Annotated in this window: 52 protein-coding genes, 1 pseudogene and 1 other annotated feature (1 of these 54 cut by a window edge); of the genes and pseudogenes, 41 read left to right on the top strand and 12 right to left on the bottom strand. The window is 57.2% G+C overall.

Annotated features, from left to right (window positions below; all coding sequences use genetic code 11):
* Positions 1 to 85 precede the first annotated feature (85 nt).
* From K5R89_RS04830 to deoD, 7 genes are all read left to right on the top strand, one after another.
* Complete coding sequence (locus K5R89_RS04830) at positions 86 to 1,159, top strand: patatin family protein (RefSeq protein WP_023291890.1); 1,074 nt, start codon at positions 86 to 88, stop codon at positions 1,157 to 1,159.
* Positions 1,156 to 1,950 (top strand): metal-dependent hydrolase, encoded by a 795-nt coding sequence (locus K5R89_RS04825; RefSeq protein ID WP_180263683.1) that lies wholly within the window; start codon positions 1,156 to 1,158, stop codon positions 1,948 to 1,950. Before K5R89_RS04830 ends, K5R89_RS04825 begins: the two co-directional genes overlap by 4 nt.
* A 129-nt stretch (positions 1,951 to 2,079) precedes the next feature.
* Positions 2,080 to 3,357: a NupC/NupG family nucleoside CNT transporter gene (locus K5R89_RS04820; RefSeq protein ID WP_023291892.1), complete on the top strand. Its 1,278-nt coding sequence runs from the start codon at positions 2,080 to 2,082 to the stop codon at positions 3,355 to 3,357.
* Between the two features lie 415 nt (positions 3,358 to 3,772).
* Positions 3,773 to 4,552 carry a deoxyribose-phosphate aldolase gene (gene deoC, locus K5R89_RS04815; protein WP_217259198.1) on the top strand — a complete coding sequence of 260 codons (780 nt, stop codon included), beginning with the start codon at positions 3,773 to 3,775 and terminating at the stop codon, positions 4,550 to 4,552.
* A 109-nt stretch (positions 4,553 to 4,661) separates the two neighbouring features.
* Positions 4,662 to 5,984 carry a thymidine phosphorylase gene (gene deoA / locus K5R89_RS04810; RefSeq protein WP_049014556.1) on the top strand — a complete coding sequence of 441 codons (1,323 nt, stop codon included), beginning with the start codon at positions 4,662 to 4,664 and terminating at the stop codon, positions 5,982 to 5,984.
* A 52-nt stretch (positions 5,985 to 6,036) separates the two neighbouring features.
* Positions 6,037 to 7,260 carry a phosphopentomutase gene (gene deoB, locus K5R89_RS04805; RefSeq protein WP_023291895.1) on the top strand — a complete coding sequence of 408 codons (1,224 nt, stop codon included), beginning with the start codon at positions 6,037 to 6,039 and terminating at the stop codon, positions 7,258 to 7,260.
* A 100-nt stretch (positions 7,261 to 7,360) separates the two neighbouring features.
* On the top strand, positions 7,361 to 8,080 hold the full coding sequence (gene deoD / locus K5R89_RS04800) for a purine-nucleoside phosphorylase (RefSeq protein ID WP_002887789.1): 720 nt from the start codon (positions 7,361 to 7,363) through the stop codon (positions 8,078 to 8,080).
* A gap of 84 nt (positions 8,081 to 8,164) precedes the next feature.
* On the opposite strand, the gene lplA is transcribed toward deoD, so the two are convergent.
* Together lplA and K5R89_RS04790 are read right to left on the bottom strand one after the other, a co-directional pair.
* Positions 8,165 to 9,181, bottom strand: a complete 1,017-nt coding sequence (gene lplA, locus K5R89_RS04795; RefSeq protein ID WP_032452385.1) for a lipoate--protein ligase LplA — start codon at positions 9,179 to 9,181, stop codon at positions 8,165 to 8,167.
* Positions 9,181 to 9,828: a YtjB family periplasmic protein gene (locus tag K5R89_RS04790; protein WP_023291897.1), complete on the bottom strand. Its 648-nt coding sequence runs from the start codon at positions 9,826 to 9,828 to the stop codon at positions 9,181 to 9,183. Before K5R89_RS04790 ends, lplA begins: the two co-directional genes overlap by 1 nt.
* A gap of 104 nt (positions 9,829 to 9,932) precedes the next feature.
* On the opposite strand from K5R89_RS04790, the gene serB reads away from it, so the two are divergent.
* From serB to nadR, 3 genes are read left to right on the top strand one after another with little or no spacing between them, the layout of a single operon-like run.
* Complete coding sequence (gene serB, locus K5R89_RS04785; RefSeq protein ID WP_023291898.1) at positions 9,933 to 10,904, top strand: phosphoserine phosphatase; 972 nt, start codon at positions 9,933 to 9,935, stop codon at positions 10,902 to 10,904.
* 9 nt (positions 10,905 to 10,913) lie between these two features.
* Positions 10,914 to 12,296, top strand: a complete 1,383-nt coding sequence (gene radA, locus K5R89_RS04780; protein ID WP_023291899.1) for a DNA repair protein RadA — start codon at positions 10,914 to 10,916, stop codon at positions 12,294 to 12,296.
* Between the two features lie 21 nt (positions 12,297 to 12,317).
* Entirely contained in the window at positions 12,318 to 13,550 is a 1,233-nt protein-coding gene (nadR, locus tag K5R89_RS04775) for a multifunctional transcriptional regulator/nicotinamide-nucleotide adenylyltransferase/ribosylnicotinamide kinase NadR (protein WP_004886547.1), read from the top strand.
* Positions 13,551 to 13,643: 93 nt separating this feature from the next.
* Here the strand turns inward: nadR and ettA are convergent, their stop codons facing one another.
* Complete coding sequence (gene ettA, locus K5R89_RS04770) at positions 13,644 to 15,311, bottom strand: energy-dependent translational throttle protein EttA (RefSeq protein WP_023291900.1); 1,668 nt, start codon at positions 15,309 to 15,311, stop codon at positions 13,644 to 13,646.
* Positions 15,312 to 15,539: 228 nt separating this feature from the next.
* Here ettA and sltY point away from each other — a divergent pair, with 228 nt between their 5' ends.
* Both sltY and trpR read left to right on the top strand, forming a co-directional pair.
* Positions 15,540 to 17,477 (top strand): murein transglycosylase, encoded by a 1,938-nt coding sequence (gene sltY, locus K5R89_RS04765; RefSeq protein ID WP_217259199.1) that lies wholly within the window; start codon positions 15,540 to 15,542, stop codon positions 17,475 to 17,477.
* Between the two features lie 88 nt (positions 17,478 to 17,565).
* Complete coding sequence (trpR, locus tag K5R89_RS04760) at positions 17,566 to 17,895, top strand: trp operon repressor (protein ID WP_004204213.1); 330 nt, start codon at positions 17,566 to 17,568, stop codon at positions 17,893 to 17,895.
* Here trpR and yjjX read toward each other — a convergent pair.
* On the bottom strand, positions 17,882 to 18,397 hold the full coding sequence (gene yjjX / locus K5R89_RS04755) for an inosine/xanthosine triphosphatase (RefSeq protein WP_032452387.1): 516 nt from the start codon (positions 18,395 to 18,397) through the stop codon (positions 17,882 to 17,884). The genes trpR and yjjX overlap by 14 nt on opposite strands.
* Positions 18,398 to 18,510: 113 nt before the next feature.
* On the opposite strand from yjjX, the gene gpmB reads away from it, so the two are divergent.
* Entirely contained in the window at positions 18,511 to 19,158 is a 648-nt protein-coding gene (gene gpmB, locus K5R89_RS04750) for a 2,3-diphosphoglycerate-dependent phosphoglycerate mutase GpmB (RefSeq protein WP_004204216.1), read from the top strand.
* Here the strand turns inward: gpmB and robA are convergent.
* Positions 19,155 to 20,024, bottom strand: coding sequence for an MDR efflux pump AcrAB transcriptional activator RobA (gene robA, locus K5R89_RS04745; RefSeq protein ID WP_023291903.1), 870 nt, complete (start codon positions 20,022 to 20,024; stop codon positions 19,155 to 19,157). The two genes, gpmB and robA, sit on opposite strands and share 4 nt — an antisense overlap.
* 209 nt (positions 20,025 to 20,233) lie before the next feature.
* Here robA and creA point away from each other — a divergent pair, with 209 nt between their 5' ends.
* Genes creA through creD form a run of 4 tightly spaced genes read left to right on the top strand, consistent with a single transcriptional unit; the run spans position 20,234 to position 24,251 of the window.
* Positions 20,234 to 20,707 (top strand): protein CreA, encoded by a 474-nt coding sequence (gene creA / locus K5R89_RS04740; RefSeq protein ID WP_009309170.1) that lies wholly within the window; start codon positions 20,234 to 20,236, stop codon positions 20,705 to 20,707.
* A 12-nt stretch (positions 20,708 to 20,719) separates the two neighbouring features.
* Positions 20,720 to 21,409: a two-component system response regulator CreB gene (creB, locus tag K5R89_RS04735; RefSeq protein ID WP_023291904.1), complete on the top strand. Its 690-nt coding sequence runs from the start codon at positions 20,720 to 20,722 to the stop codon at positions 21,407 to 21,409.
* Positions 21,409 to 22,833: a two-component system sensor histidine kinase CreC gene (gene creC / locus K5R89_RS04730; RefSeq protein ID WP_217259200.1), complete on the top strand. Its 1,425-nt coding sequence runs from the start codon at positions 21,409 to 21,411 to the stop codon at positions 22,831 to 22,833. Before creB ends, creC begins: the two co-directional genes overlap by 1 nt.
* A gap of 59 nt (positions 22,834 to 22,892) precedes the next feature.
* Positions 22,893 to 24,251, top strand: a complete 1,359-nt coding sequence (creD, locus tag K5R89_RS04725) for a cell envelope integrity protein CreD (protein WP_049014561.1) — start codon at positions 22,893 to 22,895, stop codon at positions 24,249 to 24,251.
* A gap of 63 nt (positions 24,252 to 24,314) precedes the next feature.
* Here the strand turns inward: creD and arcA are convergent, their stop codons facing one another.
* Positions 24,315 to 25,031, bottom strand: a complete 717-nt coding sequence (gene arcA / locus K5R89_RS04720; RefSeq protein ID WP_002887843.1) for a two-component system response regulator ArcA — start codon at positions 25,029 to 25,031, stop codon at positions 24,315 to 24,317.
* Positions 25,032 to 25,126: 95 nt separating this feature from the next.
* On the opposite strand from arcA, the gene yjjY reads away from it, so the two are divergent.
* From yjjY to thrC, 6 genes are all read left to right on the top strand, one after another.
* A complete protein-coding gene (gene yjjY, locus K5R89_RS04715; protein ID WP_004146984.1) occupies positions 25,127 to 25,267 on the top strand; it encodes a protein YjjY in 141 nt (46 codons plus the stop codon).
* A gap of 396 nt (positions 25,268 to 25,663) precedes the next feature.
* Entirely contained in the window at positions 25,664 to 26,350 is a 687-nt protein-coding gene (locus tag K5R89_RS04710; RefSeq protein ID WP_032452390.1) for a tRNA/rRNA methyltransferase, read from the top strand.
* 211 nt (positions 26,351 to 26,561) lie between these two features.
* Entirely contained in the window at positions 26,562 to 26,630 is a 69-nt protein-coding gene (gene thrL, locus K5R89_RS04705; RefSeq protein WP_004222578.1) for a thr operon leader peptide, read from the top strand.
* Positions 26,569 to 26,686: a sequence feature (Thr leader region), on the top strand. Its footprint overlaps the gene before it by 62 nt.
* 25 nt (positions 26,687 to 26,711) lie before the next feature.
* The gene (thrA, locus tag K5R89_RS04700; protein WP_044525310.1) at positions 26,712 to 29,174 is read left to right on the top strand and encodes a bifunctional aspartate kinase/homoserine dehydrogenase I; all 2,463 of its coding nucleotides are present in this window, start codon (positions 26,712 to 26,714) and stop codon (positions 29,172 to 29,174) included.
* A gap of 1 nt (position 29,175) precedes the next feature.
* A complete protein-coding gene (gene thrB / locus K5R89_RS04695; RefSeq protein ID WP_002887853.1) occupies positions 29,176 to 30,105 on the top strand; it encodes a homoserine kinase in 930 nt (309 codons plus the stop codon).
* A gap of 3 nt (positions 30,106 to 30,108) precedes the next feature.
* Positions 30,109 to 31,389: a threonine synthase gene (gene thrC / locus K5R89_RS04690; RefSeq protein ID WP_002887863.1), complete on the top strand. Its 1,281-nt coding sequence runs from the start codon at positions 30,109 to 30,111 to the stop codon at positions 31,387 to 31,389.
* 49 nt (positions 31,390 to 31,438) lie between these two features.
* Here the strand turns inward: thrC and yaaA are convergent, their stop codons facing one another.
* Both yaaA and K5R89_RS04680 read right to left on the bottom strand, forming a co-directional pair.
* Positions 31,439 to 32,212 carry a peroxide stress protein YaaA gene (gene yaaA / locus K5R89_RS04685; protein ID WP_032452393.1) on the bottom strand — a complete coding sequence of 258 codons (774 nt, stop codon included), beginning with the start codon at positions 32,210 to 32,212 and terminating at the stop codon, positions 31,439 to 31,441.
* Between the two features lie 77 nt (positions 32,213 to 32,289).
* Complete coding sequence (locus tag K5R89_RS04680) at positions 32,290 to 33,720, bottom strand: sodium:alanine symporter family protein (RefSeq protein ID WP_023291911.1); 1,431 nt, start codon at positions 33,718 to 33,720, stop codon at positions 32,290 to 32,292.
* 202 nt (positions 33,721 to 33,922) lie between these two features.
* Between K5R89_RS04680 and tal the strand changes: the two genes are divergently transcribed.
* From tal to K5R89_RS04665, 3 genes are all read left to right on the top strand, one after another.
* Positions 33,923 to 34,876, top strand: a complete 954-nt coding sequence (gene tal, locus K5R89_RS04675; RefSeq protein ID WP_004204228.1) for a transaldolase — start codon at positions 33,923 to 33,925, stop codon at positions 34,874 to 34,876.
* Between the two features lie 99 nt (positions 34,877 to 34,975).
* Positions 34,976 to 35,563, top strand: coding sequence for a molybdopterin adenylyltransferase (mog, locus tag K5R89_RS04670; RefSeq protein ID WP_023291912.1), 588 nt, complete (start codon positions 34,976 to 34,978; stop codon positions 35,561 to 35,563).
* A gap of 119 nt (positions 35,564 to 35,682) precedes the next feature.
* On the top strand, positions 35,683 to 36,984 hold the full coding sequence (locus K5R89_RS04665; protein ID WP_023291913.1) for an MFS transporter: 1,302 nt from the start codon (positions 35,683 to 35,685) through the stop codon (positions 36,982 to 36,984).
* A 55-nt stretch (positions 36,985 to 37,039) separates the two neighbouring features.
* Here the strand turns inward: K5R89_RS04665 and satP are convergent, their stop codons facing one another.
* The 3 genes from satP to K5R89_RS04650 form a co-directional block, all read right to left on the bottom strand.
* Complete coding sequence (gene satP / locus K5R89_RS04660; RefSeq protein ID WP_032452395.1) at positions 37,040 to 37,606, bottom strand: acetate uptake transporter; 567 nt, start codon at positions 37,604 to 37,606, stop codon at positions 37,040 to 37,042.
* An 88-nt stretch (positions 37,607 to 37,694) separates the two neighbouring features.
* Positions 37,695 to 38,444: an acidic protein MsyB gene (msyB, locus tag K5R89_RS04655; protein ID WP_032452396.1), complete on the bottom strand. Its 750-nt coding sequence runs from the start codon at positions 38,442 to 38,444 to the stop codon at positions 37,695 to 37,697.
* Positions 38,445 to 38,472: 28 nt separating this feature from the next.
* Positions 38,473 to 38,877: a DUF2541 family protein gene (locus K5R89_RS04650; protein WP_023291916.1), complete on the bottom strand. Its 405-nt coding sequence runs from the start codon at positions 38,875 to 38,877 to the stop codon at positions 38,473 to 38,475.
* Positions 38,878 to 39,273: 396 nt separating this feature from the next.
* On the opposite strand from K5R89_RS04650, the gene dnaK reads away from it, so the two are divergent.
* The 8 genes from dnaK to nhaR all read left to right on the top strand — a co-directional run bounded on the left by dnaK (position 39,274) and on the right by nhaR (position 50,188).
* Positions 39,274 to 41,190: a molecular chaperone DnaK gene (gene dnaK / locus K5R89_RS04645; RefSeq protein WP_023291917.1), complete on the top strand. Its 1,917-nt coding sequence runs from the start codon at positions 39,274 to 39,276 to the stop codon at positions 41,188 to 41,190.
* A gap of 87 nt (positions 41,191 to 41,277) precedes the next feature.
* The gene (gene dnaJ / locus K5R89_RS04640; RefSeq protein ID WP_002887955.1) at positions 41,278 to 42,411 is read left to right on the top strand and encodes a molecular chaperone DnaJ; all 1,134 of its coding nucleotides are present in this window, start codon (positions 41,278 to 41,280) and stop codon (positions 42,409 to 42,411) included.
* A 602-nt stretch (positions 42,412 to 43,013) separates the two neighbouring features.
* The gene (locus K5R89_RS04635) at positions 43,014 to 43,781 is read left to right on the top strand and encodes an outer membrane protein OmpK (RefSeq protein WP_048336370.1); all 768 of its coding nucleotides are present in this window, start codon (positions 43,014 to 43,016) and stop codon (positions 43,779 to 43,781) included.
* 20 nt (positions 43,782 to 43,801) lie between these two features.
* A complete protein-coding gene (locus tag K5R89_RS04630) occupies positions 43,802 to 45,295 on the top strand; it encodes a sulfatase (protein ID WP_048296642.1) in 1,494 nt (497 codons plus the stop codon).
* 99 nt (positions 45,296 to 45,394) lie between these two features.
* Entirely contained in the window at positions 45,395 to 46,594 is a 1,200-nt protein-coding gene (locus K5R89_RS04625) for an anaerobic sulfatase maturase (protein ID WP_217259210.1), read from the top strand.
* A 27-nt stretch (positions 46,595 to 46,621) separates the two neighbouring features.
* Positions 46,622 to 47,890 (top strand): cytoplasmic protein, encoded by a 1,269-nt coding sequence (locus K5R89_RS04620; RefSeq protein ID WP_217259201.1) that lies wholly within the window; start codon positions 46,622 to 46,624, stop codon positions 47,888 to 47,890.
* A gap of 171 nt (positions 47,891 to 48,061) precedes the next feature.
* Positions 48,062 to 49,237 carry a Na+/H+ antiporter NhaA gene (gene nhaA / locus K5R89_RS04615; RefSeq protein ID WP_032452400.1) on the top strand — a complete coding sequence of 392 codons (1,176 nt, stop codon included), beginning with the start codon at positions 48,062 to 48,064 and terminating at the stop codon, positions 49,235 to 49,237.
* 54 nt (positions 49,238 to 49,291) lie between these two features.
* Entirely contained in the window at positions 49,292 to 50,188 is an 897-nt protein-coding gene (gene nhaR / locus K5R89_RS04610) for a transcriptional activator NhaR (protein ID WP_023291923.1), read from the top strand.
* A gap of 109 nt (positions 50,189 to 50,297) precedes the next feature.
* Here the strand turns inward: nhaR and rpsT are convergent, their stop codons facing one another.
* On the bottom strand, positions 50,298 to 50,561 hold the full coding sequence (gene rpsT / locus K5R89_RS04605) for a 30S ribosomal protein S20 (protein WP_002887965.1): 264 nt from the start codon (positions 50,559 to 50,561) through the stop codon (positions 50,298 to 50,300).
* 116 nt (positions 50,562 to 50,677) lie between these two features.
* On the opposite strand from rpsT, the pseudogene K5R89_RS27345 reads away from it, so the two are divergent.
* The 7 genes and pseudogenes from K5R89_RS27345 to rihC all read left to right on the top strand — a co-directional run.
* Positions 50,678 to 50,883, top strand: a pseudogene (locus tag K5R89_RS27345) (DUF2575 domain-containing protein); the annotation flags it as partial.
* Between the two features lie 7 nt (positions 50,884 to 50,890).
* A complete protein-coding gene (gene ribF, locus K5R89_RS04600; RefSeq protein WP_004204236.1) occupies positions 50,891 to 51,829 on the top strand; it encodes a bifunctional riboflavin kinase/FAD synthetase in 939 nt (312 codons plus the stop codon).
* Positions 51,830 to 51,872: 43 nt separating this feature from the next.
* Positions 51,873 to 54,689, top strand: a complete 2,817-nt coding sequence (gene ileS / locus K5R89_RS04595; RefSeq protein ID WP_032429278.1) for an isoleucine--tRNA ligase — start codon at positions 51,873 to 51,875, stop codon at positions 54,687 to 54,689.
* Entirely contained in the window at positions 54,689 to 55,189 is a 501-nt protein-coding gene (gene lspA, locus K5R89_RS04590) for a signal peptidase II (protein WP_023291926.1), read from the top strand. The genes ileS and lspA overlap by 1 nt, the downstream gene beginning before the upstream one ends.
* A gap of 116 nt (positions 55,190 to 55,305) precedes the next feature.
* Positions 55,306 to 55,755: an FKBP-type peptidyl-prolyl cis-trans isomerase gene (gene fkpB, locus K5R89_RS04585; protein WP_023291927.1), complete on the top strand. Its 450-nt coding sequence runs from the start codon at positions 55,306 to 55,308 to the stop codon at positions 55,753 to 55,755.
* A gap of 1 nt (position 55,756) precedes the next feature.
* The gene (ispH, locus tag K5R89_RS04580; protein ID WP_002887979.1) at positions 55,757 to 56,707 is read left to right on the top strand and encodes a 4-hydroxy-3-methylbut-2-enyl diphosphate reductase; all 951 of its coding nucleotides are present in this window, start codon (positions 55,757 to 55,759) and stop codon (positions 56,705 to 56,707) included.
* 67 nt (positions 56,708 to 56,774) lie between these two features.
* Positions 56,775 to 57,304: the 5' portion of a ribonucleoside hydrolase RihC gene (gene rihC / locus K5R89_RS04575; protein ID WP_087827549.1), read on the top strand. The gene runs 385 nt beyond the window's last position; only the first 530 of its 915 coding nucleotides appear in the window; the start codon lies at positions 56,775 to 56,777; the stop codon falls past the right edge of the window.

Raw genomic sequence — 57,304 nt, 5'->3', positions numbered from 1 at the left:
GTCCTGCGGACTGGCTTTCGCGGTTTAAGCGATGGGCAAATTGCGTTACCTTGTCAGGAGAAGACTAATCGAACAGGAAAGCAGGGTGGGGCAACGCATTCCCGTTACGCTGGGCAATATCGCCCCGCTGGCGGTTAAACCCTTCCGACCAGGCAAGCTGGCGCTGGTGTGTGAAGGCGGGGGACAGCGAGGGATTTTCACCGCCGGGGTTCTGGACGAATTCATGCGCGCCGGATTTAACCCCTTTGACCTGATGCTGGGGACCTCCGCGGGGGCGCAAAACCTCTCCGCTTACATGTGTAATCAGCAAGGCTATGCCCGCAAAGTCATCACACGCTACACCACCTCACGCCAGTTTTTCGATCCGATGCGCTTTGTGCGCGGCGGCAACCTTATCGATCTCGACTGGCTGGTGGAGGCCACCTCGCAGCAGATGCCGCTGGCCATGAACTATGCCGAAACGCAGTTCGCGCTGGGCAAAGAGCTGTGGATGTGCGCCTGTCGCGGCGACGATTACTCCGCCAGCTATTTTTCACCGACGCCGCAAACCTGGCTGGATCTGATCCGCGCCTCCAGCGCCATCCCCGGTTTTTACCGCAGCGGCGTGTTGCTTGACGGCGTTAGCTACCTTGACGGCGGCGTCAGCGATGCGATCCCGGTACAGGAGGCGGCCCGCCGCGGCGCTCAGACTATCGTGGTGATCCGCACTGTCCCTTCGCAGATGTTTTACACCCCGGAGTGGTTTAAGCGGATGGAGCGCTGGCTGGGGGAGAGCAGCCTGCAGCCGCTGGTCAATCTGGTGCATCATCACGAAACCACCTATCGCGCCATCCAGCAGTTCATCGAAAAACCGCCCGGCAAACTGCGGATCTTCGAAATCTATCCCCAGCGGCCGCTGCGCAGCATGGCGCTTGGCAGCCGACTGCCGGCGCTGCTGGAGGACTACAAAACCGGACGCCAGTGCGGCCGTTATTTCCTGGCCACCGTGGGTAAACTGCTGGCCGACCGGCCGCCGCTGTTGCGCCACGCGCCGCGTATCGCCCGGCCTGCGCCGGTGGTGGTGCCGCCGGTGCCGGTGGCCAATGAAGCGCCGCAGGCGACCATCATCGCTGCGCCGCAGGCCAATGACGCAAGCTTTAATCATGAGGATCTGGCGTGACGCACCGTTTTATCGATACCCACTGCCACTTCGATTTTCCCCCCTTCGCGGAAGATGAGGTCGCCAGCCTGGCGCGTGCGGCGCAGGCCGGCGTCGGGCGAATTATCGTTCCGGCCATCTCCGCTGAGCGTTTTAGCCTCGTGCTGGCGCTGGCGGCGCAGCACGAGGCGCTGTATGCCGCGCTGGGCCTGCATCCGATTGTCATCGAGCAGCACACCGATGAGGGGCTGGCGCAACTGGAGGCGTCGCTGGCGCAGCGCCCGCCAAAACTGGTGGCGGTGGGGGAGATTGGTCTCGATCTCTATCGCGACGAGCCGCAGTTCGATCGTCAGCAGGCGCTGCTGGAAGCGCAGCTGCGTCTGGCGAAGCGTTACGATCTGCCGGTGATCCTCCACTCCCGACGCACCCACGATAAGCTGGCGATGCTGCTGAAAAAACATGCCCTACCGCGTACCGGGGTGGTACATGGCTTCGCCGGCAGCCTGCAGCAGGCCGAGCGTTTCGTGCAGCTTGGCTATAAGATCGGCGTTGGCGGCACCATTACCTATCCCCGCGCCAGCAAAACCCGCGAGGTGATGGCGCGTCTGCCGCTTTCAGCCCTGCTGCTGGAGACCGATGCCCCGGATATGCCGCTCAATGGCTTCCAGGGACAGCCCAATCGCCCGGAGCAAGCTGCGCGGGTATTTGACGCCCTGTGCGAACTGCGGTCGGAGCCGCCGGCAGCCATAGCCGAAGGGATAATGCGCAACACGCTCGCCTTGTTTTCCCTGCCCTCAGCCACTGTATGGTGATCGAATTCTCATAATTGTTCATTCATATCATTGATTTGCGTAAAATGTGTGAGGCCTGGCAGGCAGGATAGTTTCATGCCGATATAATCACGCCGTTAGTGCTGGACTATCAAAACACAGGGAATCTGTATGCAAATCCTCATGGGACTTATCGGCATGGTGGCGCTGTTGGCCATTGCTGTGCTGCTCTCCAATAATCGAAAAGCCATTAACCTGCGTACTGTGCTCGGCGCCTGGATAATCCAGGTGGGTATCGGCGCGTTGATATTGTATGTACCGGCCGGGCGCTCGGCGCTGTTAGCGATGTCGAACGGCGTCGCCCGCGTAATTGCCTATGGCAATGAAGGGATCGGTTTCATCTTCGGCGGGCTGGTCTCCGATAAAATGTTCGAGGTGTTTGGCGGCGGCGGCTTTGTCTTTGCCCTGCGCGTGCTGCCGGTGATCGTCTTCTTCTCGTCGCTGATTGCCGTGCTTTACTACCTGGGCATTATGCAGCTGGTCATTCGCATTCTCGGCGGCGCGCTGCGGGCGGTACTGAAGACCTCGCGTACCGAATCGCTGTCGGCCACGGCGAACATCTTCGTTGGTCAGACCGAAGCGCCGCTGGTGGTGCGTCCTTATATCGCCACTATGACCCGCTCGGAGTTGTTTGCGGTCATGTGCGGCGGCCTGGCCTCGGTGGCAGGTTCCGTGCTGGCGGGCTATGCGCAGATGGGCGTTCCGCTGGAGTACCTGATTGCCGCGTCGTTTATGGCGGCGCCGGGTGGATTGCTGTTTGCCAAAATTATCGTACCGGAAACGGAAACGCCGGACGATAACCCGGCTCATGACCGCCAGAGCGCTGACGCGGATAAACCGGCCAACGTGCTGGACGCCGCCGCCTCCGGCGCCGCGTCTGGTATGCAGCTGGCGCTCAATGTCGGCGCGATGCTGCTGGCGTTTATCGCGCTGATCGCCCTGCTGAACGGCATTCTGTCCGGCGTCGGCGGCTGGTTTAACCATCCGGAGCTGTCGCTGCAGATGATCCTCGGCTGGGTCTTCTCACCGCTGGCATGGGTGATCGGCGTGCCGTGGCACGAAGCGACGGTCGCGGGGTCGTTTATCGGCCAGAAGCTGATCATTAACGAGTTCGTGGCCTATATGAACTTTGGCGAGTATCTGAAGGCGGACGCCGAGGTGGCGGCGGCCGGGCTGCAGGTTATTTCAGATCACACTAAAGCCATTATCTCTTTCGCGCTGTGCGGATTCGCTAACCTGTCATCGATCGCCATCCTGATTGGCGGCCTCGGGGGGATGGCGCCCAACCGGCGTCAGGATATCGCCCAGCTTGGGCTGCGTGCGGTGGCGGCGGGGACGCTGTCTAACCTGATGAGCGCCACCATCGCCGGGGTTTTCCTCGCCCTCTAAGCCAGTTCCCTCAACCAGCGGCCGTCGCGTCGCTGGTTTTATTGAGTTTGTGAAAATTCCATCATTTCTGACTTTCATAAAAATAGCTTATATTTCAAAATATAATAATTGTATCACCGGCTGGGTGGGCAAAATGTGCTCCACGGTGTCGAGAGTCTCTGTCATTGTGTGTTAGAATTATCACATCCTCATTGGGTGCGGAGTTTCGATTATGCTTAAGAGGGGCGTGAGGATAATTGCCGCGGTATGCGCTGATATTTTGTGATTAAAGTCACATTACAGTAATGCAAATTAGTAAGTAGTTTTCATTAACTGTGATGAATGTCGAAGTGTAGCGGCGAGTGAATGTTACAATAGTAACAGACTCGCAAGGTGAACAAACTATTGAACCGGCACTGCGCCGGCGGAGTATGAAATGACTGATTTAAAAGCAAGCAGCCTGCGCGCGTTAAAACTGATGGACCTGACCACCCTGAACGACGACGACACCAATGAGAAGGTGATTGCCCTGTGTCATCAGGCGAAAACCCCGGTGGGTAACACCGCGGCGGTCTGCATCTATCCGCGCTTCATCCCGATTGCCCGTAAAACGCTGAACGAGCAGGGAACGCCGGAGATCCGCATCGCTACGGTCACCAACTTCCCGCAAGGTAATGACGATATCGACATTGCGCTGGCGGAAACCCGCGCGGCGATCGCTTACGGCGCCGATGAAGTGGACGTGGTGTTCCCGTACCGCGCGCTGATTGCCGGTAACGAGCAGGTCGGCTTCGAGCTGGTGAAAGCCTGTAAAGAGGCCTGCGCGGCGGCCAACGTGCTGCTGAAAGTGATCATCGAAACCGGTGAGCTGAAAGAAGAAGCGCTGATCCGTAAAGCGTCTGAAATCTCTATCAAAGCCGGGGCCGATTTCATCAAAACCTCGACCGGTAAAGTGCCGGTGAATGCCACGCCGGAAAGCGCGCGCATCATGATGGAAGTCATCCGCGATATGGGCGTTGAGAAAACCGTTGGCTTCAAACCGGCGGGCGGCGTGCGCAGCGCGGAAGATGCGCAGCAGTTCCTGGCGATCGCCGATGAGCTGTTTGGCGCCGACTGGGCCGATGCCCGTCACTACCGCTTTGGTGCCTCCAGCCTGCTGGCCAGCCTGTTGAAAGCCCTGGGTCACGGCGACGGCAAGAGCGCCAGCAGCTACTGATTGTCAGACATTGCCGGATGACGCTTCGCTTATCCGGCCTACAGGATCGTAGGGCGGGTAAGCGTAGCGCCACCCGCCACCATTCACCCGATTCCTCATGGGGGTTACCGTGTTTCTCGCACAAGAAATTATTCGTAAAAAACGTGATGGTCAGGCATTAAGCGATGAAGAGATCCGCTTTTTCATCAACGGCATCCGCGACAATACTATCTCAGAAGGGCAGATCGCCGCGCTGGCGATGACCATCTTCTTCCACGATATGTCTATGCCGGAGCGCGTTTCGCTGACCATGGCGATGCGGGATTCCGGTACCGTTCTGGACTGGAAAAGCCTCAACCTTAACGGCCCGATCGTCGATAAACACTCCACCGGCGGCGTCGGGGATGTCACTTCGCTGATGCTGGGACCGATGGTGGCCGCCTGCGGCGGTTATGTGCCGATGATTTCCGGCCGCGGACTCGGCCATACCGGCGGTACCCTGGATAAACTGGAAGCGATCCCGGGCTTCGATATCTTCCCGGACGACAACCGCTTCCGCGAGATTATTAAAGATGTCGGCGTGGCGATTATCGGGCAGACCAGCTCCCTCGCTCCGGCGGACAAACGTTTCTATGCCACCCGCGATATTACCGCGACGGTGGACTCCATTCCGCTGATCACCGCCTCGATCCTTGCCAAGAAGCTGGCGGAAGGGCTGGATGCGCTGGTGATGGACGTCAAAGTCGGCAGCGGCGCGTTTATGCCGACTTATGAACTTTCCGCCGCGCTGGCGGAAGCGATCGTCGGGGTCGCCAACGGCGCCGGCGTGCGCACCACCGCGCTGCTGACCGATATGAACCAGGTGCTGGCCTCCAGCGCCGGGAACGCCGTTGAAGTTCGCGAAGCGGTCCAGTTCCTGACCGGCGAATACCGCAACCCGCGTCTGTTCGACGTGACGATGGCGCTGTGTGTAGAGATGCTGATTTCCGGCAAGCTGGCGGCGGACGATGCCGACGCGCGCGCGAAGCTGCAGGCGGTACTGGATAACGGTAAAGCGGCGGAAGTCTTTGGCCGTATGGTCGCGGCGCAGAAAGGACCGAGCGACTTTGTCGAGAATTATGATCATTATCTGCCGACGGCGATGCTGAGCAAAGCAGTCTATGCTGATACCGAAGGTTTTGTCAGCGCGATGGATACACGCGCGCTGGGTATGGCAGTGGTTTCTATGGGCGGCGGCCGCCGTCAGGCATCAGACACCATTGACTATAGCGTTGGCTTTACCGAGATGGTGCGTCTGGGTGACCGCGTGGACGGACAGCGTCCGCTGGCGGTGATCCATGCCAAAGACGAGAACAGCTGGCAGGAGGCCGCGAAAGCGGTCAAAGCGGCCATTAAACTGGACGATAAAGCTCCGGAAATTACACCGACAGTCTATCGCCGTATCACCGAATAGCGATATACTGATCTGATCGCTTTTTTGCAGCGCAAGATGTATGGAGAACAAGATGAAACGTGCATTTATCATGGTGCTGGACTCCTTTGGGATTGGCGCAACGGAAGACGCAGACCGCTTTGGCGACGTCGGCGCCGATACCCTGGGCCACATTGCGGAAGCCTGCGCCAAAGGCGAGGCTGACCACGGCCGCAAAGGCCCGCTGAATTTACCGAACCTGACCCGTCTGGGGCTGGTGAAAGCGCATGAAGGCTCTACCGGTAAAATTGCCGCCGGAATGGATGGCAATGCTGAAGTGATTGGCGCCTGGGCCTGGGCGCATGAACTCTCTTCTGGTAAAGATACGCCGTCCGGCCACTGGGAAATCGCCGGCGTGCCGGTGCTGTTTGACTGGGGCTACTTCAGCGATCATGAAAACAGCTTCCCGCAGGAGCTGCTGGATAAGCTGGTGAAACGCGCCAACCTGCCGGGCTACCTCGGCAACTGCCACTCTTCCGGGACGGTGATCCTCGATCAGCTCGGCGAAGAGCATATGAAAACCGGGAAACCGATTTTCTATACCTCCGCTGACTCCGTGTTCCAGATCGCCTGTCACGAAGAGACCTTTGGCCTCGACAAGCTGTATGAGCTGTGCGAAATCGCCCGTGAAGAGCTGACCGAAGGCGGCTACAACATTGGCCGCGTCATCGCTCGTCCGTTTATCGGCGATAAAGCCGGTAACTTCCAGCGTACCGGCAACCGTCACGATCTGGCGGTCGAACCGCCGGCGCCGACCGTGCTGCAGAAGCTGGTTGACGAGAAGAACGGCCACGTGGTGTCTGTCGGTAAGATAGCGGACATCTACGCAAACTGCGGCATCACCAAAAAAGTGAAAGCCACCGGGCTGGACGCGCTGTTTGACGCGACCATCAAAGAGATGAAGGAAGCCGGCGACGAGACTATCGTCTTCACCAACTTCGTCGACTTTGACTCCTCCTGGGGTCACCGTCGCGATGTCGCCGGCTACGCGGCGGGTCTGGAACTGTTCGACCGCCGTCTGCCGGAGCTGATGGAGCTGGTAGGGGAAGACGACATCCTGATCCTCACCGCCGACCACGGCTGCGACCCGACCTGGACCGGTACCGACCACACCCGCGAGCATATTCCGGTGCTGGTGTACGGCCCGAAAGTGAAACCAGGATCGTTAGGCCACCGCGAAACTTTCGCGGACATCGGCCAGACGTTGGCGACATACTTTGGTACCTCGCCAATGGCCTACGGTAAAAACATGCTGTGATGCAATTGCCCGGTGGCGCTCAGCGATCCGGGCCTACGGTTTTGTCGGCCGGGTCAGGCGTAGCCGCCCGGCAAAAACAACAATGTAAAAGGAACTGAAGATGGCAACTCCTCACATTAACGCAGAAATGGGCGATTTCGCTGACGTAGTCTTGATGCCGGGCGACCCGCTGCGCGCCAAGCACATTGCAGAAACCTTTCTCGAAGACGTGCGTGAAGTGAACAACGTGCGCGGCATGCTGGGCTTCACCGGCACTTATAAAGGCCGCAAAATCTCCGTCATGGGCCACGGGATGGGTATTCCGTCCTGCTCTATCTACACCAAAGAGCTGATCACCGATTTCGGCGTCAAGAAAATCATCCGCGTCGGCTCCTGCGGCGCGGTGCGCGAAGACGTCAAACTGCGCGACGTGGTGATCGGTATGGGCGCCTGCACCGACTCCAAAGTGAACCGTCTGCGTTTTAAAGACCACGACTTCGCGGCGATTGCCGATTTCGGCATGGTGCGTAACGCGGTAGACGCGGCGAAAGCGCTGGGCGTTGACGCGCGCGTCGGCAACATCTTCTCTGCAGACCTGTTCTATACCCCGGACCCGTCCATGTTCGACGTGATGGAAAAATACGGCATCCTGGGCGTGGAAATGGAAGCGGCGGGTATCTACGGCGTGGCGGCGGAATTCGGGGCGAAAGCGCTGACCATCTGCACCGTGTCTGACCATATTCGTACCCACGAGCAGACCACTGCCGCGGAGCGTCAGACCACGTTCAACGACATGATTAAAATCGCGCTGGAATCCGTGCTGCTGGGCGATAAAGAGTAAAAGCTGTTGTGCCGGGCGGCGGCTTCGCCTGACCCGGCCTGCGGTTTTCCAGGCCCGCTAAGCGCTACGCCAGCGGGCTTTTTTTTAGCGTACCGCGCCGGCAATCCACACCGACAGCGCTTTGAGTTCCGCTTCCTGCTCCGGGAAGTCCTCCATCAGCGCCTCACACTGCTGCTGCAAAACCTCAGCCCGATACTGACAGCCGATTAAGCGTTCCGCCAGCGCCTCCAGCGGCGCCGGATTCAGGCTATCGGTAAAGGCCTGCGCGCGGGTGATATGGCCCTTCTCAACGTCAAAATGCAGCTCGACGCCGCCCCAGGGGAAGCGCTCGTCCAGCAGGTGGGAAAAGGCAGGCGCCTGGCCGAAGTTCCACTCCCAGCTGCTCTGGCGTGCGAAAGTGTCGGCAAAGTTCGGCAGGTCCGGTGTGTTGTCCGGGGAGATCACCTCGGCGTCTACCCGTTCGCCGTAATGGCTGAAGAACGCCTCCTGGATCGCCTCGCAAACTTGCTGATGGGTAATGCCCGGCAGCAGCTCTACCAGGTTCGCCACCCGCCCGCGCACCGAGGTAATGCCTTTAGCCTGCAGCTTTTTCTGGTCCGGGTTGAGGTAGTTGGCGAGACGGCTTAGATCGGCGTTGAGCAGCAGGGTGCCGTGGTGAAAACCGCGGTCCATGGTTTCACGATAGGCGGAGCCGGAGACTTTGCGGTCGCCGCTGTCGGTTTTGACCACCAGATCGTTGCGCCCGGAGGCGTCGGCGGTTACGCCAAGTGAATTGAGCGCCGCCAGCACAATAGCGGTGGAGACGGTTTTGTCGTACTCCGGTTTGCCTGCCATAAAGGTAAAGCAGGTATTGCCGAGGTCGTGGAATACCGCGCCGCCGCCGCTGCTGCGACGGGCCAGCCGCACATGATCTTCCTCCATGCGGCGGGTATTACACTCCTTCCACGGGTTCTGCGCGCGGCCGATGACCACGGTATCGGCATTGCGCCACAGGAACAGCACCCGCTGGGTGGCGGGCATCTGGCGGAAAATGCACTCCTCGACCGCCAGGTTGAACCACGGATCGTAAGAGTCAGAAAGCAGGAGGCGCAGTGTGGACATTATAGATTTCCTTTCTTTTCATCGTCTTCATCCTCAACCGGCTTGTTGGCGGTGAGCAGGAAGGGCGATTGCTGCCAGCGGGTGCGTTTGCCCTGCAGCAGCGTGCGGGTCAGTACCACGCCGATGGCCAGGGACAGCAACAGCATCAGGCGTAAGATATTGGTGGTATTATCCACCTGCTTCGCCTCGGTCGCCAGCGTATGGGTATCGAGGGTCAGACGCAGGTAGCCCAACGGACCGTTTTTTCCCGGTACCGGCTCGACAATCTGCTGGTTGAAGTAGCCGCCGGCTTTCTTACCATCCAGCGCCAGCCGGTCGCGAACCTCGACGCTTTCGCCAGAGCGCGCCACCAGGTCGCCCTGGTCGTCATATACCCCGGCGTCCAGTACGCGGCTGTTGTGGGTGAGCTGCGTCAACAGCTGATTGATGCGCTTTTCGTCCGGCGTCTCGCTGCGCATCAGCGGCGCAAGATTCAGCACCACCTGCTGCGCCAGCGTGCGGGCCAGCTCTTCCAGCTGCGGATTGCGTTGTTTCTGACTGTTCTGACTGAACCACGAGGCGCCCTGCATCAGCGCGACGAGCAGGGCGAGACAGATAAGGACAATGACCGCACGATGCAGCCGGAATTTCAGTTTTGCGCGAACCATATTCCACCTTTGAAAATTTGCAGCTTAATGTTGCCAGAAGCGCTGGTTACAAGGTAGCCTCATGCGTTATTTTCCTCGCCTGAATGAAGAGATGTGGAGCCGTAATGCCTAACAGTTTGACCTGGTGCGACCTGCCTGAAGACGTTTCCCTGTGGCCTGGGTTGCCGCTTTCCCTGAGCGGTGACGAGGTCATGCCGCTGGATTATCACGCCGGGCGCAGCGGCTGGCTGCTGTACGGGCGTGGGCTGGATAAACGCCGTCTGACGGACTGGCAGCGTGAGCTGGGCGCCGCGTTAGTGATCGTCGCCTCCTGGGTGGTCGAGGATTACCAGGTGATCCGCCTGGCCGGTTCGCTGACCCCCCGTGCGACGCGACTGGCGCATGAGGCGGGGCTGGACGTCGCGCCATTGGGTAAAATCCCTCATCTGCGCACCCCGGGACTGCTGGTGATGGATATGGACTCCACGGCGATCCAGATCGAATGCATCGATGAGATCGCGAAACTGGCCGGCACCGGCGAGCTGGTGTCGGAAGTGACCGAGCGGGCGATGCGCGGGGAGCTGGACTTCACCGCCAGCCTGCGCCAGCGCGTGGCGACGCTGAAAGACGCTGATGCCAGCATTCTGCTGCAGGTTCGCGACGCGCTGCCGCTGATGCCGGGCCTGGCGCAGCTGGTGCTCAAGCTGGAAACGCTGGGCTGGAAGGTGGCGATCGCCTCCGGCGGCTTCACCTTCTTCGCCGAGTATCTGCGCGATAAGCTGCATCTCGACGCGGTGTTCGCCAACGAACTGGAGATCCGCGACGGCAAGCTCACCGGCAACGTGCTCGGCGATATCGTCGATGCCAAATACAAAGCCAATACGCTGCGCAAGCTGGCGGAAAAGTATGCGATCCCAACGGCGCAGACCGTGGCCATCGGCGATGGCGCCAACGACCTGCCGATGATTAAGGCTGCCGGGCTTGGCATCGCGTATCATGCTAAGCCTAAAGTGAATGAACAGGCGGAAGTGACTATCCGCCACGCTGACCTGATGGGGGTATTCTGTATTCTCTCGGGCAGCATGAACCAAAAGTAAGAGGTAAACGTGGCGAAAGCTCCAAAACGCGCATTTGTCTGTAATGAATGTGGTGCGGATTACCCGCGCTGGCAGGGGCAGTGCAGCGCCTGCCATGCCTGGAATACCATCACCGAGATGCGCATCGCCGCGTCGCCGCAGGTGGCGAGAAACGAGCGTTTGTCAGGCTACGCCGGTCACGCCGGCGTCTCGAAGGTGCAGAAGCTGTCAGACATCAGCCTGGAGGCGCTGCCGCGTTTCTCCACCGGTTTTAAAGAGTTCGACCGCGTACTCGGCGGCGGCGTGGTGCCGGGCAGCGCGATCCTGATTGGCGGTAACCCCGGCGCGGGGAAATCGACGCTGCTGCTGCAGACGTTGTGCAAGCTGGCGGAAGGGATGAAAACGCTGTACGTCACCGGGGAGGAGTCCCTTCAGCAGGTGGCGATGCGCGCCCACCGCCTTGGGCTGCCGACGGCGAACCTGAACATGCTGTCGGAAACCAGCATTGAGCAGATCTGTCAGATTGCCGAGGAAGAAAAACCGCAGCTGATGGTGATCGACTCTATCCAGGTGATGCATATGGCCGACGTTCAGTCGTCGCCGGGCAGCGTCGCCCAGGTACGTGAAACGGCGGCCTACCTGACGCGCTTTGCCAAAACACGCGGCGTGGCGATCGTCATGGTCGGCCACGTCACCAAAGACGGTTCGCTGGCCGGCCCGAAGGTGCTGGAGCACTGTATTGACTGCTCGGTGCTGCTGGACGGCGATGCCGACTCCCGCTTCCGCACTCTGCGCAGCCACAAAAACCGCTTTGGCGCGGTGAACGAGCTGGGCGTCTTCGCTATGACCGAGCAGGGGCTGCGCGAAGTGAGCAACCCATCCGCTATCTTCCTCAGCCGGGGAGATGAAATCACCTCCGGCAGCTCGGTGATGGTGGTCTGGGAAGGGACCCGCCCGCTGCTGGTGGAGATCCAGGCGCTGGTGGATCACTCGATGATGTCCAACCCGCGCCGCGTGGCGGTGGGGCTGGAACAGAACCGTCTGGCGATCCTGCTGGCGGTGCTGCATCGCCACGGCGGCCTGCAGATGGCCGATCAGGACGTTTTCGTCAACGTGGTCGGTGGGGTGAAGGTCACGGAAACCAGCGCCGATCTGGCGCTGCTGCTGGCGATGGTCTCCAGCTTGCGCGATCGCCCGCTGCCGCAGGACCTGGTGGTCTTTGGCGAAGTGGGGTTGGCTGGCGAAATTCGCCCGGTGCCGAGCGGACAGGAGCGTATCTCCGAAGCGGCGAAGCATGGCTTCCGCCGCGCCATTGTCCCGGCGGCCAATGTGCCGAAAAAAGTGCCGGAAGGCATGCAAATCTTTGGTGTGAAAAAGCTTTCAGACGCGCTAAGCGTTTTTGACGACTTATAATAAGTTAAAAGGAGATTAGCGATGTCGTCATTTGACTATTTAAAAAGCGCCATAAAGCAGAAAGGCTGTACCCTGCAGCAGGTGGCGGAAGCCAGCGGGATGACCAAAGGGTATCTCAGCCAACTGTTGAATGCCAAAATCAAAAGCCCGAGCGCGCAGAAGCTAGAAGCGCTGCATCGTTTCCTCGGGCTGGAGTTTCCCCGCCGACAGAAAAGCGTCGGCGTGGTGTTTGGTAAATTTTACCCGCTGCATACCGGGCACATCTATTTGATTCAACGCGCCTGTAGCCAGGTCGATGAGCTGCATATCATCATGGGCTATGACGACACTCGCGACCGCGAGCTGTTTGAAGAGAGCGCCATGTCGCAGCAGCCGACGGTGCCTGACCGCCTGCGCTGGCTGCTACAAACTTTTAAATATCAGAAGAATATTCGCATCCACGCCTTCAATGAAGAGGGGATGGAACCCTATCCGCACGGCTGGGATGTGTGGAGTCATGGGATCCGCGCTTTTATGAGCGAAAAAGGGATCGAGCCGAACCGGATCTATACCTCGGAAGAGGCCGATGCGCCGCAGTACCTTGAGCATCTGGGGATCGAGACGGTGCTTATCGATCCTAAGCGGACCTTTATGAATATTAGCGGCGGCCAGATCCGCGAGAACCCGTTCCGTTACTGGGAATATATTCCGACGGAAGTGAAACCGTTCTTTGTGCGGACTGTGGCGATCCTCGGCGGCGAGTCGAGCGGGAAATCAACGCTGGTCAATAAGCTCGCCAATATCTTCAATACCACCAGCGCCTGGGAATATGGCCGGGATTATGTCTTTTCGCATCTCGGCGGCGATGAGATGGCGCTCCAGTATTCGGATTACGATAAAATAGCCCTCGGGCACGCCCAGTATATTGATTTCGCAGTGAAATATGCCAACAAGGTGGCGTTTATCGATACCGACTTCGTCAGCACTCAGGCGTTCTGCCTGAAGTACGAGGGGCGAGAGCACCCGTTCGTGCAGGCGCTGATTGATGAATACCGCTTCGATCTGGTGATCCTGCTGGAGAACAATACCCCGTGGGTGGCCGATGGGTTACGCAGCCTTGGGAGTTCGGTGGATCGTAAAGAGTTTCAGTCGCTGCTGGTGTCGCTGCTGAAAGAGAATGAGATCGAGTTCGTCCATGTTAAGGAGTCGGACTACGATACGCGCTTCCTGCGCTGCGTCGAGCTGGTGAAGCAGCTGATGGGGGAGCAGGGGTAGATCCTCTGCGGGCTGATGCCCTCACCCCGGCCCTCTCCCGGTGGGAGAGGGAGCAAACATTAAAAAAGGCAACTTGCGTTGCCTTTTTGCATTTTATTTTGAGATACGTTTGTACTTGATTCGCTTCGGCTCCAGCGCGTCGGCGCCGAGGGTGCGTTTCTTGTACTCTTCGTACTCGGTAAAGTTACCTTCAAAGAACTCCACCTTACCTTCATCCTGGTAATCCAGAATGTGGGTGGCGATACGGTCAAGGAACCAACGGTCGTGCGAGATAACCATCGCGCAGCCCGGGAACTCCAGCAGGGCGTTTTCCAGCGCGCGCAGGGTTTCGATATCCAGGTCGTTGGTCGGTTCATCGAGCAGCAGTACGTTACCGCCAACCTGCAGCAGCTTCGCCAGGTGAAGACGACCGCGTTCACCGCCGGACAGTTCGCCAACGCGTTTGCCCTGGTCTACGCCTTTGAAGTTAAAGCGGCCCACGTAGGCGCGGCTCGGCATCTCGGTGTTGCCGATCTTCATGATATCCAGACCACCGGAGACCTCTTCCCACACGGTCTTGCTGTTGTCCATCGCGTCGCGGAACTGATCGACGGAGGCCAGCTTAACGGTTTCGCCCAGGGTGATGGTGCCGGAATCTGGCTGTTCCTGGCCGGACATCATGCGGAACAGCGTTGATTTACCCGCGCCGTTCGGGCCGATGATGCCGACGATAGCGCCCTTCGGTACCGAGAAGCTCAGATCGTCGATCAGCACGCGGTCGCCGTAGGATTTACGCAAGTTGCTGACTTCCAGAACTTTATCGCCCAGACGCGCGCCTGGCGGAATGAACAGTTCGTTGGTCTCGTTACGTTTCTGGTATTCAACGTTGTTGAGCTCTTCAAAGCGCGCCAGACGGGCTTTGCCCTTGGACTGACGGCCTTTCGCGCCCTGGCGAACCCACTCGAGCTCTTTCTCGATGGATTTGCGACGCGCGGCTTCCTGAGAGGCTTCCTGCGCCAGACGCTGATCTTTCTGCTCCAGCCAGGAGGAGTAGTTGCCTTCCCACGGAATACCTTCGCCGCGGTCAAGTTCGAGGATCCAACCGGCGACGTTATCGAGGAAGTAACGGTCGTGGGTAATTGCCACCACGGTGCCTTCGAAGTCGTGCAGGAAGCGTTCCAGCCAGGCGACGGACTCGGCGTCCAGGTGGTTGGTCGGTTCGTCGAGCAGCAGCATGTCTGGTTTTTCCAGCAGCAGGCGGCACAGCGCGACGCGGCGGCGTTCACCACCGGAAAGATTGGCGATTTTCGCATCCCAGTCCGGCAGGCGCAGGGCGTCGGCCGCGCGCTCCAGCTGCACGTTCAGATTGTGGCCGTCGTGCGCCTGGATAATCTCTTCGAACTTGCCTTGCTGTGCGGCAAGCTTATCGAAGTCTGCATCCGGCTCGGCGTACTTGGCATAGACTTCGTCCAGACCCTTCAGCGCGTTAACCACTTCGGCGACCGCTTCTTCAACGGACTCGCGCACGGTGTGCTCCGGGTTGAGCTGCGGCTCCTGCGGCAGGTAGCCGATTTTAATGCCAGGCTGTGGACGCGCTTCACCTTCGATCTCGGTGTCGATACCGGCCATGATGCGCAGCAGGGTAGATTTACCGGCGCCGTTCAGACCGAGCACACCGATTTTTGCGCCAGGGAAAAAGCTGAGGGAGATATTTTTCAAAATATGACGTTTCGGCGGAACCACTTTGCCGACACGATGCATGGTATAAACGAATTGAGCCACGTTGGACTTCGCCTCTTTCTATTTTGATAGATAGTTCAAAGCCGAAGTGTAGCCTTTTTCGCGCGCTAATCCCAGCGAGGCGACAGGATTCACAGAAGCGTAAAAAAATGTTCAGGACATGGCGCGTTTAGCGTTGTCTGATTAGCATAAGTAAAGCCGCCTGCCGAACCGGCAGGGGCTTTTAAGCGGCACGATGCTGCGAAAATGCACCTGAAAGAGGAAGAGCTTGTGGAAAAAGCCAAAAAAATGGCGTGGCATCTTTTGGCTGCCAGCGTTGGTCTGTTGGCGTTGAGTCAGCTGGCGCATGCGGATTCACTGGATGAACAGCGCAGCCGCTACGCACAAATTAAGCAGGCGTGGGATAACCGGCAGATGGATGTGGTTGACCAGCTGATGCACACGTTAAGCACCTATCCCCTGTATCCCTATTTGCAGTACCGGCAGATTACCGACGATCTGATGAACCAGCCGGCGCTGGTGGTGAAAAACTTTATTGACGCCAACCCGACGCTGCCCCCCGCGCGTTCATTACGTTCGCGCTTCGTGAATGAACTGGCCCGGCGCAGCGATTGGCGCGGCTTGCTGGCGTTTAGTCCCGATAAGCCGACCAGCACCGAGGCGCAGTGCAACTACTACTACGCCAAACTGAGCGTGGGGCAGTCGCAGGAGGCCTGGAGCGGAGCGAAAGACCTCTGGCTGACGGGCAAGAACCAGCCCGGCGCCTGTGAACCGCTGTTCAGCGCCTGGCGCGACTCCGGCCAGCAGGATCCGCTGGCTTATCTCGAACGGATCCGCCTGGCGATGAAGGCCGGCAATATCGGGCTGGTGAAATCGCTGGCCCAGCAGATGCCCGCCAACTACCAGAGCATCGCCAGCGCCGTGGTCGCTCTGGCTAACGATCCTAACAGCGTCCTGACCTTTGCCCGCACCACCGGGGCGACGGACTTTACCCGCCAGATGGCCGCCGTCGCCTTCGCCAGCGTCGCCCGTCAGGATGTGGAAAATGCCCGTTTGATGATCCCTTCGCTGGTGCAGGCCCAGCAGCTCAATGAGGATCAGACCCAGGAGCTACGCGATATTGTCGCCTGGCGCCTGATGGGGAACGATGTGACCGAAGAGCAGGCCATCTGGCGCGACGATGCGATTATGCGATCGCAGTCCACGCCGCTGGTGGAGCGGCGGGTGCGGATGGCGCTGGGGACGGGCGATCGCCATGGCCTGAATACCTGGCTGGCGCGCCTGCCGATGGAGGCGAAAGAGAAAGACGAATGGCGCTACTGGCAGGCGGATCTGTTACTGGAGCGCGGCAGGGACGAGGAGGCGCAGGCGATCCTCCGGTCGTTGATGCAGCAGCGCGGTTTCTACCCGATGGTCGCCGCACAGCGTCTCGGCGAGGAGTATACCTTCCGCATCGATAAAGCGACTGGCACGCTCGATCCGGCGCTGGCTTCCGGTCCGGAGATGGCCCGGGTACGCGAGCTGATGTACTGGAATATGGATAACACCGCGCGCACCGAATGGGCGAATCTGGTCACCAGCCGCACGAAATCTCAGCAGGCGCAGCTGGCGCGCTATGCCTTCGATCAACACTGGTGGGATCTGAGCGTGCAGGCGACGATCGCCGGCAAGCTGTGGGATCAGCTGGAGGAGCGCTTCCCGCTGGCCTATAACGATCTGTTTGCCCGCTATATCAGCGGTAAAGATATTCCGCAGAGCTACGCGATGGCCATTGCCCGCCAGGAGAGCGCCTGGAACCCGAAAGTGCGCTCGCCGGTCGGCGCCAGCGGGCTGATGCAGATTATGCCGGGCACCGCGACGCATACCGTCAGCATGTTCCGCATTCCCGGCTACAGCGGCCCGTCGCAGCTATTGGATCCGGAAACCAACATCAACATCGGCACCAGCTATCTGCAGTACGTTTACCAGCAGTTCGGCAATAACCGCATCTACGCCTCGGCGGCCTATAACGCCGGGCCGGGTCGGGTACGCACCTGGCAGGGGAACAGCGCCGGACGGATCGACGCCGTGGCGTTTGTCGAGAGTATTCCGTTCTCGGAAACCCGCGGCTACGTGAAGAATGTCCTCTCCTATGACGCCTACTACCGCTACTTTATGGGACAGCAGGATAAGCTCTTCAGCGATGCGGAGTGGCGGCAGCGTTACTGATCGCCGGGAAGTATGTTATGCTTTGTACTCGTTGAAGAGTACATTCGACGGGCAGCGTAAGCTGCCCGTCTCAATATGGTGGCGCGATATGACCCAACAATCTCCCTATTCCGCGGCCGTTGCCGAACAACGTCATCAGGAGTGGCTGCGCTTTGTGGCGCTGCTACAGCAGGCCTATGCGCAGGATCTGCATCTGCCGCTGCTGCAGCTAATGCTAACCCCTGATGAGCGCGAAGCGCTGGGAACCCGGGTGCGCATTATCGAAGAGCTGCTGCGCGGCGAGATGAGCCAGCGCGAGCTGAAAAATGAGCTCGGCGCCGGCATTGCGACCATTACCCGCGGGTCGAACAGCCTGAAGTCGGCGCCGGTTGAGCTGCGCCAGTGGCTGGAGCAGACGCTGCTGGCTAGCGATAAATAGCGTTGTGGAACGGACTTAACGCCAGCACGACCGCCTGATGGTAAACGCTGCTGCGGGTTAATTTGCCGCCGGTGAAAACCCCAATCGCCCCCTCTTTACGACCGATCTGATCGATGCCGGTATACTGCGACATGACCGGCCCGAGGGCTTCGCCAGCGCGAACCTGCTCAAGAATAACGTCAGGCAACGGCAGCGTGGCTGAGCGCGCTTCTCCGCGCTGGCTGGCGCTTTCGATGACCACCCAGCTAAAGGTACTGCCATCGTCAATTCCGGCTTCGATGGCGACCCAGAAATCGGCATGGGGCTGGGCGAGGCGCGCATTGGCGACGCGATTTCGTGCGCCAGCGCGCGTTTCCTCGCTGCCGAAGGGCTGTTCCGGCACGCCGCTCTCGACGGATACGGACTCAATGTGGCAGGATCCTTCGCCGAAAATCTCGTCAAAAGCCTGCAGAATTGCCTGAATTTTGGCGGGATTAGTGGTCGCTGAGACAACATGGTGCATAATCAAAACAACTCAGAATAAACTAACGTCATCGCAGTATACTCTAAATCACCCCCAGGGCAGGCGGTAATGCCCGAAAGCGGTCGATAACGAGTTCAGAACGGAAAAAAAGCATGTTACAGGTATACCTTGTTCGCCACGGTGAAACGCAGTGGAACGCCGAGCGACGTATTCAGGGTCAGTCCGACAGCCCGCTGACCGCACACGGTGAGCGCCAGGCCTGGCAGGTTGGCGAGCGCGCCAGAACGCTGGGGATCACCCATATCATTACCAGCGATCTGGGACGAACCCGCCGCACAGCAGAGATTATCGCCGAAGCCTGCGGCTGCAGCGTGATCGCCGATGCGCGCCTGCGCGAGCTGGATATGGGGGTGCTGGAGAAGCGCCATATCGACTCGCTCAGCGAAGAAGAAGAGGGCTGGCGCCGCCAGCTGGTCAACGGCACGCCGGATGGTCGTATTCCTCAGGGCGAATCGATGCAGGAGCTTAGCGAACGCATGCATGCGGCGCTGGCAGCCTGTCTGGAATTACCGGCCGGTAGTCGACCACTGCTGGTGAGTCATGGTATCGCGCTGGGCTGCCTGGTGAGCACGATTTTAGGGCTGCCGGCGTACGCAGAGCGTCGTCTGCGTCTGCGCAACTGCTCTATCTCGCGCGTCGATTATCAGCAGAGCCCGTGGCTGGCTTCCGGCTGGGTGGTGGAAACGGCGGGCGACGTCTCGCATCTTGACGCCCCCGCGATGGACGAGCTGCAGCGTTAACGGCGGATCGGGATCAGATATTCGCAGCGCAATTGAATCGGCGTGTCCTGATCCCGGCTTTCATCTTCAGGATAGAAGCGTTCAATATCCAGCCCCTTGCGTCGCGTCAGGTTCAGCATCGGCATGCAGGTGCCGTAGACCGTCAGGATGAATTCCTGCAGGCCGGTACCCAGCCCTTCATACGTAAACATGACATACTCGCCGCCCTCCAGCGTCACCGGATGGGCGTTCTGCAGGTGGCCGTTAGCCATCTCCGGCGTCAGCGCGGTGGTATAGAACACTTCCTGTTCATCGTCTTTCTCCAGGCTCGGACGCGGTTCATGCAGCCCATAGAGCACCGGGGGGATCGACGGCGAGTTGCCGAGGAAATCGCGCCAGAACTGGACCCGCATCTGGTTGCGGAAGTCGGAGATTTCCTCCAGCTTACAGGTATAGCTCTGGGTTACCCCCAGCAGTTGAGTCGTGGGCAGGGCGACAAATTCATGTTTCGGCAGGGTAAACTCGCCAAGACGCAGCGGCGGACGCATACCGAACGAGCTCCAGTCCGGCGAGCGGCGGTAGAGCGCCGGCGTCAGCGAGAACTGCTTCTTAAACGCCCGGGTGAAGGTCTGCTGGGAGTCGAAACGGTACTGCAGCGCAATATCAAGGATTGGACGGGCGGTAAGGCGTAATGCGACAGCTGATTTCGACAACCGGCGCGCGCGAATATAGGCACCGATGGCATGGCCGGTGACATCCTTAAACATTCGCTGCAAATGCCACTTGGAATAACCCGCCTTCGCCGCCACATTGTCCAGAGAAAGCGGCTGATCCAGGTGACCTTCCAGCCAGCTAAGGAGATCGCGAATAATCCCTGCTTGATCCATAAAATGTCCCCATCCTTAAACACAGGTGCCTGATATTAAAGTAGCGGATAATAGCATTTTTTGATGTTTTAGCATTCAGTGTTTTTTTTGCTTTTAAATGCGGTAGGTCCGTGGATCTGAACGAGAATTTTGTAAAGCTGTGATCTATAAACCTTTTCCGCAAAGTGCGTGATAATCACTCAGCTATATTTTTTAAGAATGGTAACAATATGAAATACAAGAAGTTTGCGATGGGCCTGCTGCTGCTGGCCGGCTGCCAGGTCGCTCAGGCGGAGCAGATTGGTTCCGTGGATACGGTCTTCAAATGGTTAGGGCCGGATCACAAAATTGTCGTCGAAGCCTTTGACGATCCGGATGTGCAGAACGTGACCTGCTATATCAGCCGGGCGAAGACCGGCGGGATCAAAGGCGGGCTGGGTCTGGCGGAAGATACCTCCGACGCGGCCATCTCCTGCCAGCAGGTCGGGCCGATTGAGCTGACGGACAAAATCAAAAATGGCAAAAGCCAGGGCGACGTGGTGTTCCAGAAGCGCACCTCGCTGGTGTTTAAAAAGCTACAGGTCGTTCGCTTCTATGATGCGAAACGCAATGCGCTGGTCTACCTGACCTATTCGGATAAAGTGGTTGATGGTTCGCCGAAGAACGCCATCAGCGCCGTGCCGATTATGCCCTGGAATAAATAAACGGGAGCGCGCATGCAGCAGCCACGGATTTGGTTAGTTGAGGATGAACAGAGTATCGCCGATACCCTGGTTTATATGCTCCAGCAGGAGGGCTTCCAGGTCACCGTCTTTGACCGCGGGTTGCCCGCGCTGGAGGCGGCGGCGCATCAGGCGCCCGATGTGGCCATTCTCGACGTCGGCTTGCCGGATATCAGCGGCTTCGAGCTCTGTCGGCGCCTGCTGACGCGCTTTCCGGCGCTGCCGGTGCTGTTTCTGACGGCGCGGAGCGACGAGGTCGATAAGCTGCTGGGGCTGGAAATCGGCGCTGACGATTACATCGCCAAGCCGTTTTCGCCGCGCGAAGTCTGCGCGCGGGTGCGCAGCGTGCTGCGGCGGCTGCAAAAATTCGCCGCGCCTTCGTCGGTAGTTCGCGTCGGCGAGTTTGTGCTTGACGAGCAGGCGGCGTCGATAAGCTGGTTCGGCCAGCCGCTGAACCTGACGCGCTATGAATTTCTGCTGTTGAAAACGCTGCTTCACGCGCCCGGTCGCGTCTTCTCCCGCCAGCAGCTGATGGAGCTGGTGTGGAGCGATGCCTGGGAAAGCCTCGACCGCACCGTCGACACCCACATCAAAACCCTGCGCGCTAAATTGCGGGTCGTTAATCCTGAGGTGGCGCCAATCAATACCCATCGCGGGATGGGCTACAGCCTGGGGCGCGGCTGATGCGCATCGGCATGCGCCTGCTGCTGGGCTATTTTCTTATCGTCGCGATCGCCGCGTGGTTTGTACTGTCGATCTTTGTCCAGGAAGTGAAGCCGGGCGTGCGCCGGGCCACGGAGGGGACCCTCAACGATACCGCCACCCTGCTGGCGGCGCTGGCGCGTGAGGACCTGCTGGCGGCAAACCCGCAGCAGGGCAGGCTGGCGCAGGCCTTTCACCAGCTCAACCAGCAGCGGCTCAACGCCAATATTGGCGGAATTAAAAAGGTGCGGAATGAGTACCGCGTCTATCTGACCGATGCCCGGGGCAAGGTGGTGTTTGACTCGAGCGGAGAGGCGACAGGGCAGGACTATTCACGCTGGAACGACGTCTGGCTCACCCTGCGCGGCCAGTACGGCGCGCGCAGTACGCGCAGCGATCCGCATGATGAAGCCAGCTCGGTGATGTATATCGCCGCGCCGGTGATGGATAAGGGGCGGATTATCGGCGTGCTGAGCGTCGGTAAACCCAACCTGGCGATGACGCCGGTCATTCAGCGCAGCGAGCGGAGGATCCTTTGGGCCGGCGGCGCTCTGCTGGGCATTGCCCTGTTGATTGGCTGCGGCGTCGTCTGGTGGATCAATTTCTCTATCGGCAAGCTGGTGCGCTATGCGGACTCGGTGACCGCTGACCGCCCGCTGCCGCTGCCGGAGGTCGGCAGCAGCGAACTGCGTAAGCTGGCCCAGGCGCTGGAGAGCATGCGGGTGAAACTCGAAGGCAAAAACGCCATCGAAAACTATGTCTATGACCTGACTCACGAGCTGAAAAGTCCGCTGGCTGCCATCCGCGGTGCGGCGGAGATCCTGCGCGAAGAGCCGCCGCCTGCGGTGGCGGCGCGGTTTACTGAGAATATCCTCGCGCAAAATACTCGCATGCAGCTGTTGGTGGAGCGGTTGCTCCAGCAGGCGCGACTGGAAAGCCGGCTGGAGATAAAGCCGCAGCCGGTGTCGATAGATGCGCTATACCAACGCCTGACGGAAGAGCGCGACATCGCCCTGGCGGCGAAAGCCATCACCCTGCGCTGGCAGGAGAGTGGGATGCTGGTCAATGGCGATGGCGAACTGCTGTCCCAGGCGCTGGGCAATCTGCTCGACAACGCGATTGATTTTACCCCCCAGGGGGGCGAGATCGCCCTGGCAGTAGAGAAACGAAATGCAGAGGTGCGACTGAGCGTAACGGATAACGGATGCGGTATTCCGGAGTATGCCCTGACGCGGATCTTTGATCGGTTCTACTCGCTGCCGCGTGAAGACGGCCATAAGAGCAGCGGCCTTGGGCTGGCCTTCGTTCGTGAAGTCGCGCGCCTGCATCACGGCGATATCCGTCTACACAATCGGCCCGAAGGCGGCGTGGTCGCCACGCTGAGACTTCACCGTCCCTTCACATAGCTTCAAATTCCCCCCACACAACCGCCCTATTGTGAGGCCATCACGATAGGGAGCAAGCTATGTTGAAATCACCGTTATTCTGGAAAATCACCACGTTAATAGGCTGTATTGTGCTGTTATCTCTGCCTTTGATGATAGTCAGGGAGCTCATCAATGAGCGGGCTGATTATCGCAGCGAGGTTGTGGATGCCATTGAACAGAGCACCAGCGGCCCGCAAAAACTCGCCGGGCCGCTGATCGCTATTCCGGTAACCGAGACGCTGACCCGCAGGGAGAACCAAAAAGAGGTCGAATATCAGCGGAGCTGGGAGTACTACTGGCTGCCGGAGTCGCTGGCGGTCACCGGCAAACAGACCGTGGAGTCGAGGAGGGTGGGCATCTACAGCGGACAGGTCTGGCATAACGCCCTGCAGATTAAGGCTTCGTTTGATCCGCTGCGTCTGGCGGCGCTGAAAAAAACGAATATTGTCTTAGGCCAGCCGCGGCTGGTGGTGAGCGTCGGCGATGCCCGCGGCATTGGCGCCATTCATGCTCCGGAGGTTAACGGCAGCGTATTAAGCGTGGAGCCTGGGCTGGGGATCAGCGGCGATGGGGCGGGCATCCATATGCCGATGCCTGCGCTGGCGGAGGACAACAAGCCGCTTGAGATCGCTTTTTCGCTCGATCTGAACGGGACGGGCGCATTTTCACTGGCGCCGCTCGGGCGCAACAGTGAGCTGCAGCTGACCAGTAACTGGCCGCATCCCGGCTTTCTCGGCAGCTTCCTGCCAACGAAACGCGAAGTGAATGCTGCCGGCTATCGCGCCCACTGGCAAAGCAGCTGGTTCGCCAACGATATGGGCAGCTATTTCAAGGATGATATGGAGATCCCGTGGTCGCGCCTGCCGGCGTTCAGTGCCGATGTCATGTCGCTTGCCGACCAGTATCAGCTAACCGACCGGGCGACAAAATATGCCATCCTGTTAATTGGGTTGACGTTTATGGCCTTTTTCGCTTTCGAAAGCCTGACCCATCGCCCCCTGCATCCGATGCAATATTTGCTGGTGGGCCTATCGCTGGTGCTGTTTTACCTGGTGCTGCTGGCGCTTTCGGAGCACATTGGCTTTACCGCCGCCTGGCTGGCCGCCAGCCTGTCCGGCGCGGTGATGAACGGGATCTACCTCCAGGCGGTGCTCAGGGGATGGCGTAACAGCCTGCTGTTTGTCGCGGCGCTGCTGCTGCTGGACGGGGTGATGTGGTTTCTGCTGCATTCCGAGGACAGCGCGCTGCTGTTGGGTACCGGGGTGCTGGTGCTGGCGCTAAGCAGCCTGATGTTTTTGACCCGGCGAGTGGACTGGTATGCGTTATCGTTACCGAAAGGCAGTGTGCCTCCGCCGCCGTCTGCCGATGACGACAAACTGCGCCTCTGGAAAGAGTGACGGCATAAAAAAACGGCGCCCTCGGGGCGCCGTTTTCACATCATGGCTGCGGAATAAATCACATTATTCCTGCAGATCGCCACAGAAACGGTAACCTTCACCGTGAATGGTAGCGATGATTTCCGGGGTATCCGGAGTGGATTCGAAGTGTTTACGAATCCGACGAATGGTCACGTCAACGGTACGGTCATGCGGCTTCAGCTCGCGACCGGTCATTTTCTTCAGCAGCTCGGCACGAGACTGAATTTTGCCCGGGTTTTCGCAGAAGTGCAGCATCGCGCGGAATTCACTGCGCGGCAGCTTGTACTGTTCGCCGTTCGGGCTGACCAGGGAACGGCTGTTGATATCGAGTTCCCAGCCGTTGAACTTGTAGCTTTCCACGCTGCGACGCTCTTCGCTCACGGTACCGAGGTTCATGGTACGGGAGAGCAGGTTGCGCGCGCGGATAGTCAGTTCACGCGGGTTAAACGGTTTAGTGATATAGTCGTCAGCGCCGATTTCGAGGCCAAGGATCTTATCCACTTCGTTGTCGCGACCGGTTAAGAACATCAGCGCGACGTCAGCCTGCTCGCGCAGCTCGCGCGCCAGCAGAAGACCATTTTTACCCGGCAGGTTGATATCCATGATCACCAGGTTGATATCATTTTCAGACAGGATCTGATGCATTTCCGCGCCATCGGTCGCTTCGAATACATCGTAACCTTCTGCTTCGAAAATACTTTTTAACGTGTTGCGTGTTACCAACTCGTCTTCAACGATAAGAATGTGCGGGGTCTGCATGTTTGCTACCTAAATTGCCAACTAAATCGAAACAGGAAGTACCAAAGTCCCTGACCTGCCTGCTGCATGTCGCAAATTAACATGCGCGGCGTAACATGACTAAAGTACGTAATTGCGTTCTTGATGCACTTTCCATCAACGTCAACAACATCATTAGCTTGGTCGTGGGTACTTTCCCTCTGGACCCGACGGTGTCAAAAACGGCTGACATCCTAACCATTTTAACAGCAACATAACAGGCTAAGAGAGGCCGAACACCCAATAAAACTACGCTTCGTTGACATATATCAAGTTCAATTGTAGCACGTTAACAGTCTTGTGAAATCATTGCATCGCCATGCTCTTTATAGTCACAATCTTTACCCGGCTCAACTAGTTGCGTGGATAAATTAATAAATACAGTGAATCCAATGCCTGGAACGATGCATCAGGTGAAATTTCATTGCCCATCATATGGATAAATGGGTTCTGTTAACATACTCCTTGTCATGGCCTCCTGAGAACAGTTTAGATTTTTTTATGGGTAAGAAAACGCAATTTTAGTGATTTTTGTTGCAAATTTGTAAATTTTCACCGCGTAAAATGCGGGGCTCCGCGCCTCGACAACGCCTGAGAGAGAGAAAAAAACCGCAATGCGTTTAACGATTATTTTAGTCGGTCCTGCCCGGGCCGAGAACGTCGGCGCCGCCGCCAGGGCGATGAAAACCATGGGATTTCGAGATCTGCGGATCGTGGACAGTGAAGCCCATCTGGCGCCGGCGGCACGCTGGGTGGCGCACGGCTCAGGCGACATCCTCGATGGCATCACCACCTATTCCACCCTTGCCGAGGCGCTGCACGACGTCGATTTTACCGTCGCCACCACCGCCCGCAGTCGCGCGCGGTTTCACTATTACGCCACGCCGCAGCAGCTGTTGCCGCTGCTGGAGGAGAAGGCGAACTGGATGACCCATACCGCGCTGGTATTTGGCCGTGAAGACGCTGGATTGACCAATGAGGAGCTGGCCCTGGCCGATGTGCTGACCGGCGTGCCGATGGCCGCGGATTATCCTTCGCTCAACCTCGGTCAGTCGGTGATGGTCTACTGCTATCAATTAGCATCGCTTATGCAACAACCGGCGCCCGCCGCCGCCGCGGCAGACCATCATCAGCTGCAGGCGTTGCGCCTGCGCGCCCTGGCCTTGCTTTCGCGTCTGGGCGTGGAGGATGATGCCAAACTGGCCGACTGGCTGTCGCAACGAATGGGGCTGCTGCAGCAGCGCGACACGGCAATGTTGCATCGTTTGCTGCATGATATTGAAAAAAACCTGTCAGAATAAAGCTCTGTCATATATTTTAATTATGGTTGTATGTGCTGTTTTTGTGGGAGGTATTCCGCCGATCTGGATGTTTTTCCTTGTCGGGGTGGCGCAATACGTAAGCTCGCTGAAATGAGGTTAATTGAGAAATTCATTGACTTAAGAGGGCAGATACTTTAACCAATATAGGCAGGACACACAGACAGATAAAAATACAGAGTACACAACATCCATGAATCGCATCGGCATGATTACCACCATTATCACCACCACCATTACCACAGGTAACGGTGCGGGCTGACGCGTACAGGAAACACAGAAAAAAGCCCGCACCTGAACAGTGCGGGCTTTTTTTTTGACAAGAGATCAAGGGGTAAGAACCATGCGAGTGTTGAAGTTCGGCGGTACATCAGTGGCAAATGCGGAACGGTTTCTGCGGGTTGCCGATATTCTGGAGAGTAATGCCAGGCAGGGGCAGGTAGCGACCGTCCTGTCTGCCCCGGCGAAGATCACCAACCATCTGGTAGCGATGATTGAAAAGACCATTGGCGGCCAGGATGCCCTCCCCAATATTGCCGACGCTGAACGCATTTTTACCGAACTTCTTCAGGGCCTTGCCGACGCCCAGCCCGCTTTCCCGCTCGCCCAGCTGAAAGCCTTTGTTGAGCAGGAGTTTGCTCAGATTAAGCATGTCCTGCACGGTATCAGCCTGCTGGGTCAGTGCCCGGACAGCGTCAATGCCGCGCTGATCTGCCGAGGCGAAAAGCTCTCCATCGCCATCATGGCGGGTCTGCTGGAAGCCCGTGGTCATAAAGTCAGTGTGATTAACCCGGTGGAAAAACTGCTCGCGGTGGGCCACTATCTGGAATCCACGGTCGATATCGCCGAATCCACCCGCCGCATCGCCGCCAGCCAGATCCCGGCAGACCATATGATCCTGATGGCCGGGTTTACCGCCGGCAATGAGAAGGGCGAGCTGGTGGTGCTGGGGCGCAACGGCTCCGACTATTCGGCTGCGGTACTGGCCGCCTGCCTGCGCGCCGACTGCTGCGAAATCTGGACCGATGTCGACGGCGTGTACACTTGCGACCCGCGCCAGGTGCCGGATGCGCGTCTGCTGAAATCGATGTCTTATCAGGAGGCGATGGAGCTCTCCTACTTTGGCGCGAAAGTGCTGCACCCGCGCACCATCGCCCCTATCGCCCAGTTCCAAATCCCATGTCTGATTAAAAATACCGGCAACCCGCAGGCGCCGGGAACGCTCATCGGCGCCAGCCGCGACGAGGACGATCTGCCGGTCAAAGGCATCTCTAACCTCAACAACATGGCGATGTTCAACGTCTCCGGACCGGGGATGAAAGGCATGGTCGGCATGGCGGCCCGCGTCTTCGCCACCATGTCCCGCGCCGGCATCTCGGTCGTGCTGATCACCCAATCCTCTTCCGAGTACAGCATCAGTTTCTGCGTGCCGCAGAGCGACTGCGCGCGTGCTAAACGGGCGATGGAAGATGAGTTTTATCTCGAGCTGAAAGAGGGGCTGCTGGAGCCGCTGGCCATTATGGAGCGTCTGGCTATTATCTCGGTGGTGGGCGACGGAATGCGCACCCTGCGCGGTATCTCGGCAAAGTTTTTTGCCGCGCTGGCCCGCGCCAATATCAATATCGTGGCGATTGCCCAGGGTTCATCCGAGCGCTCCATTTCGGTGGTGGTCAGCAATGACGACGCCACCACCGGCGTGCGCGTGACCCATCAGATGCTGTTCAACACCGACCAGGTGATCGAAGTGTTCGTCATCGGCGTCGGCGGCGTCGGCGGCGCGCTGCTGGAGCAAATCAAACGCCAGCAGAGTTGGCTGAAGAGCAAACATATCGATCTGCGCGTTTGCGGCGTGGCCAACTCTCAGGCGCTGCTGACCAGCGTGCATGGTCTGAATCTGGAAAACTGGAGTGAGGCGCTGGCGGAGGCGAAAGAACCCTTTAATCTCGGTCGCCTGATCCGCCTGGTAAAAGAGTACCACCTGCTGAATCCGGTGATCGTCGACTGTACCTCCAGCCAGGCGGTCGCCGATCAGTACGCCGACTTCCTGCGCGAAGGATTCCATGTGGTCACGCCGAATAAAAAGGCCAATACCTCTTCGCTGGATTATTATCATCAGCTGCGCCACGCCGCGAGCAGCTCGCGCCGCAAGTTCCTCTATGACACTAACGTTGGCGCTGGCCTGCCGGTGATTGAGAACCTGCAGAACCTGCTCAACGCCGGCGATGAACTGCGCCATTTCTCCGGGATCCTCTCCGGCTCTCTGTCGTTTATCTTCGGCAAGCTGGATGAGGGCGTGAGTTTCTCGGCGGCGACGGCGATGGCCCGTGAGATGGGGTATACCGAGCCGGATCCGCGCGACGATTTATCCGGGGTGGATGTCGCGCGTAAGCTGCTGATTCTGGCCCGTGAGACCGGACGTGAACTGGAGCTGTCGGACATTATCGTCGAGTCGGCGCTGCCGGCGGACTTCGACGCCAGCGGTGATGTTGAGACCTTTATGGCCCGCCTGCCGTCGCTGGATGATGCGTTCGCCTCGCGGATCGCTAAGGCGCGCGATGAAGGTAAAGTCTTGCGCTATGTCGGTAACATCGAAGAGGATGGTACCTGCCGGGTGAAAATTGCCGCCGTTGACGGCAACGATCCGCTGTTCAAAGTCAAAAATGGCGAGAACGCGCTGGCCTTTTACAGCCACTATTATCAGCCATTGCCGCTGGTGCTGCGCGGCTATGGTGCCGGGAACGATGTCACGGCGGCCGGTGTATTCGCCGACCTGCTGCGCACCCTTTCCTGGAAGTTAGGAGTTTAAGATGGTCAAAGTATATGCCCCGGCTTCCAGTGCCAATATGAGCGTCGGGTTTGATGTGTTGGGCGCGGCGGTCACGCCGGTCGATGGCACGCTGCTTGGCGACAACGTTACTGTCGAAGCGGCGGAGCAATTCAGCCTGCAGAATCTGGGACGCTTCGCCAGCAAACTGCCGACGGCGCCGCAGGAGAACATTGTTTACCAGTGCTGGGAAAGCTTTTGCCGGGAGATCGGTAAAACGGTGCCGGTGGCGATGACCCTGGAAAAAAACATGCCGATTGGCTCCGGGCTGGGCTCCAGCGCCTGCTCGGTGGTCGCCGCGCTGGTGGCGATGAACGAGTTTTGCGGTAAGCCGCTGAACGAGACGCGCATGCTGGCGCTGATGGGGGAGATGGAAGGGCGTATCTCCGGCAGCATTCACTACGACAACGTGGCGCCGTGCTATCTTGGCGGCATGCAGTTGATGATCGAAGAGAACGGGATTATCAGCCAGCAGGTGCCCGGGTTTGATGAGTGGCTGTGGGTGCTGGCCTATCCGGGGATTAAAGTATCCACCGCCGAAGCGCGGGCGATTCTGCCGGCGCAGTACCGCCGTCAGGATTGTATCGCCCATGGTCGCCACCTCGCGGGCTTTATTCACGCCTGCTACACCCGCCAGCCGCAGCTGGCGGCAAAATTGATGAAAGATGTGATTGCCGAACCGTACCGAACCAAACTGCTGCCGGGCTTTAGCGAAGCGCGTCAGGCGGCCATGGAGATGGGCGCCCAGGCTTGCGGCATCTCCGGCTCTGGCCCAACGCTGTTCGCGTTGTGCGATAAGCCGGACACCGCACAGCGCGTCGCCGACTGGCTTGGCGCGCACTATCTGCAGAATCAGGAAGGCTTTGTTCATATTTGCCGGCTGGACACGGCGGGCGCACGCGTAGTGGGATAACCAATGAAACTGTATAACTTAAAAGATCACAATGAGCAGGTCAGCTTTGCGCAGGCCGTTACCCAGGGACTTGGTAAGCATCAGGGCCTGTTCTTTCCGCACGATCTGCCGGAATTCAGCCTGACTGAAATCGACGACATGCTGGCGCAGGATTTTGTCACCCGCAGCGCCAAAATTTTATCCGCCTTTATCGGCGATGAGATCCCGCAGGATGTCCTGCAGCAGCGGGTCCGCGCGGCGTTTGCGTTTCCGGCGCCGGTGAGCAAGGTTCAGGAGGATGTCGGCTGTCTGGAGCTGTTCCATGGCCCCACGCTGGCGTTCAAGGATTTCGGCGGCCGCTTTATGGCGCAGATGCTGACCCATATCGCAGGCGATAAGCCGGTCACCATCCTCACGGCGACCTCTGGCGATACCGGGGCGGCGGTGGCGCATGCTTTCTACGGACTGCCGAACGTTAAGGTAGTGATCCTCTACCCGCGCGGCAAGATCAGCCCGCTGCAGGAGAAGCTGTTCTGTACTCTCGGCGGCAACATTGAAACCGTGGCGATTGACGGCGACTTCGACGCCTGCCAGGCGCTGGTGAAGCAGGCGTTTGACGATGAAGAACTGAAGGCGACGCTGGGGCTCAACTCGGCTAACTCCATTAACATCAGCCGCCTGCTGGCGCAGATCTGCTACTACTTCGAAGCGGCGGCGCAGCTGCCGCAGGAAGCCCGCAATCAGCTGGTGATTTCCGTGCCGAGCGGCAACTTCGGCGATCTGACCGCCGGTCTGCTGGCGAAGTCGCTGGGTCTGCCGATCAAACGCTTTATCGCCGCCACCAATGCCAACGACACCGTTCCGCGCTATCTGCAGGGCGGCGAGTGGGCGCCAAAAGCCACCCAGGCGACGCTGTCCAACGCCATGGACGTCAGCCAGCCGAACAACTGGCCGCGTGTCGAAGAGCTGTTCCGCCGTAAAATCTGGCGTCTCAGCGAGCTGGGCTATGCCGCGGTCGATGATGAGACCACCAAAGCGGCAATGCGCGAGCTGAAGGCCATCGGCTACATCTCTGAGCCGCACGCGGCGATTGCCTGGCGCGCGCTGCGCGATCAGCTGCAGCCGGGAGAGTACGGTCTGTTCCTCGGCACCGCCCATCCGGCGAAGTTCAAAGAGAGCGTGGAGGAGATCCTGCAGGAGACCCTGCCGCTGCCGAAAGAGCTGGCCGACCGCGCCGACCTGCCGCTGCTGTCTCACAACCTGCCGGCGGATTTCGCCGCGCTGCGTAAGCTGATGATGGGCTAAATCCTTACCGTCCCCCTGTTGCGTCGATCGCCGTAGGGGGACCGTTTACTTACTGCTCGTGGCGTTTAAACACCAGTTCGCCTTTCTCCGACGCCTCCGCATCAAAGAAATAGCCTTCGCTATTAAAGGATTTCAGCTGTTCCGGCTGGGTTAAGCGGTTTTCAATAATGTAGCGACTCATCAGGCCACGGGCCTTCTTGGCATAGAAGCTGATCACTTTGAATTTGCCGTTCTTCTCATCGAGGAATACCGGCTTGATCAGCTGGCCCTGCAATTTTTGCGTTTTCACCGATTTAAAATATTCATCGGAGGCCAGATTGATGACGATATCGTCGCCCTGAGCCTGCAGCGCCTGATTCAGCTTCTCGGTAATGGTCTCGCCCCAGAACTGGTACAGATCTTTGCCGCGGGGGTTTTCCAGACGGATCCCCATCTCAAGGCGGTAGGGCTGCATCAGGTCCAGCGGACGCAGCACGCCATACAGGCCGGAGAGCATGCGCAGGTGTCGCTGGGCGAAGTCAAAGTCGTCCTCGGTGAGCGTCTCTGCCTGCAGGCCGGTGTAGACATCGCCCTTAAAGGCGAGGATCGCCTGGCGGGCATTTTGCGGCGTAAAGTCAGGGTGCCAGTCGTGGAAACGGGTGGCGTTCAGATCCGCCAGCTTGTCGCTGATGCTCATCAGCTTGCCGATTTGCGGCGCGGTCAGCTGACGGGCGATGCTGATAAGCTGTTGAGAATACTCGAGGAGTTCGGGCTGGGTATAGCGAGTCGTTGCCAGCGGGCTTTGATAATCGAGCGTTTTAGCAGGTGAAATCAGAATCAGCATATCCAGTCCTTGCAGGTAATTTCGACGAATTTTAACAAAAAAAGTGCATGGTGGGATCGATAGCTGCGATTGCCGCGCTATTCGCGCGGCAGTTCATTCCACGCGCCCGGGGCCAGCTGTTGGTGAATCTCAGGATAGCGCGACGCATCGAAAGTAGGCTGAATGCCCAGCTGGCGCTGACGCAGATAATCACTGGCGATAATCCGCACCGTCGGGGAGAGCAGCAGGATGGCCGTCAGGTTGGTCATCGCCATCAGCGCCATAATGATATCCGCGCTCTGCCAGACGACCGGCAGGCTAACCAGGGTTCCCAGCAGCACCATCAGGACGGTAAGTATCCGCAGCGCCCAGATATAACGCGGCTTATCCAGACGAAGAAAGACCAGATTATTTTCCGCGTACAGGTAGTTGGCGACGATAGAGCTAAAGGCGAACAGCAGCACGATGAAAGCGATAAAACCCGCCCCCCAGCCCCCGACCAGCATGCTCATCGCGTGCTGCAGGGCCTGGATGCCGTTGAGCGTATACTCATTGTCGGGGTGAGGCGCCAGCATGACGATAATCGCGCTGGCGGTACAGATGACGATGGTATCGATAAACACGCCAATCATCTGCACGATACCCTGCGCCGCCGGGTGCGGCGGCCAGGAGGCGGCGGCTGCGGCGGCGTTAGGCGAAGAGCCCATTCCTGCTTCATTGGAGAACATGCCGCGCTGAAAGCCGCTGGTCAGCGCCTGACTGATGGTGTAGCCCACCGCGCCGGCGGCGGCTTCCTGCCAGCCGAAGGCGCAGCGAAAGATGGTGGCGAAAATCGTCGGCAGGGCGGTGATATGCCACAGGCCGATAACCAGGCTGGTGGCGATCCACAGCAGCGCCATGATGGGGACGATCCACTGCATCAGGCGCGCCACGCCGCGTAAACCACGGCGGATGGCCAGCAGAACGACAACGGCCAGCACGCCGCCGCTGACTGCCGCCGGCAGATCGAACGCATAGCGCAGGGCATGGGCCACGGAGTTGGCCTGTACGGTATTGAAGATAAAGCCATAGGCCAGCAGCAGGAGGATCGAAAACAGAACGCCCATCCAGCGCATGCCGAGCCCGCGCGCCATATACCAGGCCGGACCACCGCGAAACTGCCCGCGGCTATCGCGCTCTTTATACAGCTGGGCAAGGGAACATTCGGCGAAGCTGCTGGCCATGCCGAGCAGGGCGGAGACCCACATCCAGAATACGGCGCCGGGCCCGCCGGCGGCGATAGCCAGCGTGACGCCGGCAAGATTACCGCTGCCGACTCGCGCAGCAAGGCTGGTACAGAGCGCCTGAAAGGAGGTTAAACCGCCCGGCTGCGGGTGCAGGCTTTTTTTCAGGCTGCGGCCAAATTTGCGCACGTAACGGAACTGAATACCCCGGGTTTGCCAGCTAAACCAGATACCGGCGCCCAGTAGCAGATAAATCATCACTGAGCCCCAGAGTATTTCATTGATAAATGAGAGAAAATCAGGCATTAAACATCCTCTTGTCCATGCCGGCACGCCAGTGTAAGCGTTACCAATTAAGTGACAATCCTTGCGCTTTCAGCAAATTAATCTGCATAGTTTATCACACTCTGCGCTCTTCTCTCGTCGGCGGTTGCGCTGACCCGGCAGCGTGTTATCATCTGGGCAGACCGGTTACATCCCCTTAACTGCTGTTTAAGAGAAATATATCATGACGGATAAATTAACTTCTCTGCGTCAGTACACCACTGTCGTCGCTGACACCGGAGATATTGCGGCAATGAAGCTGTATCAGCCTCAGGATGCCACCACCAACCCTTCCCTGATCCTCGGCGCGGCTCAGATCCCTGAGTACCGTAAGCTGATTGACGACGCTGTGGCCTGGGCTCGTAGCCAGAGCAGCGATCGCGCGCAGCAGATCCTCGATGCTTCCGACAAGCTGGCGGTGAATATCGGTCTCGAAATTCTGAAACTGATCCCGGGCCGTATCTCCACCGAAGTGGATGCGCGTCTCTCCTACGACACCGAAGCGTCTATCGCTAAAGCCAAGCGCATCATCAAGCTGTATAACGACGCGGGCATCAGCAACGATCGTATTCTGATCAAGCTGGCTTCCACCTGGCAGGGCATTCGCGCCGCTGAACAGCTGGAAAAAGAGGGCATCAACTGCAACCTGACGCTGCTGTTCTCCTTCGCTCAGGCTCGCGCTTGCGCCGAAGCGGGCGTCTTCCTGATTTCGCCGTTCGTTGGCCGTATCCTCGACTGGTACAAAGCCAACACCGATAAGAAAGAGTACGCGCCGGCAGAAGATCCGGGCGTGGTTTCCGTCAGCGAAATCTACGAGTACTACAAGCAGCACGGTTATGAAACCGTGGTGATGGGCGCCAGCTTCCGTAACGTTGGCGAAATTCTGGAACTGGCTGGCTGTGACCGCCTGACCATCGCCCCGGCGCTGCTGAAAGAGCTGTCCGAAAGCGAAGGCGCCGTTGAGCGTAAACTGGTATATACCGGTGAAGTGAAAGCGCGTCCGGAGCGTATTACCGAATCTGAGTTCCTGTGGCAGCATAACCAGGATCCGATGGCGGTAGACAAACTGGCGGAAGGTATCCGTAAGTTTGCGATCGACCAGGAAAAACTGGAAAAAATGATCGGCGAACTGCTGTAATCCTGCAGGTGGCCGACGCCCGTCGGCCACATTACACTGTCTGTCCCGCCAGCAGCAGTGTATCATTTCGTTTAACGCCACAGTTTGAACGGAATAACCATGAATACCTTACGAATCGGCTTAGTTTCCATTTCCGATCGCGCCTCCAGCGGCGTCTATCAGGACAAAGGCATCCCGGCACTGGAAGAGTGGCTGGCGCGTGCCCTTACCACCCCTTTTGAACTGCAGACTCGCCTGATCCCGGATGAGCAGGTCATTATTGAGCAAACGCTGTGCGAACTGGTTGACGAGATGGGGTGCCATCTGGTGCTGACCACCGGCGGCACCGGCCCGGCGCGTCGCGATGTGACGCCCGACGCCACGCTGGCGGTTGCCGATCGCGAGATGCCGGGCTTTGGCGAGCAAATGCGCCAGGTTAGCCTACACTTTGTGCCGACGGCGATCCTTTCCCGGCAGGTCGGGGTGATCCGCAAGCAGGCGCTGATCCTCAATCTTCCCGGACAACCGAAAGCGATTCAGGAGACCCTGGAAGGGGTGAAAGATGCTGACGGCAACGTGCTGGTGCACGGTATTTTCGCAAGTGTACCTTATTGTGTACAGTTGCTGGAGGGGCCTTATGTGGAAACCGATGGCCGTGTGGTAGAAGCATTTCGTCCCAAAAGTGCCCGACGCGAAACTTTATCCTGAATTTGATGCATTTGTGACATAACATGCATCGCTGATGGTGTGCCGTTTTATTTACGATATAGTGCTGTTTACTTTACACACTATAAAATACGCTGCACGCCTCAGGATGAAATCGCGTTATGTCATATGCAAACCGACCGCTCAACCGCCAGGATTATAAAACGCTGACGCTGGCCGCCCTTGGCGGCGCGCTGGAGTTTTATGACTTTATCATCTTCGTTTTCTTCGCCGCCGTCGTCGGCGAGCTCTTCTTCCCCGCGGATATTCCGGAATGGCTTCGCCAGGTACAGACCTTTGGCATTTTCGCCGCCGGTTACCTGGCGCGTCCGCTGGGGGGGATCATCATGGCCCATTTTGGCGATCTGGTTGGCCGCAAGAAAATGTTTACCCTCAGCATCCTGCTGATGGCGCTGCCGACCCTGGCGATTGGTCTGTTGCCGACCTACAGCTCGGTGGGCATCGTCGCGCCGCTGCTGTTGCTGCTGATGCGTATTCTGCAGGGGGCGGCGATCGGCGGCGAGGTGCCTGGCGCCTGGGTGTTTGTCGCCGAGCATGTTCCGGAAAAACGCATTGGTATCGCCTGCGGCACGCTGACGGCCGGCCTGACCGTAGGCATCCTGCTGGGATCGGTAGTAGCGACGCTTATCAACACCAGCCTGACGCCGCAGGGGATCCACGACGGCGGCTGGCGGATCCCCTTCCTGCTGGGAGGCGTATTTGGTCTGGTGGCGATGTATCTGCGCCGCTGGCTGCAGGAGACGCCGATTTTTCTTGAGATGCAGCAGCGCAAAGCGCTGGCGCAGGAGCTGCCGGTAAAAGCGGTCGTCCTCAAGCACCAGAAGGCGGTGGCGGTCTCTATGCTGCTGACCTGGCTGCTGTCGGCAGGCGTGGTGGTGGTGATCCTGATGTCGCCGGTCTGGCTGCAGAAACACTATGGCTTCGCCCCGGCGATAACCCTGCAGGCCAACAGCATTGCCACGATTATGTTGTGCATCGGCTGTCTGCTCGCCGGGCTGGCGGCGGACCGCTTCGGCGCCAGCCGCACCTTTATCGTCGGCAGCCTGCTGCTGGCGGTTGCCAGCTGGGCGTTTTACCACCTGTCTGGCGCCAGCCCGCAGCGGCTGTTTCTGCTCTACGGCACGGTGGGACTCTGTGTGGGCGTGGTGGGGGCGGTGCCTTATGTTATGGTGCGGGCCTTCCCGGCGGAAGTGCGCTTCACCGGCATCTCCTTTTCCTACAATCTGTCGTACGCGATTTTTGGCGGCCTGACGCCAATTGCCGTCACGATGCTGATGGGGGTGTCGCCGATGGCCCCGGCCTGGTATGTGCTGGCCTTGTCGCTGATGGGGCTGGGATTAGGTATCTGGCTGCGTCAGGGGCTGACGGCGGCGAGGTTGCCGGAAGGGGAGCTGCAGCGCTAAGCAGGTTTGCCGATGATGACCAGCCGCCGCCCTGTTACAGGGCGGCGGCGGAAGATTAACGCGGTTCGCCGATCGGCAGCACTGTGCGGCCGAACTGCTCGTTCAGCACTTCGCCCATCGCCAGGTAAATGGCGCTGGCGCCGCAAACCAGGCCGACCCAGCCAGCAACTTTCACGATGCCTTCGTTATCTACCAGATGACCAATCGCCAGCAGCGCAAACAGCACCGTCAGGCTCAGGAACACGAACTGCAGCATGCGTGCGGCTTTTAGCGTACCGAAGAACATGAACAACGTAAAAATACCCCACAGGCCGAGATACATGCCGAGGAAGTGCGCGTTCGGCGCATCAGCCAGGCCCATTTTCGGCATCAGGAGAATAGCAACCAGCGTCAGCCAGAAGCTGCCGTAGGAGGTAAAAGCGGTCAAGCCAAAGGTGTTGCCTTTTTTGTATTCCAGCAGGCCGGCAAAAATTTGCGCAATGCCGCCGTAAAAAATGCCCATCGCCAGGATAGCTACATCGAATGCGAACAGGCCGCTATTCGCCAGGTTAAGCAGAATAGTGGTCATGCCGAAGCCCATAAGGCCCAGCGGTGCCGGATTAGCCAACTTAGTGTTGCCCATAATTCCTCAAAATTATCATTAAAAGGGAAGCATTACCCCGCGACTTGGCGGCGGGGCGCGGCATAATAATGAGGCGCGGAAAGGCTGTCTATGATCTGGCGGGGTATTTTTCACCAATTTCAGTTGCGCCCGACGACGAGTGGAGCATTTGTCGTAAACAGGCAATATGCAGAACCGCGGGGATGGTGACCCGATAAGCGCTGCCGCTTACCGCTTTCACGCTGTTCAGCGCGGCGCCAAGCGGCCCCCCCAGCCCGGCGCCGCGTACCAGGCCATGGCCGATGACGCTCACGGCGGCGTGCGTGCGCAGGATGGCGGTTAACCGCTCATCGAGTAGCAGGGCAACGCCTTCACTCAGCTTGCGGCGCCTCAACAGATGGGGCAGCAGGCTTTCCAGCTCATGACTCCGGCACTCCACCGCGGCGAGAAACTGCGTTTTTTGTTCCTCATCCAGCTTATTCCAGCTGTGCTGCAGAAAATGCGTCAACAACTGTTGCTCGATCTGCGGCGTCGTCATCTGTTTATCGACCTTCGCCTTTAGCCTTTTACACACATCCAGCAGGATGGCGCGATAAAATTTGCCATGGCGGCGCAGCGTATTGGCGATGCTGTCGCCGCCGAAATGCTGTAGCTCGCCGGCGATCAACTGCCAGTTGCGGCGATAGCGCTCCGGGTGGCCCTCCATAGACAGAAAGGTCTCGTTGCGCAGCAGCGTACTGGAGAGACGGGGTTTGCCATTTTCCCCGTGGGTCAGAATACGGGTAAACGCTTCCAGATGCGCCTCGCTGCACTCAGGCAGAAAGGCGAGATCGTCATCATCCAGATAGTTAATATGCATAACGTTTTCTCTCGGGCAGGGGACGACGTTAGTCGTCGCCGATAATTTTCAGTGAGGCCATATCTGAGGAGTTGACCGTGTGGCCGGAGAAGGCGATTTTTTTCACACAGCGCTTGTTGTCGTTATCGCTGTTGAGGGAGATCCAGCCGGTGGTGTGGCCCTCTTTGATCCCGGCGGGCACGTTCAGGGTGTGGCTGGCGCCGTGGCTGGCCTTAAAGTAGACCGTTGCTCCGGAGAGCTGAATATCGCCGCGTTCGGCGCTGAGCTGAATACGTTTGACCACCCGGCAGACGGGGAGCTTCAGCGTCAGATCGTTGGTCTCATTGCGCGGCATGGCTATCACGCCGAGGATCTTATGGTCGTTGGCGGCCGCCGAGGTGATAACTGACACGCTAAGGATAAGCCCCGCTGAAAGCCGGAATAGTGATTTCATTAATCTGTCCCCTGAATAAGTAAAGTGCGAGGGCGGGGATCTTATCACTGCGAAAACGGGGCTTTTAGCGCACAAGTATTGCGTTTTATGTCAATGATATTATGAATATATTCGGTTTTTTTATTCGTTACTTGTATGGGCGTTTCGCCATCTTTTTTGCCGCCCGGCAACATCGTTTGCCAGGCCATCGACGGCAGCGGGCGAGGGCGTCGGCTGGCCTCCGACAAAAAATTTTTCTGCTTGCCCCTTGATGCCGGGGTGGGCGACCCCATCTTGTAGTCAACCGCAGTGAAGAACCTGAAAAAAAATGATGTCTGGGCAGTTGAAACCGCACGTTTCGCCCTTATTACAGGTTCACAACCACATGTTGATCGAATTTTTAGTGGAGACGTTTAGATGGGTAAAATTATTGGTATCGACCTGGGTACTACCAACTCTTGTGTAGCGATTATGGATGGCACTACTGCACGCGTGCTGGAGAACGCCGAAGGCGATCGCACCACGCCTTCTATCATTGCCTATACCCAGGATGGTGAAACTCTGGTTGGTCAGCCGGCTAAACGTCAGGCAGTGACAAACCCGCAAAACACCCTGTTTGCGATTAAACGCCTGATTGGCCGCCGCTTCCAGGACGAAGAAGTTCAGCGTGACGTTTCTATCATGCCATACAAAATTGTTGCCGCAGACAATGGCGACGCATGGCTGGATGTGAAGGGCACCAAAACTGCACCGCCGCAGATCTCTGCTGAAGTGCTGAAAAAAATGAAGAAAACGGCTGAAGATTACCTGGGTGAACCGGTAACTGAAGCGGTTATCACCGTACCGGCTTACTTCAACGATGCGCAGCGTCAGGCAACCAAAGATGCTGGCCGTATCGCCGGTCTTGAAGTCAAACGTATCATCAACGAACCGACCGCGGCCGCGCTGGCGTACGGTCTGGATAAAGAAGTGGGCAACCGCACGATCGCGGTTTACGACCTCGGTGGTGGTACTTTCGATATCTCTATTATCGAAATCGACGAAGTTGATGGCGAAAAAACCTTCGAAGTACTGGCGACCAACGGTGATACCCACCTGGGCGGCGAAGACTTCGATACCCGTCTGATCAACTACCTCGTTGATGAATTTAAGAAAGATCAGGGCATTGACCTGCGCAACGACCCGCTGGCGATGCAGCGCCTGAAAGAAGCCGCTGAGAAAGCGAAGATTGAACTCTCTTCTGCTCAGCAGACCGACGTTAACCTGCCGTACATCACGGCAGACGCGACCGGTCCGAAACACATGAACATCAAAGTGACGCGTGCGAAACTGGAAAGCCTGGTAGAAGACCTGGTTAACCGTTCCATCGAGCCGCTGAAAGTAGCCCTGCAGGATGCCGGTCTGTCCGTTTCCGATATCAACGACGTCATCCTCGTTGGTGGTCAGACTCGTATGCCGATGGTGCAGAAGAAAGTGGCCGAGTTCTTTGGTAAAGAACCGCGTAAAGACGTTAACCCGGATGAAGCCGTGGCGATCGGCGCTGCCGTTCAGGGCGGTGTACTGACCGGTGATGTGAAAGACGTTCTGCTGCTCGACGTGACCCCGCTGTCGCTGGGTATCGAAACCATGGGCGGCGTGATGACGGCGCTGATCAGCAAAAACACCACTATCCCGACCAAGCACAGCCAGGTGTTCTCTACCGCTGAAGACAACCAGTCCGCGGTTACCATCCATGTGCTGCAGGGTGAGCGTAAACGCGCGTCTGATAACAAATCTCTGGGTCAGTTCAACCTGGATGGCATTAACCCGGCGCCGCGCGGCATGCCGCAGATCGAAGTGACCTTTGACATCGATGCTGACGGTATCCTGCACGTCTCCGCGAAAGACAAAAACAGCGGTAAAGAGCAGAAGATCACCATCAAAGCGTCTTCCGGTCTGAATGAAGAAGAAATTCAGAAAATGGTTCGCGAAGCGGAAGCTAACGCCGAATCTGACCGTAAGTTCGAAGAGCTGGTACAGACCCGTAACCAGGGCGACCATCTGCTGCACAGCACTCGCAAGCAGGTTGAAGAAGCAGGCGATAAACTGCCGGCTGACGACAAAACTGCCATCGAGTCTGCGCTGACCGCGCTGGAAACTTCGCTGAAAGGTGAAGACAAAGCGGACATCGAAGCGAAAATGCAGGCGCTGGCGCAGGTTTCCCAGAAGCTGATGGAAATCGCCCAGCAGCAGCATGCTCAGCAGCAGGCGGGTTCCGCTGACGCTCAGGCGAGCAACGCGAAAGACGACGATGTTGTCGACGCTGAGTTCGAAGAAGTGAAAGATAAAAAATAATCGCCCTTTGAACGGGTAAAACACTGGCACGGGCGAAGAGGTTTCCTCTCCGCCCGTGCACGCATGTTAAGGGGCTGAAAAACACCGATGGCAAAGCAAGATTACTACGAGATTTTAGGCGTCTCCAAAACAGCGGAAGAGCGTGAAATCAAAAAGGCTTATAAGCGCCTGGCCATGAAGTATCACCCGGACCGCAACCAGGGTGATAAAGAGGCCGAAGCCAAATTTAAAGAAATCAAAGAAGCGTATGAAATCCTGACTGATGCCCAGAAGCGTGCGGCCTACGATCAGTACGGCCATGCGGCCTTTGAGCAGGGCGGCATGGGCGGCGGCGGCGGTTTTGGCGGCGGTGCGGACTTCAGCGATATCTTTGGCGATGTTTTCGGCGATATCTTTGGCGGCGGACGTGGCCGGCAGCGCGCGGCGCGCGGCGCCGATCTCCGTTACAACATGGAGCTGACGCTGGAAGAAGCGGTTCGTGGCGTCACCAAAGAGATCCGTATTCCGACGCTGGAAGAGTGCGACGTCTGCCACGGCAGCGGCGCCAAAGCAGGCAGCAAACCGCAGACCTGTCCGACCTGTCATGGCGCGGGCCAGGTACAGATGCGTCAGGGCTTCTTTGCAGTACAGCAGACCTGTCCGCACTGTCAGGGACGCGGTACGCTGATTAAAGATCCGTGCAATAAATGTCATGGTCACGGCCGCGTTGAGAAGACCAAAACCCTGTCGGTTAAAATCCCGGCGGGCGTGGATACCGGCGACCGGATCCGTCTGGCGGGCGAAGGCGAAGCCGGCGAGCATGGCGCACCGGCAGGGGATCTGTACGTTCAGGTTCAGGTGAAGCAGCACGCTATCTTTGAGCGTGAAGGTAATAACCTGTACTGCGAAGTGCCGATCAACTTCACCATGGCTGCGCTGGGCGGTGAGATTGAGGTCCCGACGCTCGACGGTCGCGTCAACCTGAAAATTCCGGGTGAAACCCAGACCGGCAAGCTGTTCCGCATGCGTGGGAAAGGCGTGAAATCCGTTCGCGGCGGCGCGCAGGGCGATCTGCTGTGCCGGGTGGTGGTGGAGACGCCGGTGGGGCTGAACGAGAAGCAGAAGCAGCTGCTGAAAGAGCTGCAGGAAAGCTTCGGCGGCCCGACCGGGGAAAACAACAGCCCGCGTTCGAAAAGCTTCTTTGACGGTGTGAAGAAGTTTTTTGATGATTTGACTCGTTAATCATTTCCGTTATTGCTGATAAAAAGCCTGAGATTGAGAAATCCCAGGCTTTTTTATTTGTTCTTGATGCATCCATTAATTTAACTCTTTGATTCAGAATCATTATTTTATTGAATCAGGAGTATTAACAGCGTTCTTCCCATTGATTTATTTTTCCCTTATGGCATAACCTACATGCATTTAATATATGTGCAGTTAATCTCAATAGGGCTTTATTATTTATAACATGAATAATTGATGGTCTGGTCATTTCGATGTTGCTGGGGCATTATGTCTTAATCATCCAGGATAAAGCCCGAACGTTTCATCTGTGGTTGCCCAAATGGGTATTGTCGGACGTCGCTCAAATCAATAACGTCCTTGCGCGCCAGTTATGACAAAAATAGGTAACAGACAAGTGCGTTATGATCGTGCCGGATATTTATAAATAATAACTTACCCTCACTAAAACAACATATTTTGACACATGCCTGATAATGCCCATCGTCCCTTTTGATATGAGATTTTCATCACTATTTTGATGGTGTGTTTCGCTAACAATAAGCGCCGCAGAAAAGTAGTGTATGTCTATGGACGAATTATAACTTTGGGAAATACTTTCAATGCCTCGGATAAAAAATACGCTATTGGCTTGTACGATACTTGCAGCATCCTTGGGCTTTAGTCACTCCGTACAAGCATCTTTGGACTACCAATATTCTTTTGGATCGATTAATGCAGGTTATGCTGACTGGAACAGCGGCTTTGTCGATGTAGGTCGTGGTGAAGTCTGGAAAGCCACGGCTGATTTTGGCGTCAATTTTAAAGAAGCTGAATTCTATTCTTTTTTTGAAAGTAATGTACTCAACCATTCTGTCGCGGGGCGTAACCATACGGTTTCAGCGATGACGCATGTTCGCCTTTTTGGCTCTGACTATACGCTCTTTGGCAAGATTTATGGCCAGTGGGAAAATACGTGGGGGGATGATCTGGACATGTTTTATGGTCTTGGTTATCTGGGATGGTCCGGGAAATGGGGATTCTTTAAACCTTACATCGGACTCCACAATGAGTCGGGTGATTATGTTTCACCAAAATATGGGCAAACAAGCGGCTGGAACGGGTATGTACTGGGCTGGACGGCAGCTTATAACTTCACGCTATTTGACGAGAAATTTGTTCTGTCAGACTGGAATGAAATTGAATTTGAGCGAAATGACGCCTACGCGGAACAGCAACACGGTGATTATGGCATTAATGGCGGTTTAACGCTGGCCTGGAAATTTTATCCTCGCTGGAAGGCAACGGTAACCTGGCGTTATTTTAAAAACAAATTAGGTTATGACGGCTTTGGCGATCAAATGATTTATATGGTTGGGTATGAATTTTAAAAAATGTCAAAGGAGTTAAAATGAAAAAAACAGTTGTTGCCAGTATGATTGGGCTGGCGCTATGTGCCGGGAGCGCGCTGTCAACAGCACATGCCGCAACAGAAAAGCGTCCTAATTTGGTTATTATTCTGGCTGATGATTTAGGGTATGGCGATCTTGCAACTTATGGACACCCCATTGTCAAAACCCCGAATATCGACAAACTGGCGCAAGAAGGGGTGAAATTCACCGATTATTATGCGCCTGCGCCGCTGTGCTCTCCCTCTCGTGCGGGTCTGTTAACCGGTCGTATGCCATTTCGTACCGGTATTCGCTCATGGATCCCGGAAGGCAAAGATGTTGCATTGGGGCGTAATGAACTGACCATCGCCAATCTGTTGAAACAGCAGGGCTATGACACGGCGATGATGGGCAAACTGCACCTGAATGCAGGTGGAGATCGTACCGATCAACCCCAGGCAAAAGATATGGGGTTTGATTACAGTCTGGTGAATCCGGCGGGATTTGTCACGGATTCCACGCTGGATAATGCCAAAGAGCGTCCTCGCTACGGGGTGGTGCATCCGACAGGATGGCTACGCAATGGGCAACGAATCGGTCGCGCAGATAAAATGAGCGGTGAATTTGTCAGCTCTGAAGTGGTGAACTGGCTGGATAATAAGAAAGATGATAAGCCGTTCTTCTTATATGTCGCGTTTACTGAGGTGCACAGCCCGCTGGCTTCGCCGAAGAAGTATCTCGATATGTACTCGCAATATATGAGCGCGTACCAAAAACAGCATCCAGACCTGTTTTATGGCGACTGGGCTGATAAACCGTGGCGTGGCACGGGGGAGTACTACGCGAACATCAGTTACATGGATGCTCAGGTCGGTAAAGTGCTGGATAAAATTAAGGCAATGGGCGAAGAAGACAACACCATCGTGATTTTCACCAGTGACAATGGCCCGGTAACGCGTGAGGCGCGTAAGGTGTATGAGCTGAACCTGGCGGGTGAGACCGATGGTTTGCGTGGCCGTAAAGATAATCTGTGGGAAGGCGGCATCCGCGTTCCGGCGATTATTAAATATGGCAAACATCTGCCGCAGGGGATGGTGACGGATACGCCGGTTTCCGGTCTTGACTGGATGCCGACGCTGGCGAAGATGATGGATTTTACACTCCCGAACGATCGCACGTACGATGGCCAGTCTTTGGTTCCGCTGCTGGAACAGAAGCCGCTGGAGCGTAATAAGCCGTTGATCTTCGGCGTTGATATGCCATTCCAGGACGATCCAACCGATGAGTGGGCGATCAGGGATGGCGACTGGAAAATGATCATCGATCGTGAAAATAAACCGAAGTATCTCTACAACCTGAAGACCGATCGTTACGAAACGCTCAATCAGATTGGCAAACGGCCGGATATTGAGAAACAACTGTACGATAAGTTCCTGAAGTATAAAGCAGACATCGATAACGATTCGTTAATGAAAGCCCGTGGCGATAAGCCGACGCCGGTCACCTGGGGCTAACCGAATAACCATAAAACCGTAGTATGCCACTTAGGGCGATGCCCGCCTGATTCGGTGTTTAAACTGAATCAGGTTCTTTTTATTGGGATGGATATAGCGATCATGCGAAGAAAGAGCTGTCAGGTCATGATTAAACCGACAGGTTCAGTATGCAATCTTGATTGTAAGTACTGCTTCTATCTGGAAAAGGAAAAGCTCTACCCGGAGCGAAAGCGCAACTACAGAATGTCAGACGAGATGCTGGAACGCTTCATTAAACAACATATTGCCGCGCAAGAGGTTGATGAGGTGATTTTTGCCTGGCAGGGCGGAGAACCGACGTTGATGGGGCTGCCTTTTTATAGCCGGGCGATCGAACTCCAGCAGCGTTATGCTGCGGGAAAAACGATTGTGAATACCTTCCAGACGAACGGCATTTTGATCGACGACCAATGGGCTGAGTTTTTTCGGGCCAATCAATTCCTGGTCGGTATTTCCATTGACGGTGATGCAGCCTTGCATGACGAATGGCGCGTTACGCGCTCGGGAAAAGCGACGCATGCGAAAGTTGAACAGGCCATACAATGTCTGCACCGCCACGGCGTTGAATTTAATACGCTGACGGTTGTTAATCAGAGCAATATGCGCCATCCGCTTCAGGTATATCGCTATCTGAAGAGCATCGGCAGCCGTTATATGCAATTTATCCCTTTGGTGGAAAGAAGCAGCGAAAAGAGCGGCCTTGGGCTGGCGCACCCTGAGGACAGGCAAACAAAAATGATGCCGTGGTCGGTTGATCCGCTACAGTTTGGCCATTTTCTTAACGCTATTTTTGATGTATGGGTCCGCGAAGACATTGGCGACATAGGCATACAGATGTTTGAACAGACGCTTGCCGCCTGGTGTGGGTTGCCTCCCCAGGTATGCGTATTCGCGCCAACCTGCGGCAGCGCGTTTGCGATGGAGATGAACGGCGACGTTTATAACTGCGATCATTTTGTTTATCCGCAGTACAGGCTGGGAAATATTCAGGATACGACGCTACATGCGATGAATAATAGCGCGCAAAACCAGCAGTTTGGTGATGATAAAAGCCACTCAATGGCGCAGGAGTGTCGCTCTTGTCAGTGGCAATTTGCCTGCTACGGCGGCTGCCCCAAGCACCGCTTCTTGCTATCCGCGACGGGCGAGAGAAACCACAACTATTTGTGCGCAGGCTATAAAGCGTTTTTCTCTCATAGCGCGGTGACTATGAGCGCGATGAAAACACTCCATCAGAATGGTTTTTCACCGGCAGAGATAAAATCAATATTTGTTTGAAAATCATACCGTCACAGGGAGTTAATCATGTTTTCTCAGGTTAATGTCGATAGCTGCAAAACGCCAGGCTGCAAAAATCTGGGCGTGCTGAACAGCCCGGATTACCAGAACCAGGGGAAAAATGTGTTATGCAGGGCATGTGGTTTTCATTTTCCTGTGATTTCGGCAAGATCGCTGAATCTTTTTCGCCAGTCGGTAAATCGGGTATGGAAAGGGTTGATAAAATCCTGCCCAGGATGCGGCAGCGTCTCACTAAAAAAGTATGGCTTTTCCGCGCAGGGAGAGCCACGCGTCTGCTGCCAGCAGTGCCATAAAACATTTCTTTATCCCGTCAGATATAAAACCGATCCGCGCCAGGATTATCTTGCCGCACTCATCCAGGATGGGGCTTCGCTGGCGGATATCCGATCCGCCCTTGCGTTAGACAGTACCGGACTAAGCCGTGAATTACAGAAGTTATCCCGCAGGGCAAATCAGGCGGAACGCGAGTTTGCCTTTCCCGCTTTCGACATTACCCTCAGCACCCGCGCTTTTCGGGTTAAATTTAACGGCGGTGACAATTTTCTGTATGTGCTGGTCACCGCCGAGGAGACTACCGGTCGGATTATATCCGTAACAACCAATTATTCACTCCAGCCCGTTGAAGCGGAGTATCAATACCACTCTTATTACGAAGAGCGCCTGCCGCCCGGTACGCTGGTACATCTTGTGCAACGGAAAGAAGCGATAACGATGCGGCGCGCAACGCTTTTTGATGTGGATTACGGACCGGCTGCGTTATACAAAAACGATCCGGGAATGCTGGTCAAACCCGTATTGCCGGCTTATCGCCATTTTGAATTAGTCAAAACACTGACAGATGCACGCTCCCTCAATATTCAACACTACATCTATCAGGAATGTTTTATATTAGGTGGCTGCCTGATGGCGAATTTGCAGCAGGTTCAACAGGGGCGATGCCATATCTCATTTGTCAGAGAGCGAGGCATGACGCCGCCGCTGCATGATATCCCGCCGCGCCTGTTTATGGGCGGAGGGAACCGCAACAATGTCTGGCGGACCTTCTCTACACGGGACTATGCGATGGCGGTTTGTAACCTAACCGGCAATAAAAAAACGGCCAATCTGCGGCACGCCACGTTAAATGGCGCGACGAAATTTATTCAATACCTGCACGCGCATCCTTTTTTGCCGCAGCTAAATCGCCTGTCTCCGGCGAACGTGACCGTGACGCTGGATTGTCTGAAATATGAATATAATAAAAGACAGAAAATGTGGGACGATCTGCGCGGTTAATTCTGCTTTCGTCAACGCCTGGCCTTTTGCTGCCCAGTCTATCATTGTCTTATCCCTCCTCTTTAACTCGTAAAAATCGAGCATTAGCGCAACTTAAATCTGATTTTTTCGAGTTATCAGTCTGTGTATTATACTTTTATCGAGTTATTCACCAACAGGATGAAAGTAAAAGTGAAACATCTGCAACGATTCTTCAGTAGCGATGCTTCCGGCGGCATTGTCTTAATCATCGCCGCGGCGCTGGCGATGGTCATGGCCAATACCAGCGTGACCAGCGGTCTGTATCACTCCTTCCTTGATACGCCTGTACAGCTGCGGGTGGGGGCGCTGGAGATCAACAAGAATATGCTGCTATGGATCAATGATGCCCTGATGGCGGTGTTCTTCTTGCTGATTGGCCTGGAGGTTAAACGCGAGTTGATTCAGGGCTCGCTGGCGAGTCGCCGTCAGGCGGTCTTTCCGGTGATTGCCGCGCTCGGCGGGATGATCGTCCCGGCGCTGGTCTATCTGGCCTTTAACGCTCAGGATCCTGTCGCCAGAGAGGGATGGGCGATCCCGGCGGCGACGGATATTGCCTTTGCCCTCGGCGTGCTGGCGCTGTTAGGCAGCCGCGTCCCGACGGCGCTGAAGATTTTCCTGATGGCGCTGGCGATTATTGATGACCTTGGGGCTATCGTGATTATCGCGCTGTTTTATACCCACGACCTGTCAATGCTCTCGCTGGGCGTGGCGGCGGCGGCGATTGCGGTGCTGGTGGTTCTGAATCTGAGCGGCGTGCGACGCACCGGGATCTATATTCTGGTCGGTGCGGTGCTGTGGACCGCGGTGCTGAAGTCCGGCGTTCACGCGACGCTTGCCGGGGTCATCGTTGGCTTTATGATCCCGCTCCAGGAGAAGCAGGGTCAGTCACCGGCTAAAGTGCTTGAGCATGTCCTGCATCCGTGGGTGGCGTTTATGATCCTGCCGCTGTTTGCCTTCGCCAACGCGGGCGTCTCGCTGGGGGGGGTTACGCTTGATGGACTGACGTCGCTGCTGCCCCTGGGTATCATGGCCGGCCTGTTTATCGGTAAGCCGCTGGGGATCAGCCTGTTCTGCTGGCTGGCCCTGAAGCTGAAGTGGGCCTCGCTACCGGAGGGGACCACCTGCCGGCAGATTATGGCGGTGGGCATTCTGTGCGGGATTGGCTTTACGATGTCGATTTTTATCGCCACGCTGGCCTTCGGCAATGTCGATCCCGCGTTAATCAACTGGGCCAAGCTTGGCATCTTAATTGGATCGGTGGTATCAGCTGTTACCGGCTACCTCATACTGCGTCAGCGCGTAACGGATACTCGCCTCGCGGTATAACCTTTCTGCAGGAGGGCCTGCCAGGCTCTCCTGGACATTATCAGGGAGAGAAGCATGTCACATATCAACTACAACCATCTGTACTACTTCTGGCACGTCTATAAAGAAGGGTCTGTCGTGGGCGCGGCGGAGGCGCTGTTTCTGACGCCGCAAACCATTACCGGGCAGATCAAAGCGCTGGAGGAGCGTCTGCAGGGAAAGTTATTTAAGCGCAAGGGAAGAGGGCTGGAGCCGAGCGAGCTCGGGGAGCTGGTCTTTCGCTACGCCGACCGGATGTTTACCCTGAGCCAGGAGATGCTCGACATCGTCAACTACCGCAAAGAGTCGAATCTGCTGTTTGACGTCGGCGTGGCCGATGCGCTATCGAAACGGCTGGTCAGCGGCGTACTGGATGCCGCCGTTGTCGAAAGCGAGCAGATCCATCTGCGCTGTTTTGAATCCACCCATGAGCTGCTGCTGGAGCAGCTGAGCCAGCATAAGCTCGATATGATTATCTCTGACTGCCCGATCGACTCGACGCAGCAGGAAGGGCTGTTTTCGGTGAAGATTGGCGAGTGCAGCGTCAGCTTCTGGTGCATGAACCCGGCGCCAATGAAGCCGTTCCCGGCCTGTCTTGAAGAGCGACGGCTGCTGATCCCTGGTCGACGCTCGATGCTGGGACGTAAGCTGCTGAACTGGATTAACGTGCAGGGGCTGAAGGTGGAGATCCTCGGCGAGTTTGACGACGCGGCGCTCATGAAAGCCTTCGGCGCCGCGCATAATGCGATTTTTGTCGCGCCGACGCTCTACGCGCATGATTTCTACCATGATGAATCGATTGTCGAAATTGGTCGCATGGATAGCGTGATGGAGGAGTATCACGCCATTTTCGCCGAACGGATGATTCAGCATCCGGCGGTACAGCGCATCTGCAATCGCGATTATTCGTCGCTGTTTACTGAACCCAGATAGCCGGAAAGCGTGGGCTGGCGTGGCTCAGGTCGCGCCAGGACGGGAAAGATGACAGGCATAAAAAAACCCGCTTTCGCGGGTTTTTTCACAAAGCGACAACAAGCAGCGATTAAGCCAGTTTGTTGATCTGAGCGGTCAGGTTAGCCTTATGACGCGCAGCTTTGTTTTTGTGGATCAGACCTTTAGCAGCCTGACGGTCCACGATCGGTTGCATTTCGTTAAATGCTTTTTGTGCAGCAGCTTTGTCGCCAGCTTCGATAGCTGCGTATACTTTCTTGATGAAAGTACGCATCATAGAGCGACGGCTAGCGTTGTGCTTGCGAGCCTTTTCAGACTGAACGGCGCGCTTCTTAGCTGATTTGATATTAGCCAAGGTCCAACTCCCAAATGTGTTCTATATGGACAATTCAAAGGCCGAGGAATATGCCCGTTTAGCCTTCTTTTGTCAATGGATTTGTGCAAATAAGCGCCGTTTAACACCACAGCGCTTCATTACGTAGTGATGGCGCAAGATTCTACCAGCTTGTTGCAGGCGAATACAGCTTTTCCACCATAAAAATCGCCGGGGGCGGGCGGTTTTCCCGCTGACTCGCGCTGAGTGAATGAATTCCTGAGAACTTTCGTTGCCGAGGAGCAATCGCTGGTTAACGTTGACAGTTGTACAAGGTATACTCGGACGATTTTCACTGTTTTGAGCCAGACATGAAGCTGATACGCGGCATACATAATCTCAGTCAGGCCCCGCACGGGTGCGTGCTGACCATTGGCAATTTTGACGGCGTGCATCGTGGGCATCAGGCGCTGCTGCAGCGCTTGCGCGAAGAGGGCCGCCAGCGCGGTTTACCGGTGGTGGTGATGATTTTCGAACCCCAGCCGCTCGAGCTCTTTGCCGCCGATAAAGCCCCGGCGCGGTTGACCCGCCTGCGTGAAAAGCTGAGCTATCTGGCTGAAAGCGGGGTCGACTATGTGCTGTGCGTTCGCTTCGACCGCCGGTTCGCCGCGCTGACGGCGCAGGATTTTATCAGTGAACTGCTGGTGCGCCGCCTGGGCGTGCAGTTCCTTGCCGTCGGTGACGATTTCCGCTTTGGCGCTGGTCGCCAGGGGGATTTCTTGTTATTACAAAAGGCGGGGGCGGAATACGGCTTCGACGTCACCAGCACCCAAACCTTCTGCGAAGGCGGGGTGCGGATCAGCAGCACGGCGGTGCGTCAGGCGCTGGCTGATGACGATCTCCTGTTGGCGGAGACGCTGCTCGGCCATCCGTTTAGCATTTCCGGACGCGTCGTGCATGGCGACGAACTGGGCCGTACCATAGGTTTTCCGACGGCGAACTTACCGCTGCGTCGTCAGGTTTCCCCGGTTAAAGGGGTCTATGCGGTAGAAGTGACAGGGCTGGGCGACAAGCCGATCGCCGGCGTCGCCAATATTGGCACCCGTCCAACGGTAGCGGGCGTGCGTCAGCAGCTCGAAGTGCATCTGTTGGACGTTGTAATGGACCTCTACGGTCGCCATATCAATGTAGTACTGCGTAAAAAGATACGTAATGAGCAGCGGTTTGCGTCGCTCGACGAGCTGAAGGCGCAAATCGCACGTGATGAGTTAACGGCCCGCGAATTATTTGGGCTGACCAGCCAGGCCTGAGCCACTGGTGTTTATCAAACCGAAATACGGAACCGAGAATCTGATGAGTGACTATAAATCGACCCTGAATTTGCCGGAAACAGGGTTCCCTATGCGTGGCGACCTCGCCAAACGCGAACCGGGAATGCTGGCGCGTTGGACCGATGATGACCTGTACGGCATCATTCGTGCAGCCAAAAAAGGCAAAAAAACCTTCATTCTGCATGATGGCCCTCCTTATGCGAATGGCAGTATTCATATTGGTCACTCGGTTAACAAGATTCTGAAAGACATTATCGTTAAGTCCAAAGGACTGACGGGCTATGACTCGCCTTACGTTCCGGGCTGGGACTGCCACGGTCTGCCGATCGAGCTGAAAGTAGAGCAGGAATACGGCAAGCCGGGCGAGAAGTTCACCGCCGCAGAATTCCGCGCCAAGTGCCGCGAATATGCCGCTCTGCAGATCGAGGGTCAGCGTAAAGATTTCATCCGTCTCGGCGTGCTGGGCGACTGGTCGCATCCGTATCTGACCATGGACTTCAAAACCGAAGCCAACATCATTCGCGCGCTGGGTAAAATCATCGGCAACGGCCACCTGCATAAAGGCGCCAAGCCGGTGCACTGGTGCGTAGACTGCCGTTCCGCGCTGGCGGAAGCGGAAGTGGAGTATTACGACAAGACTTCTCCATCCATCGACGTGGCATTCCACGCGGTAGATAAAGCCGCGGTGCTGGCGAAATTCGGCGTCGCCGACGTCAACGGCCCGGTGTCGCTGGTTATCTGGACCACCACCCCGTGGACCCTGCCGGCTAACCGCGCCATCTCCCTGTCGCCAGAGTTCGACTATGCGCTGGTGCAGGTGGACGGCCAGGCGCTGATCCTGGCGAAAGACCTCGTTGAGAGCGTGATGAAGCGCGTTGGCGCGGCCGATTACACCATCCTGGCGGCGGTGAACGGCGCCGAGCTTGAACTGATGCGTTTCCAGCATCCGTTCCTCGATTTCGACGTGCCGGCGATCCTTGGCGACCACGTGACGCTGGATGCCGGTACCGGTGCGGTGCATACCGCCGGCGGCCACGGTCCGGACGATTACACGATCAGCCAGAAATACGGTCTGGAAATCGCTAACCCGGTTGGCCCTGACGGGGCTTATCTGCCAGGCACCTATCCGTCTCTGGACGGTATCAACGTCTTCAAAGCCAACGATATCATCGTTGAGATGCTGCGTGAGCGCGGCGCGCTGCTGCATGTGGAAAAAATGCAGCACAGCTATCCGTGCTGCTGGCGCCACAAGTCGCCAATCATCTTCCGCGCCACCCCACAGTGGTTCGTGAGCATGGATCAGAAAGGTCTGCGCGCGCAGTCGCTGAAAGAGATCAAAGGCGTGCAGTGGATCCCGGACTGGGGCCAGGCGCGTATCGAATCGATGGTCGCCAACCGTCCTGACTGGTGCATCTCCCGTCAGCGTACCTGGGGCGTGCCGATGTCGCTGTTCGTGCATAAAGAAACTCACGAACTGCACCCGCGTACCCTTGAGCTGATGGAAGAAGTCGCGAAGCGTGTTGAAGTCGACGGCATCCAGGCATGGTGGGATCTCGATTCCCGCGACATCCTTGGCGATGACGCTGACAGCTACGAGAAAGTGCCGGATACCCTCGACGTCTGGTTTGACTCCGGGTCGACCCACTCTTCCGTGGTTGACGTGCGTCCGGAATTCGCCGGTCACGCCGCCGATATGTATCTGGAAGGCTCCGACCAGCATCGCGGCTGGTTCATGTCCTCTCTGATGATTTCCACGGCGATGAAAGGCAAAGCGCCATATCGTCAGGTACTGACCCACGGCTTCACTGTCGATGGTCAGGGCCGCAAAATGTCCAAGTCTATCGGCAACACCGTTAGCCCGCAGGACGTGATGAACAAGCTGGGTGCCGATATCCTGCGCCTGTGGGTGGCTTCCACCGACTACACCGGCGAAATGGCGGTCTCAGACGAGATCCTCAAACGCGCCGCGGACAGCTATCGTCGTATCCGTAACACCGCGCGCTTCCTGCTGGCCAACCTGAACGGTTTCGATCCGGCAAAAGACATGGTCAAACCGGAAGAGATGGTGGTGCTGGATCGCTGGGCGGTCGGCTGCGCGCAGGCGGCACAGGAAGATATCCTGAAAGCCTACGAATCCTACGACTTCCACGAAGTGGTGCAGCGCCTGATGCGCTTCTGCTCCATTGAGATGGGCTCGTTCTACCTCGACATCATCAAAGACCGTCAGTACACCGCCAGGGCGGACAGCGTGGCGCGTCGCAGTTGCCAGACCGCGCTGTTCCACATCGTGGAAGCGCTGGTGCGCTGGATGGCGCCGATCATGTCCTTCACCGCGGACGAAATCTGGGGTTACCTGCCGGGCGAGCGTGAGAAATACGTCTTTACCGGCGAATGGTATCAAGGTCTCTTCGGTCTGGCCGACAACGAAGCGATGAATGACGGCTTCTGGGATGAGCTGCTGAAAGTCCGTGGCGAAGTCAACAAAGTGATTGAACAGGCGCGTGCGGATAAGAAAGTCGGCGGCTCGCTGGAAGCCTCGGTGACGCTGTATGCTGATGCCGATCTGGCCGCTAAGCTCAACGCGCTGGGCGATGAATTGCGATTTGTCCTGTTGACCTCCGGGGCGAACGTCGCAGACTATGCGAGCGCGCCTGCTGATGCCCAGCAGAGCGAACTGCTCAAAGGGCTGAAAGTCGCATTGAGCAAAGCTGAAGGTGAGAAATGCCCGCGCTGCTGGCATTACACTACCGATATCGGCAAGGTGGCGGAACACGCGGAAATCTGCGGACGCTGTGTGAGCAACGTCGCCGGTGACGGCGAGCAACGTAAATTCGCCTGATGAGTAAATCGATTTGTTCAACGGGGCTACGCTGGCTGTGGGTGGTCGTAGCCGTGCTGATTATCGATCTGGGCAGCAAATTCCTGATCCTCCAGAACTTCGCTCTGGGGGAGACGGTTCCGCTGTTCCCGTCGCTTAATCTGCATTATGCCCGCAACTATGGCGCGGCCTTTAGCTTCCTCGCCGACAGCGGCGGCTGGCAGCGCTGGTTCTTTTCCGGGATCGCCATCGGCATTTGCGTGGTGCTGACGGTGCTGATGTACCGTTCGAAGGCGACGCAAAAGCTGAACAATATTGCCTACGCCCTGATTATCGGCGGCGCGCTGGGCAACTTGTTCGATCGCCTGTGGCACGGCTTTGTGGTCGATATGATCGACTTCTACGTCGGCGACTGGCACTTCGCCACTTTCAACCTCGCCGATAGCGCTATCTGCATCGGCGCGGCGATGATTGTGCTGGAAGGCTTCCTGCCGAAACCGACCGCAAAAGAGCAGGCGTAAATGTTAATGCCGGGTGGCGCCACGTCAGCCCGGCCTACAGAATGTGTGGTCTCCCGTCGCCCGGTAAGCGTAGCGCCTCCGGGCAACAGGAGACCGAAAACAAGCGAGCAATTTGCATGTCTAAATCCGTACAGAGCAACAGCGCGGTTCTCGTTCACTTCACGCTGAAGCTGGACGATGGATCCACCGCCGAGTCCACCCGTAACAATGGCAAACCGGCGCTGTTTCGCCTCGGCGACACCTCCCTGTCTGAGGGGCTGGAGCAACAGCTTCTTGGTCTGAAAGAGGGCGAGAAAAAGGCCTTTTCGCTGGAGCCTGACGCCGCATTTGGCGTCCCGAGCCCGGACCTGATTCAGTATTTCTCTCGCCGCGAGTTTATCGACGCCGGCGAGCCGGAGATCGGCGCGATTATGCTCTTTACCGCAATGGATGGCAGCGAAATGCCTGGCGTGATCCGTGAAGTGAACGGCGATTCCATCACCGTCGACTTCAACCATCCGCTGGCCGGGCGCACCGTTCATTTTGATATTGAAGTGCTGGAGATCGATCCGGCGCTGGAGGATTAACATGCAGATCCTGTTGGCTAACCCGCGCGGCTTTTGCGCTGGCGTTGACCGCGCTATCAGCATTGTAGAAAACGCGCTGACGCTGTACGGCGCGCCGATCTATGTTCGTCATGAAGTGGTGCATAACCGCTATGTGGTGGATAGCCTGCGCAAGCGCGGCGCCATTTTTATCGAACAGATCAGCGAAGTACCGGATGGCGCGATCCTGATCTTCTCCGCTCACGGCGTATCGCAGGCGGTACGGAATGAAGCGAAGAGCCGCGATCTGACGGTGTTCGACGCCACCTGTCCGCTGGTGACGAAAGTGCATATGGAAGTCGCCCGCGCCAGCCGCCGTGGCGAAGAGTCGATTCTGATCGGCCATGCCGGGCACCCGGAAGTCGAAGGCACGATGGGGCAGTACAATAACCCGCAAGGGGGCATGTACCTGGTCGAGTCGCCGGAAGACGTTCTCAAGCTGGAAGTCAAAAACGACGCCCGGCTGTCGTTTATGACCCAGACCACCCTCTCGGTGGATGATACCTCGGATGTGATTGACGCGCTGCGCGCGCGTTTCCCGAAAATCGTCGGCCCGCGCAAAGACGACATTTGCTATGCCACCACTAACCGTCAGGAAGCGGTGCGCGCGCTGGCGGAGCAGGCTGACGTGGTGCTGGTGGTTGGTTCGAAAAACTCCTCCAACTCAAACCGCCTCGCCGAACTGGCGCAGCGGATGGGTAAGGCGGCTTACCTGATTGACGATGCCTCCGATATTCAGGAAGCGTGGGTCAAGGACGCGGCCTGCGTCGGCGTGACGGCGGGCGCGTCGGCGCCGGATATTCTGGTGCAGAACGTCATTACCCGCCTGCAGGAGCTGGGCGGCGGCGAAGCCGTACCGCTGGAAGGCCGGGAAGAGAATATCGTCTTTGAAGTGCCGAAAGAGCTGCGTGTGGATGTCCGTGAAGTAGAGTAAGTTCTTTCCGTCAGCAGTATGAGAAGATGCCAGACTTAACGTCTGGCATTTTTTTTAGGGAGAAACCATGCGCTTACCGATCATTCTTGATACAGATCCGGGCATCGACGATGCTGCCGCTATTGCCGCGGCGCTGTTCGCCCCTGAGCTGGATCTGCAGCTGATGACCACCGTGGCGGGCAATGTCTCGGTGGAGAAGACGACCCGTAACGCGCTGCAGCTGCTGCACTTCTGGCATGCCGATGTGCCGCTGGCGCAGGGCGCCTCGATGCCGCTGGTGCGTCCCCTGCGCGATGCCGCCTCGGTGCATGGCGAATCCGGTATGGAAGGGTATGACTTTGTTGAGCATCACCGGCAGCCGCTGGCGAAGCCGGCCTTCCAGGCGATCCGCGATGCGCTGATGCATGCTGCCGAGCCGATCACTCTGGTGGCGATTGGCCCATTGACCAATATTGCGCTGCTGCTGACCCAGTATCCGGAATGCCTGTTCAACATTCGCCGGCTGGTGATCATGGGCGGCTCGGCGGGCCGGGGCAACTTTACGCCGAATGCCGAATTCAATATTGCCATCGACCCGGAAGCCGCCGCGAAAGTCTT

Source organism: Klebsiella sp. TF21-TM (assembly GCF_019753495.1).
In the GTDB taxonomy this organism is placed as follows: Bacteria; Pseudomonadota; Gammaproteobacteria; order Enterobacterales; family Enterobacteriaceae; genus Klebsiella; species Klebsiella quasipneumoniae.
Note: the sequence above shows the minus strand (reverse complement) of the source record. Positions and strands in the feature narration are given on the sequence as shown.

What these genes read in the sequence shown, in the direction of transcription:
- K5R89_RS04820 (WP_023291892.1), top strand. Translation starts at nt 2,080, where the DNA reads ATGCAAATCCTCATGGGACTTATCGGCATGGTGGCGCTGTTGGCCATT.
- deoC (WP_217259198.1), top strand. Translation starts at nt 3,773, where the DNA reads ATGACTGATTTAAAAGCAAGCAGCCTGCGCGCGTTAAAACTGATGGAC.
- deoB (WP_023291895.1), top strand. Translation starts at nt 6,037, where the DNA reads ATGAAACGTGCATTTATCATGGTGCTGGACTCCTTTGGGATTGGCGCA.
- deoD (WP_002887789.1), top strand. Translation starts at nt 7,361, where the DNA reads ATGGCAACTCCTCACATTAACGCAGAAATGGGCGATTTCGCTGACGTA.
- lplA (WP_032452385.1), bottom strand. Translation starts at nt 9,181, where the DNA reads ATGTCCACACTGCGCCTCCTGCTTTCTGACTCTTACGATCCGTGGTTC.
- K5R89_RS04790 (WP_023291897.1), bottom strand. Translation starts at nt 9,828, where the DNA reads ATGGTTCGCGCAAAACTGAAATTCCGGCTGCATCGTGCGGTCATTGTC.
- serB (WP_023291898.1), top strand. Translation starts at nt 9,933, where the DNA reads ATGCCTAACAGTTTGACCTGGTGCGACCTGCCTGAAGACGTTTCCCTG.
- nadR (WP_004886547.1), top strand. Translation starts at nt 12,318, where the DNA reads ATGTCGTCATTTGACTATTTAAAAAGCGCCATAAAGCAGAAAGGCTGT.
- trpR (WP_004204213.1), top strand. Translation starts at nt 17,566, where the DNA reads ATGACCCAACAATCTCCCTATTCCGCGGCCGTTGCCGAACAACGTCAT.
- yjjX (WP_032452387.1), bottom strand. Translation starts at nt 18,397, where the DNA reads ATGCACCATGTTGTCTCAGCGACCACTAATCCCGCCAAAATTCAGGCA.
- gpmB (WP_004204216.1), top strand. Translation starts at nt 18,511, where the DNA reads ATGTTACAGGTATACCTTGTTCGCCACGGTGAAACGCAGTGGAACGCC.
- robA (WP_023291903.1), bottom strand. Translation starts at nt 20,024, where the DNA reads ATGGATCAAGCAGGGATTATTCGCGATCTCCTTAGCTGGCTGGAAGGT.
- creA (WP_009309170.1), top strand. Translation starts at nt 20,234, where the DNA reads ATGAAATACAAGAAGTTTGCGATGGGCCTGCTGCTGCTGGCCGGCTGC.
- creB (WP_023291904.1), top strand. Translation starts at nt 20,720, where the DNA reads ATGCAGCAGCCACGGATTTGGTTAGTTGAGGATGAACAGAGTATCGCC.
- creC (WP_217259200.1), top strand. Translation starts at nt 21,409, where the DNA reads ATGCGCATCGGCATGCGCCTGCTGCTGGGCTATTTTCTTATCGTCGCG.
- creD (WP_049014561.1), top strand. Translation starts at nt 22,893, where the DNA reads ATGTTGAAATCACCGTTATTCTGGAAAATCACCACGTTAATAGGCTGT.
- arcA (WP_002887843.1), bottom strand. Translation starts at nt 25,031, where the DNA reads ATGCAGACCCCGCACATTCTTATCGTTGAAGACGAGTTGGTAACACGC.
- yjjY (WP_004146984.1), top strand. Translation starts at nt 25,127, where the DNA reads ATGACTAAAGTACGTAATTGCGTTCTTGATGCACTTTCCATCAACGTC.
- K5R89_RS04710 (WP_032452390.1), top strand. Translation starts at nt 25,664, where the DNA reads ATGCGTTTAACGATTATTTTAGTCGGTCCTGCCCGGGCCGAGAACGTC.
- thrA (WP_044525310.1), top strand. Translation starts at nt 26,712, where the DNA reads ATGCGAGTGTTGAAGTTCGGCGGTACATCAGTGGCAAATGCGGAACGG.
- thrB (WP_002887853.1), top strand. Translation starts at nt 29,176, where the DNA reads ATGGTCAAAGTATATGCCCCGGCTTCCAGTGCCAATATGAGCGTCGGG.
- thrC (WP_002887863.1), top strand. Translation starts at nt 30,109, where the DNA reads ATGAAACTGTATAACTTAAAAGATCACAATGAGCAGGTCAGCTTTGCG.
- yaaA (WP_032452393.1), bottom strand. Translation starts at nt 32,212, where the DNA reads ATGCTGATTCTGATTTCACCTGCTAAAACGCTCGATTATCAAAGCCCG.
- K5R89_RS04680 (WP_023291911.1), bottom strand. Translation starts at nt 33,720, where the DNA reads ATGCCTGATTTTCTCTCATTTATCAATGAAATACTCTGGGGCTCAGTG.
- tal (WP_004204228.1), top strand. Translation starts at nt 33,923, where the DNA reads ATGACGGATAAATTAACTTCTCTGCGTCAGTACACCACTGTCGTCGCT.
- mog (WP_023291912.1), top strand. Translation starts at nt 34,976, where the DNA reads ATGAATACCTTACGAATCGGCTTAGTTTCCATTTCCGATCGCGCCTCC.
- K5R89_RS04665 (WP_023291913.1), top strand. Translation starts at nt 35,683, where the DNA reads ATGTCATATGCAAACCGACCGCTCAACCGCCAGGATTATAAAACGCTG.
- satP (WP_032452395.1), bottom strand. Translation starts at nt 37,606, where the DNA reads ATGGGCAACACTAAGTTGGCTAATCCGGCACCGCTGGGCCTTATGGGC.
- msyB (WP_032452396.1), bottom strand. Translation starts at nt 38,444, where the DNA reads ATGCATATTAACTATCTGGATGATGACGATCTCGCCTTTCTGCCTGAG.
- K5R89_RS04650 (WP_023291916.1), bottom strand. Translation starts at nt 38,877, where the DNA reads ATGAAATCACTATTCCGGCTTTCAGCGGGGCTTATCCTTAGCGTGTCA.
- dnaK (WP_023291917.1), top strand. Translation starts at nt 39,274, where the DNA reads ATGGGTAAAATTATTGGTATCGACCTGGGTACTACCAACTCTTGTGTA.
- dnaJ (WP_002887955.1), top strand. Translation starts at nt 41,278, where the DNA reads ATGGCAAAGCAAGATTACTACGAGATTTTAGGCGTCTCCAAAACAGCG.
- K5R89_RS04635 (WP_048336370.1), top strand. Translation starts at nt 43,014, where the DNA reads ATGCCTCGGATAAAAAATACGCTATTGGCTTGTACGATACTTGCAGCA.
- K5R89_RS04630 (WP_048296642.1), top strand. Translation starts at nt 43,802, where the DNA reads ATGAAAAAAACAGTTGTTGCCAGTATGATTGGGCTGGCGCTATGTGCC.
- K5R89_RS04620 (WP_217259201.1), top strand. Translation starts at nt 46,622, where the DNA reads ATGTTTTCTCAGGTTAATGTCGATAGCTGCAAAACGCCAGGCTGCAAA.
- nhaR (WP_023291923.1), top strand. Translation starts at nt 49,292, where the DNA reads ATGTCACATATCAACTACAACCATCTGTACTACTTCTGGCACGTCTAT.
- ribF (WP_004204236.1), top strand. Translation starts at nt 50,891, where the DNA reads ATGAAGCTGATACGCGGCATACATAATCTCAGTCAGGCCCCGCACGGG.
- ileS (WP_032429278.1), top strand. Translation starts at nt 51,873, where the DNA reads ATGAGTGACTATAAATCGACCCTGAATTTGCCGGAAACAGGGTTCCCT.
- lspA (WP_023291926.1), top strand. Translation starts at nt 54,689, where the DNA reads ATGAGTAAATCGATTTGTTCAACGGGGCTACGCTGGCTGTGGGTGGTC.
- fkpB (WP_023291927.1), top strand. Translation starts at nt 55,306, where the DNA reads ATGTCTAAATCCGTACAGAGCAACAGCGCGGTTCTCGTTCACTTCACG.
- ispH (WP_002887979.1), top strand. Translation starts at nt 55,757, where the DNA reads ATGCAGATCCTGTTGGCTAACCCGCGCGGCTTTTGCGCTGGCGTTGAC.